Origin of the sequence: Allokutzneria multivorans, assembly GCF_039537405.1 — a bacterium.
Lineage (GTDB): Bacteria > Actinomycetota > Actinomycetes > Mycobacteriales > Pseudonocardiaceae > Allokutzneria > Allokutzneria multivorans.
On sequence record NZ_BAABAL010000029.1, the window covers coordinates 1 to 55239 of the forward strand.

The 55239-nt window shown below is 69.7% G+C and carries 61 protein-coding genes (1 of these 61 only partly in view); 21 read left to right on the top strand and 40 right to left on the bottom strand.

Annotation, left to right across the window (positions count from 1 at the left end; translation table 11 throughout):
• Positions 1-60 precede the first annotated feature (60 nt).
• Positions 61-1128: a potassium channel family protein gene (locus ABD798_RS36780; protein ID WP_344886221.1), complete on the bottom strand. Its 1068-nt coding sequence runs from the start codon at positions 1126-1128 to the stop codon at positions 61-63.
• The gene (locus tag ABD798_RS36785) at positions 1125-1925 is read right to left on the bottom strand and encodes a M20/M25/M40 family metallo-hydrolase (RefSeq protein WP_344886224.1); all 801 of its coding nucleotides are present in this window, start codon (positions 1923-1925) and stop codon (positions 1125-1127) included. The genes ABD798_RS36780 and ABD798_RS36785 overlap by 4 nt, the downstream gene beginning before the upstream one ends.
• 84 nt (positions 1926-2009) lie before the next feature.
• Here ABD798_RS36785 and ABD798_RS36790 point away from each other — a divergent pair, with 84 nt between their 5' ends.
• Entirely contained in the window at positions 2010-2387 is a 378-nt protein-coding gene (locus ABD798_RS36790) for a DoxX family protein (RefSeq protein WP_344886226.1), read from the top strand.
• Here the strand turns inward: ABD798_RS36790 and ABD798_RS36795 are convergent.
• Positions 2378-2938 (bottom strand): hypothetical protein, encoded by a 561-nt coding sequence (locus ABD798_RS36795; protein WP_344886228.1) that lies wholly within the window; start codon positions 2936-2938, stop codon positions 2378-2380. The genes ABD798_RS36790 and ABD798_RS36795 overlap by 10 nt on opposite strands.
• A 228-nt stretch (positions 2939-3166) precedes the next feature.
• On the opposite strand from ABD798_RS36795, the gene ABD798_RS36800 reads away from it, so the two are divergent.
• Entirely contained in the window at positions 3167-3691 is a 525-nt protein-coding gene (locus tag ABD798_RS36800; RefSeq protein ID WP_344886230.1) for a hypothetical protein, read from the top strand.
• Here ABD798_RS36800 and ABD798_RS36805 read toward each other — a convergent pair.
• Genes ABD798_RS36805 through ABD798_RS36815 form a run of 3 tightly spaced genes read right to left on the bottom strand, consistent with a single transcriptional unit; the run spans position 3646 to position 10654 of the window.
• The gene (locus ABD798_RS36805; protein WP_344886232.1) at positions 3646-4176 is read right to left on the bottom strand and encodes a MarR family winged helix-turn-helix transcriptional regulator; all 531 of its coding nucleotides are present in this window, start codon (positions 4174-4176) and stop codon (positions 3646-3648) included. The genes ABD798_RS36800 and ABD798_RS36805 overlap by 46 nt on opposite strands.
• A 9-nt stretch (positions 4177-4185) precedes the next feature.
• Positions 4186-7428 carry an ATP-dependent helicase gene (locus ABD798_RS36810; protein ID WP_344886233.1) on the bottom strand — a complete coding sequence of 1081 codons (3243 nt, stop codon included), beginning with the start codon at positions 7426-7428 and terminating at the stop codon, positions 4186-4188.
• Positions 7429-7462: 34 nt separating this feature from the next.
• A complete protein-coding gene (locus ABD798_RS36815) occupies positions 7463-10654 on the bottom strand; it encodes an ATP-dependent helicase (protein ID WP_344886235.1) in 3192 nt (1063 codons plus the stop codon).
• Between the two features lie 166 nt (positions 10655-10820).
• On the opposite strand from ABD798_RS36815, the gene ABD798_RS36820 reads away from it, so the two are divergent.
• Positions 10821-11771 (top strand): chitinase, encoded by a 951-nt coding sequence (locus tag ABD798_RS36820; RefSeq protein WP_344886237.1) that lies wholly within the window; start codon positions 10821-10823, stop codon positions 11769-11771.
• A gap of 35 nt (positions 11772-11806) precedes the next feature.
• Positions 11807-12145, top strand: a complete 339-nt coding sequence (locus ABD798_RS36825; RefSeq protein ID WP_344886239.1) for an MGMT family protein — start codon at positions 11807-11809, stop codon at positions 12143-12145.
• Positions 12146-12322: 177 nt separating this feature from the next.
• Here the strand turns inward: ABD798_RS36825 and ABD798_RS36830 are convergent, their stop codons facing one another.
• From ABD798_RS36830 to ABD798_RS36860, 7 genes are all read right to left on the bottom strand, one after another.
• Positions 12323-12631, bottom strand: coding sequence for a tetratricopeptide repeat protein (locus tag ABD798_RS36830; protein ID WP_344886241.1), 309 nt, complete (start codon positions 12629-12631; stop codon positions 12323-12325).
• On the bottom strand, positions 12631-13599 hold the full coding sequence (locus ABD798_RS36835) for a pirin family protein (RefSeq protein WP_344886243.1): 969 nt from the start codon (positions 13597-13599) through the stop codon (positions 12631-12633). The genes ABD798_RS36830 and ABD798_RS36835 overlap by 1 nt, the downstream gene beginning before the upstream one ends.
• Before the next feature lie 70 nt (positions 13600-13669).
• On the bottom strand, positions 13670-14008 hold the full coding sequence (gene nirD / locus ABD798_RS36840; protein ID WP_086826655.1) for a nitrite reductase small subunit NirD: 339 nt from the start codon (positions 14006-14008) through the stop codon (positions 13670-13672).
• A gap of 88 nt (positions 14009-14096) precedes the next feature.
• On the bottom strand, positions 14097-14894 hold the full coding sequence (locus ABD798_RS36845) for a TIGR02569 family protein (protein ID WP_344886246.1): 798 nt from the start codon (positions 14892-14894) through the stop codon (positions 14097-14099).
• 96 nt (positions 14895-14990) lie between these two features.
• A complete protein-coding gene (gene moeZ, locus ABD798_RS36850) occupies positions 14991-16169 on the bottom strand; it encodes an adenylyltransferase/sulfurtransferase MoeZ (protein WP_344886248.1) in 1179 nt (392 codons plus the stop codon).
• Between the two features lie 110 nt (positions 16170-16279).
• A complete protein-coding gene (locus ABD798_RS36855) occupies positions 16280-17359 on the bottom strand; it encodes a DUF3152 domain-containing protein (RefSeq protein ID WP_344886250.1) in 1080 nt (359 codons plus the stop codon).
• Positions 17360-17411: 52 nt separating this feature from the next.
• Positions 17412-18395 carry an alpha/beta fold hydrolase gene (locus ABD798_RS36860; RefSeq protein WP_344886252.1) on the bottom strand — a complete coding sequence of 328 codons (984 nt, stop codon included), beginning with the start codon at positions 18393-18395 and terminating at the stop codon, positions 17412-17414.
• Positions 18396-18506: 111 nt separating this feature from the next.
• Between ABD798_RS36860 and ABD798_RS36865 the strand changes: the two genes are divergently transcribed.
• Positions 18507-19145 carry a TetR/AcrR family transcriptional regulator gene (locus ABD798_RS36865; RefSeq protein WP_086826663.1) on the top strand — a complete coding sequence of 213 codons (639 nt, stop codon included), beginning with the start codon at positions 18507-18509 and terminating at the stop codon, positions 19143-19145.
• Between the two features lie 173 nt (positions 19146-19318).
• On the opposite strand, the gene ABD798_RS36870 is transcribed toward ABD798_RS36865, so the two are convergent.
• From ABD798_RS36870 to ABD798_RS36880, 3 genes are read right to left on the bottom strand one after another with little or no spacing between them, the layout of a single operon-like run.
• Positions 19319-20206, bottom strand: coding sequence for an alpha/beta fold hydrolase (locus ABD798_RS36870; RefSeq protein WP_344886254.1), 888 nt, complete (start codon positions 20204-20206; stop codon positions 19319-19321).
• Positions 20207-20217: 11 nt separating this feature from the next.
• Positions 20218-21129, bottom strand: a complete 912-nt coding sequence (locus ABD798_RS36875) for an AurF N-oxygenase family protein (protein ID WP_344886256.1) — start codon at positions 21127-21129, stop codon at positions 20218-20220.
• Positions 21126-21971, bottom strand: coding sequence for an SDR family NAD(P)-dependent oxidoreductase (locus tag ABD798_RS36880; RefSeq protein ID WP_344886258.1), 846 nt, complete (start codon positions 21969-21971; stop codon positions 21126-21128). The genes ABD798_RS36875 and ABD798_RS36880 overlap by 4 nt, the downstream gene beginning before the upstream one ends.
• A 62-nt stretch (positions 21972-22033) precedes the next feature.
• Between ABD798_RS36880 and ABD798_RS36885 the strand changes: the two genes are divergently transcribed.
• The 3 genes from ABD798_RS36885 (at position 22034) to ABD798_RS36895 (ending at position 24335) form a co-directional block, all read left to right on the top strand.
• Complete coding sequence (locus tag ABD798_RS36885; protein WP_344886260.1) at positions 22034-22777, top strand: TetR/AcrR family transcriptional regulator; 744 nt, start codon at positions 22034-22036, stop codon at positions 22775-22777.
• Positions 22770-23123 carry a DUF4873 domain-containing protein gene (locus tag ABD798_RS36890; protein WP_344886262.1) on the top strand — a complete coding sequence of 118 codons (354 nt, stop codon included), beginning with the start codon at positions 22770-22772 and terminating at the stop codon, positions 23121-23123. The genes ABD798_RS36885 and ABD798_RS36890 overlap by 8 nt, the downstream gene beginning before the upstream one ends.
• 90 nt (positions 23124-23213) lie before the next feature.
• Positions 23214-24335, top strand: a complete 1122-nt coding sequence (locus ABD798_RS36895; RefSeq protein WP_344886264.1) for a Fic family protein — start codon at positions 23214-23216, stop codon at positions 24333-24335.
• A 27-nt stretch (positions 24336-24362) separates the two neighbouring features.
• Here ABD798_RS36895 and ABD798_RS36900 read toward each other — a convergent pair whose 3' ends face one another.
• The 3 genes from ABD798_RS36900 to ABD798_RS36910 form a co-directional block, all read right to left on the bottom strand.
• A complete protein-coding gene (locus ABD798_RS36900; protein WP_344886266.1) occupies positions 24363-25436 on the bottom strand; it encodes a hypothetical protein in 1074 nt (357 codons plus the stop codon).
• 170 nt (positions 25437-25606) lie between these two features.
• On the bottom strand, positions 25607-25834 hold the full coding sequence (locus ABD798_RS36905; protein ID WP_086826682.1) for a DUF3107 domain-containing protein: 228 nt from the start codon (positions 25832-25834) through the stop codon (positions 25607-25609).
• A gap of 110 nt (positions 25835-25944) precedes the next feature.
• Positions 25945-26619: a ferritin-like fold-containing protein gene (locus ABD798_RS36910; RefSeq protein WP_344886269.1), complete on the bottom strand. Its 675-nt coding sequence runs from the start codon at positions 26617-26619 to the stop codon at positions 25945-25947.
• 318 nt (positions 26620-26937) lie between these two features.
• Here ABD798_RS36910 and ABD798_RS36915 point away from each other — a divergent pair, with 318 nt between their 5' ends.
• The 3 genes from ABD798_RS36915 (at position 26938) to ABD798_RS36925 (ending at position 31293) form a co-directional block, all read left to right on the top strand.
• On the top strand, positions 26938-28743 hold the full coding sequence (locus tag ABD798_RS36915) for a DEAD/DEAH box helicase (protein ID WP_344886271.1): 1806 nt from the start codon (positions 26938-26940) through the stop codon (positions 28741-28743).
• 236 nt (positions 28744-28979) lie between these two features.
• A complete protein-coding gene (locus ABD798_RS36920) occupies positions 28980-30359 on the top strand; it encodes an Rv3212 family protein (RefSeq protein WP_344886273.1) in 1380 nt (459 codons plus the stop codon).
• 31 nt (positions 30360-30390) lie between these two features.
• The gene (locus tag ABD798_RS36925; protein ID WP_344886275.1) at positions 30391-31293 is read left to right on the top strand and encodes an alpha/beta fold hydrolase; all 903 of its coding nucleotides are present in this window, start codon (positions 30391-30393) and stop codon (positions 31291-31293) included.
• 156 nt (positions 31294-31449) lie between these two features.
• Here ABD798_RS36925 and ABD798_RS36930 read toward each other — a convergent pair whose 3' ends face one another.
• The 5 genes from ABD798_RS36930 to ABD798_RS36950 form a co-directional block, all read right to left on the bottom strand.
• A complete protein-coding gene (locus ABD798_RS36930) occupies positions 31450-31770 on the bottom strand; it encodes a hypothetical protein (RefSeq protein ID WP_344886276.1) in 321 nt (106 codons plus the stop codon).
• Positions 31749-32588 (bottom strand): RecB family exonuclease, encoded by an 840-nt coding sequence (locus ABD798_RS36935; protein WP_344886278.1) that lies wholly within the window; start codon positions 32586-32588, stop codon positions 31749-31751. Before ABD798_RS36935 ends, ABD798_RS36930 begins: the two co-directional genes overlap by 22 nt.
• A 14-nt stretch (positions 32589-32602) precedes the next feature.
• Positions 32603-33478: a PHP domain-containing protein gene (locus tag ABD798_RS36940; protein ID WP_344886280.1), complete on the bottom strand. Its 876-nt coding sequence runs from the start codon at positions 33476-33478 to the stop codon at positions 32603-32605.
• Between the two features lie 128 nt (positions 33479-33606).
• A complete protein-coding gene (locus ABD798_RS36945; protein ID WP_344886282.1) occupies positions 33607-34170 on the bottom strand; it encodes a PH domain-containing protein in 564 nt (187 codons plus the stop codon).
• A gap of 24 nt (positions 34171-34194) precedes the next feature.
• Complete coding sequence (locus ABD798_RS36950) at positions 34195-34356, bottom strand: hypothetical protein (RefSeq protein WP_086826783.1); 162 nt, start codon at positions 34354-34356, stop codon at positions 34195-34197.
• A gap of 247 nt (positions 34357-34603) precedes the next feature.
• Between ABD798_RS36950 and ABD798_RS36955 the strand changes: the two genes are divergently transcribed.
• Positions 34604-34921 carry a hypothetical protein gene (locus tag ABD798_RS36955; RefSeq protein ID WP_344886285.1) on the top strand — a complete coding sequence of 106 codons (318 nt, stop codon included), beginning with the start codon at positions 34604-34606 and terminating at the stop codon, positions 34919-34921.
• 9 nt (positions 34922-34930) lie between these two features.
• Here ABD798_RS36955 and ABD798_RS36960 read toward each other — a convergent pair whose 3' ends face one another.
• Entirely contained in the window at positions 34931-36028 is a 1098-nt protein-coding gene (locus ABD798_RS36960) for a DUF2332 domain-containing protein (protein WP_344886287.1), read from the bottom strand.
• A gap of 9 nt (positions 36029-36037) precedes the next feature.
• On the bottom strand, positions 36038-36544 hold the full coding sequence (locus ABD798_RS36965; RefSeq protein ID WP_086826785.1) for a MaoC family dehydratase: 507 nt from the start codon (positions 36542-36544) through the stop codon (positions 36038-36040).
• A gap of 321 nt (positions 36545-36865) precedes the next feature.
• Here ABD798_RS36965 and corA point away from each other — a divergent pair, with 321 nt between their 5' ends.
• The 3 genes from corA to ABD798_RS36980 all read left to right on the top strand — a co-directional run bounded on the left by corA (position 36866) and on the right by ABD798_RS36980 (position 38730).
• On the top strand, positions 36866-37945 hold the full coding sequence (gene corA, locus ABD798_RS36970; RefSeq protein ID WP_344886288.1) for a magnesium/cobalt transporter CorA: 1080 nt from the start codon (positions 36866-36868) through the stop codon (positions 37943-37945).
• 19 nt (positions 37946-37964) lie between these two features.
• Positions 37965-38360: a hypothetical protein gene (locus ABD798_RS36975; protein ID WP_344886290.1), complete on the top strand. Its 396-nt coding sequence runs from the start codon at positions 37965-37967 to the stop codon at positions 38358-38360.
• Between the two features lie 112 nt (positions 38361-38472).
• Positions 38473-38730, top strand: a complete 258-nt coding sequence (locus ABD798_RS36980; protein WP_344886292.1) for a TetR/AcrR family transcriptional regulator — start codon at positions 38473-38475, stop codon at positions 38728-38730.
• Between the two features lie 99 nt (positions 38731-38829).
• Here ABD798_RS36980 and ABD798_RS36985 read toward each other — a convergent pair whose 3' ends face one another.
• From ABD798_RS36985 to ABD798_RS37000, 4 genes are all read right to left on the bottom strand, one after another.
• Positions 38830-38964: a hypothetical protein gene (locus tag ABD798_RS36985; protein WP_344886294.1), complete on the bottom strand. Its 135-nt coding sequence runs from the start codon at positions 38962-38964 to the stop codon at positions 38830-38832.
• A gap of 192 nt (positions 38965-39156) precedes the next feature.
• Complete coding sequence (locus ABD798_RS36990) at positions 39157-39855, bottom strand: MgtC/SapB family protein (protein WP_344886295.1); 699 nt, start codon at positions 39853-39855, stop codon at positions 39157-39159.
• 285 nt (positions 39856-40140) lie between these two features.
• Entirely contained in the window at positions 40141-41232 is a 1092-nt protein-coding gene (locus tag ABD798_RS36995; protein ID WP_344886297.1) for a DUF2332 domain-containing protein, read from the bottom strand.
• A gap of 246 nt (positions 41233-41478) precedes the next feature.
• Complete coding sequence (locus ABD798_RS37000) at positions 41479-42396, bottom strand: SMP-30/gluconolactonase/LRE family protein (RefSeq protein ID WP_344886299.1); 918 nt, start codon at positions 42394-42396, stop codon at positions 41479-41481.
• Between the two features lie 79 nt (positions 42397-42475).
• Between ABD798_RS37000 and ABD798_RS37005 the strand changes: the two genes are divergently transcribed.
• The 3 genes from ABD798_RS37005 to ABD798_RS37015 are packed head-to-tail and all read left to right on the top strand — an operon-like array spanning position 42476 to position 44478.
• A complete protein-coding gene (locus ABD798_RS37005) occupies positions 42476-43156 on the top strand; it encodes a metallophosphoesterase family protein (protein WP_344886301.1) in 681 nt (226 codons plus the stop codon).
• Entirely contained in the window at positions 43146-43994 is an 849-nt protein-coding gene (locus tag ABD798_RS37010; RefSeq protein WP_086826726.1) for a ParB N-terminal domain-containing protein, read from the top strand. Before ABD798_RS37005 ends, ABD798_RS37010 begins: the two co-directional genes overlap by 11 nt.
• 10 nt (positions 43995-44004) lie before the next feature.
• Entirely contained in the window at positions 44005-44478 is a 474-nt protein-coding gene (locus ABD798_RS37015) for a DUF3558 family protein (protein WP_344886305.1), read from the top strand.
• 80 nt (positions 44479-44558) lie between these two features.
• Here ABD798_RS37015 and ABD798_RS37020 read toward each other — a convergent pair whose 3' ends face one another.
• The 7 genes from ABD798_RS37020 to ABD798_RS37050 form a co-directional block, all read right to left on the bottom strand.
• A complete protein-coding gene (locus ABD798_RS37020) occupies positions 44559-45737 on the bottom strand; it encodes an ABC transporter ATP-binding protein (protein WP_344886306.1) in 1179 nt (392 codons plus the stop codon).
• Between the two features lie 7 nt (positions 45738-45744).
• The gene (locus ABD798_RS37025) at positions 45745-46590 is read right to left on the bottom strand and encodes a carbohydrate ABC transporter permease (RefSeq protein WP_344886308.1); all 846 of its coding nucleotides are present in this window, start codon (positions 46588-46590) and stop codon (positions 45745-45747) included.
• A complete protein-coding gene (locus ABD798_RS37030; protein ID WP_344886310.1) occupies positions 46590-47501 on the bottom strand; it encodes a carbohydrate ABC transporter permease in 912 nt (303 codons plus the stop codon). The genes ABD798_RS37025 and ABD798_RS37030 overlap by 1 nt, the downstream gene beginning before the upstream one ends.
• Entirely contained in the window at positions 47498-48805 is a 1308-nt protein-coding gene (locus ABD798_RS37035; RefSeq protein ID WP_425549334.1) for an ABC transporter substrate-binding protein, read from the bottom strand. The genes ABD798_RS37030 and ABD798_RS37035 overlap by 4 nt, the downstream gene beginning before the upstream one ends.
• Positions 48806-49172: 367 nt before the next feature.
• Entirely contained in the window at positions 49173-49691 is a 519-nt protein-coding gene (locus ABD798_RS37040; protein WP_086826738.1) for a YflT domain-containing protein, read from the bottom strand.
• Positions 49692-50066: 375 nt separating this feature from the next.
• Positions 50067-51263, bottom strand: a complete 1197-nt coding sequence (locus tag ABD798_RS37045) for an acyl-CoA dehydrogenase family protein (protein ID WP_344886314.1) — start codon at positions 51261-51263, stop codon at positions 50067-50069.
• Positions 51264-51351: 88 nt separating this feature from the next.
• On the bottom strand, positions 51352-51759 hold the full coding sequence (locus tag ABD798_RS37050) for a rhodanese-like domain-containing protein (RefSeq protein ID WP_344886315.1): 408 nt from the start codon (positions 51757-51759) through the stop codon (positions 51352-51354).
• A 93-nt stretch (positions 51760-51852) separates the two neighbouring features.
• Here ABD798_RS37050 and ABD798_RS37055 point away from each other — a divergent pair, with 93 nt between their 5' ends.
• Positions 51853-52317 (top strand): Lrp/AsnC family transcriptional regulator, encoded by a 465-nt coding sequence (locus ABD798_RS37055; RefSeq protein ID WP_344886317.1) that lies wholly within the window; start codon positions 51853-51855, stop codon positions 52315-52317.
• 23 nt (positions 52318-52340) lie between these two features.
• Entirely contained in the window at positions 52341-52736 is a 396-nt protein-coding gene (locus tag ABD798_RS37060; RefSeq protein WP_344886318.1) for a hypothetical protein, read from the top strand.
• A 51-nt stretch (positions 52737-52787) separates the two neighbouring features.
• On the opposite strand, the gene ABD798_RS37065 is transcribed toward ABD798_RS37060, so the two are convergent.
• The 3 genes from ABD798_RS37065 to ABD798_RS37075 form a co-directional block, all read right to left on the bottom strand.
• Positions 52788-53393 (bottom strand): DUF4360 domain-containing protein, encoded by a 606-nt coding sequence (locus tag ABD798_RS37065; protein WP_344886342.1) that lies wholly within the window; start codon positions 53391-53393, stop codon positions 52788-52790.
• Positions 53394-53744: 351 nt separating this feature from the next.
• Positions 53745-54059, bottom strand: coding sequence for a hypothetical protein (locus ABD798_RS37070; protein WP_344886320.1), 315 nt, complete (start codon positions 54057-54059; stop codon positions 53745-53747).
• A 50-nt stretch (positions 54060-54109) separates the two neighbouring features.
• Positions 54110-55069 carry an HpcH/HpaI aldolase/citrate lyase family protein gene (locus ABD798_RS37075; RefSeq protein WP_086826753.1) on the bottom strand — a complete coding sequence of 320 codons (960 nt, stop codon included), beginning with the start codon at positions 55067-55069 and terminating at the stop codon, positions 54110-54112.
• 106 nt (positions 55070-55175) lie between these two features.
• Between ABD798_RS37075 and ABD798_RS37080 the strand changes: the two genes are divergently transcribed.
• Positions 55176-55239, top strand: partial view of a hypothetical protein gene (locus ABD798_RS37080; RefSeq protein WP_344886322.1) — the beginning only. The gene runs 290 nt beyond the window's last position; the window shows 64 of its 354 coding nt (coding positions 1-64); the start codon lies at positions 55176-55178; the stop codon falls past the right edge of the window.

A 55239-nucleotide genomic window follows, 5' to 3' on the forward strand; every position in this document is an offset into this window, starting at 1 on the left:
CACCGCACTCAACGGCCAACCACCCGCCAGCCGCGTTCCCAACCTCTCGGGCCAGTACAGCTAGTCCTCTCCAGCCGGGGTCACCTTGCGGACGTAGAGCAGCCGGTCGCCGGATTCGATGGCGTCGGCCTCGGGCGCGTCCACCCGGTAGAGGCGGCCGCCCCGCACCACGCCGAGCACGATGTCGGAGAGGTGCCTCGGCGATCCGCCGATCTCCCCGGCCTCGACCTCGCGCTCGGAGATGGCCAGCCCGGCGTCCGGGGTGAGCAGGTCCTCGAACATCTCCACCACCGACGGCGTGGAGGTGGCCATGCCGAGCAGCCTGCCCGCGGTCTCGCTGGACACCACGACCGAGTCGGCGCCGGACTGGCGCAGCAGGTGGACGTTCTCCGCCTCCCGCACCGCCGCGACGATCTGCGCCTTCGGGGCCAGCTCGCGCGCGGTCAGCGTGACCAGCACGGCGGTGTCGTCGCGGTTGGCCGCGACCACGATGGCCTTGGCCCTGGACGCGCCGGCCAGCCGGAGCACGTCGGAGCGGGTGCCCGAGCCGTGCACGGTGACCAGGCCCTGGGCGGAGGCGGCTTCCAGCGACTCGTGGTCGGTGTCGACGACGACGATCTGCGTGCTCTCGGTCCCCTCCCCGAGCAGCGCGGTGACCGCGGAGCGGCCCTTGGTGCCGTACCCGATGACGACCGTGTGGTCGCGCACCTTGGACCTCCAACTTTGGATCTTGAGAGCCTGCCGGGAGCGGTCGGTGAGCACCTCCAGGGTGGTACCGACCAGGACGATCAGGAAGAGCACGCGCAGCGGGGTGATCACCAGGACGTTGATCAGCCGGGCCGACGGGGAGGCCGGGGTGATGTCGCCGTATCCGGTGGTCGACAGCGACACGGTCGCGTAGTAGATCGAGTCGAGCAGCGAGAGCCCGTCCTCGTTGACGTCGCGGTAGCCCTCGCGGTCGAAGTAGACGATCAGCACCGTCGCGATCAGCGCGAGCGAGGCGCCGATGACCCTGCGCACGATGGCGCGGATCGGGCTCATCGTGTGCGTCGGGATCTTCAGCACGCCGACCAGGGCGTGCCCCGGTTTGACGTCGAGGTCGTCGGTCGTGCGACGAAGGCGGATCATGCCGCGCTCCCGTGGTCGAGAAGGTCGATCCCCGCCGGGTTCCGGCGCGGACCGCCCAGGAGACCCGCCAGCCGCACGGCGTTGTGCAGCAGCAGCGAGGTGCTGAGCTGTTCATCCTGCTGGGTGATGTCGGCGGGGTCGGAGGCGGCCCCGTCCAGCACCGGCAGGCCACCGAGCGCGGGCACCCCGAGCTCGGCGAGCAGGGTGGGCTCGGCGGCGCTCGGCGTGGGCGCGAGCATCAGCATCACCTGGCAGTCCAGCTCCGCCCGGTGCGCGTCGACCAGGCGCTCCAGGTGCTCGGAGCCGACGGCGCCCGCTCCCTCGGCGAGCAGCACGACCGTGGCGGCCGGGCGGGTCTTGCCGGTGGCGGCGAGGTGCGCGGCCACCGCCAGCCGCACGGAGGTCAGCAGCCCCTTGGCCACCGCTCCCCTGGCGATCAGCGCGCCGTCGCGCAGCGCCGGTTCGAACGGGGGGTGCCGCCAGCCCTGCACGTCCCGGATGGGCGCGACGTCGTGGTGGCCGTAGACGAGGACCGTGGGGCCGTCGCCGCGCCAGACGGCGTGCACGGCGGGACGGGCGCACCCGTCGTCCCAGATCCGGGTTTCGGGCCAGCCGTCGCGGCGCAACGCGGTCGCGAGCCAGCGCGCTGAGCGCAGCAGGTCGTCTCCGTGGGCGGGATCGGCACTGATGGAGGGGATGGTCAGCCAGTCACGCAGGTCCGCGAGGTAGGACTCGGCACGGGCCGAGACCTCCTGTGCTTCGGCGGAACCCGCGCCCGGATGGTGCGCGTCGGTCACGGAGCGGGAGGTTAAGGCATGTGAGCAGCCCACGGGCTGTGATTCCCCGCGCGTCGCGCGCACTCCGGGAGTTACCGTTCAGTAATGGCAGCTGACAAGCAGACCTCGGCCGTGGTGCTCGCGGCCTTCCTCGGCGGCATGGGCGTGCTGCACTTCGTGAAGCCGGAGCCCTTCGACGCGATCGTGCCGAGCCGGTTGCCCGGCTCGGCACGACTGTGGACCCACCTCTCCGGCGTCGCCGAGCTGGGGTGCGCGGCGGCCGTGGCCGTTCCGCGCACCCGGGGGCTCGGCGGGCTGCTGACCGCGGGCCTGTTCGCGGCGGTCTTCCCGGCCAACGTCAAGATGGCCTACGACTACCGGAACAAGCCCGCGAAGCAGCGGCTGATCGCCTACGCGCGCCTGCCCTTCCAGGTTCCCCTGGTGCTGTGGGCGTTGCGGGTGCGGAAGCGAGCTCACCAGTAGAGAACGTCCCAGTGGTCACCCTCGTTGGTGTAGATGTTGCCGCTGGGCGCCTTGTACTGCTCGATGCCGAAGGTCGGAGGGACGACCTTGGCGAAGGTGCGGCGGATGTAGCCCTCGACGCAGTCGTTGCGACTGAAGTCGACCTTGTAGCCGTTCCAGTGCGAGTAGCCCGCGTGCGAGCCGTGCGCGTCCTCGGTACCGCCGGTGACGTTGATCGAGCAGCCGCTGGCGTTCTTCAGCGTGATGACCCCGTCGATCGTCCCGGAGTTGATCTGCTCGAAGGACGTGCAGTTCGGGTTGAGGCGGTCCGAGCAGTTGCCGCTGGACCAGATGGTGAGCCCGGCGTTGCGCAGCCGCGTGGCCGCGGCGGCGTGGCTGAGCTTGACGCCGCTGCGGTCTTGCGTCGGCGGGGTGAACCCGGCGAGGCGCTGGACCTCGGGAACGCCGGCCTCGGTGCCCGGTAGGGCGGAGGCGAGCGCGGAGGGCCCGGGGAGCAGGGTGGCGGCGACGGCCGCGATCCCCAGCGTGGTCATGATCGAGCGCAGGTTCATCGACCTGTGACTCCTTCACGTGTCGACGCCCGGCCTGCGACGCAGGGAGTGCAGGCGGGCGCTAGTCACCCGATAGGGCGACACGCGGTGGAGAATCAACGAGGTTACTAAATTTTCGGTAAATGCACGCCAAATCCGCAGGTAGTCCGGGGTAAGGCGCCAAATGCCAATTGCACTTGCTCCGCAACGGCCTCCACAAGGCGTTGCGCCGGGGCCTACGATGCCCCGGTGCCGCCTCTCGAACACGCCGCGACCGCACTCGGCTGGCACGGCGTGGTCGTCCCAGACGTGTCAGTGCTGGGACAACAGGTCTCCGCCGTCGTCCGGATCAGGAGCGACGTGCACGAGTGGCGCGCGCGCAACGGCTGGCCACCGGAGTCGGACCCCTCGTGGTTCCGCTCCTGGTTCGAGCCGAGCTTCCACGACCAGGTCCCGGTGCCCGCGGTGGAGCTGCTCGGCGTCCTGGTGTTCGAGTCCTCGGTGGACCGGGCGCTGACCTCCTGCGGCACGCTGATGACCCTCGCGCCGTGCGCGGTGGTGCTGCCGTCGCCACAGCCCGAGGACCCGTGGCGGATGATCGAGCTCGACTACTACGGCATCGGCGTGGTCACCGCGGACGGCACGGGCGCGACCGCTCTGGTGCCGCCGGAGGACCGCTCCGGGGAGTTCGGCCCGTCGCTGTTCGGGCGGTGGCTGCTGGAAGTCCTCTACGAGCGCACGCTGGAGCTGGCGCACCAGCCCTCGTCGCGCTGACGGCCCGGCACCTCCAGCTCCTCCAACCGCGCGCCCAGCCGTCCCAGCAACGCCCGCAGGGTGATCAGCTCCTCCTCGGCGAGGCACGAGCGCACCTCGGCGTCGGCGTCGGCGACCTCCTGTCGCAGCGTGGTGAGCAGCGCGCGGCCCTTGCGGGTCAACGACAACCGCACGCACCGCCGGTTGTTCTCCGGCACGATCCGCTCGACAAGCCCGGTGGCGACCAGCTTGTTGATCTGCCTGGTCAGCGTGGGCGCTTCGATCTCCAACCGGGCCGCCAGCTCGGAGTTCCCGCGCGCGCCCGCGCCGAGCTCCTGGAGCGCGAGGAAGCCCGCGAAGGTCAGCCCGCGCGCGGCGAGCAGGCGGTCGAGGTGGCAGCGGATGGCCCTCGCTACGACCGTCAGCTCTCTGCCGACACAGGACCACGCGCCGTTCTCCGGATCGAGCAGGACAGCGGGCTCGCGGCTGGCGGAAGAGGCGGGCACGCCGCCAGGTTAGCCGGGTCGCGGGACGGAGCGGAGCAGGCCGCGCAGCCCCTCCGCGTCCAGCAGGTCGGTGGGGCGCAACGTGTGGTCGTGGCGGACGTAGTGGAACGCGGCGCGAACGCGCTCCAGCGGCACTTCGCGCAGGCTCGCCCACGCGAGTCGGTAGGCGGCCAGCTGCACGGTCACGGCGGGCAGGTGCTCCGAGTCGGGCACCGCGCCGGTCTTCCAGTCCACGACCGTCCAGCCGCCGTCCTTGTCGGCGAAGACCGCGTCCATCCGGCCGCGCACCGCGATGCCGTCCACCTCGGTCTCGAACGGCACCTCCACCTCCTCCGGGGTGCGGTCGGCCCACTCGCTGGCCAGGAACGCGCGCTGCAAGTTCTCCAGATCCGCGTCGGGCACCGCGGTCTCGTCGGCCGCGCCCGGCAGCTCGTCGAGGTCCAGCAGCCTCGTCGCGCCGAAGCGCCGCTCCAGCCACGCGTGGAAGGCGGTGCCTCGGCGCGCGGTGGGGTTCGGCGGGAACGGCAGCGGACGGCGGAGCCGCCTGGCGAGCGCTCCCGGATCGGCGGCCAGCTCGACCAGCTGGCTCACCGACAGCTGCGACGGCAGGATCACCTGCTCGCGCCTGGTCGCCGCCGACGCGCGTTCCTCCAGCAGCACGTCCACGTCGCGCGCCCAGCCCTCGGGGTCGTCCTCCTCGTCCACCTCCGGCGGCGGCTCCTGGAGGGCGGCGCGCACCATGTCCGCGCCTCGCTGCACCGCGGCACGCCTGCGGGACAAGGGATCGTGCGGCCACTTCGCGGTCTTCGTGGCCTGGGCCAACGGGTTTCCCTCGTCGAGCACGGGCTCCGGCGCCCAGTGCTGCACCGAGCCGATCTCGGGTGCCTCGACCATGGCGGCGTGGATCTCGGTGAGGAAGTCCGAGGGCCCGCGCGGCTTCTCCCCCGTCTCGCCCCACCAGTGCCCGGACACCAGCAGCGCGTGCTCGGCCCTGGTCAGCGCGACGTAGAGCAGCCGCCGCTCCTCGATCAGCCTGCGCTCCTCGAAGTCCTCCTCGTGGATCTTGAGCGCGGTCTCGATCTCCTTGCGGTTGGCGCAGCTCTCCAGTGACAGCGTCGGCAGGTCCTGCGAGTCACCGCGCAGCTCGGCGGGCAGCTGTTGCGGAGTGCGCAGCCAGCTCGACGACTTCTTCTTGCCGGGGAACACGTCCCGGCCCAGGTGCGGCACCGCGACGATCTCCCACTCCAGGCCCTTGGCGGAGTGCACGGTCAGGATCTGCACGCGGTCCTCGGCCACCTCGACCTCGCCCGGTTCCAGGCCGTCCTCGGCCCGCTCCGCCGCGCTCAGGAAGTCCAGCAGCGACGGCAGCGTCGCGGAGGGGCTCGCGGAGGCGAAGTCCGCGACCACGTCCGCGAAAGCGTCGAGCTGGGCGCGGCCGATCTTGTTGGGCCGGGCCAGGGTTTCGATGTCCAGCAACAGGTTCCGCTCGACATCGGCCACCAGCTCCGGCAGCGGCTGGTCCATCCTGCGGCGGAGTGCGGCCAGCTCGCGCCCGAGCTTGCGAACCCGCTTGAACCCCTCCGCGGAGTACGCCTCGGCGTCTCCGGGGTCGTCCACCGCGTCGACCAGGCCTGCGAGTTCGGCGTGCTCTCCGGGCAGCGCGTCGGCGATCGCGTCGGTCCCGGTCGGCTTCGCATCCGCTCCGCCTGCGAGGAACTTCGCCCGGTCCCACAACGCGGCGATATCGGAAACGCCCATGCGCCAACGAGATCCGGTCAGCAACCGCATCGCCGCCGTGCCCGCGAGCGGGTCGACCAGCACGCGCAGCGCGCTCACCAGATCGCGCACCTCAGGCTCGTCCAGCAGTCCGCCGAGTCCGACGACCTCGACCGGCAGTCCGCGATCCCGCAGTGCCGTCGCGATCTCGGCCATGTCCGATCTCCGACGCACGAGCACCGCAGCGGTCGGCGACTCCCCCGTGGCGTCCACCCTGGACTCCCAGTAGGCGGAGATCGTGTCCGCCATCCAGTCCAACTCCTGCTGCACATCGGGCAGCAGCGACACCCGCACATCGCCCGGACCGGCATTGTCCTTGGCGCGCAGGGGTTCCACGTCGAGCCCGGCCGTGCGCAGCGGCTCGGACACCGCGTTGGCCAGCGCCAGGACCTGCGGCGGGTTGCGGAAGCTCGTGAGCAGGCCGTAGCGCCGCGCGGGCTCAAGCCGATCTTCGCCGTAGCGCGGGAAGTCCGTCGCGAAACGCGGGAGGTTCGCCGCGCTCGCGCCGCGCCAACCGTAGATCGCCTGCGCCGGATCACCCACTGCCGTAACGGGAACCGGCGTGCGATGACCACCGCCGAACAACGCGCGCAGCAACACGCGCTGTGCGTGACCGGTGTCCTGGTACTCGTCCAGCAACACAGCGCCGTAGCGCTCGCGCTCGCCGGTCACGACCTCCGGATGCTCCTCCGCGAGGCGCGCGGCCATGGCCATCTGGTCCGCGAAGTCCATCGTCGCCTCGCGCCGCTTCCGTGCGGCGTACTCCTCGACCAAGGGCAGGAGTGCAATCCGAAGTCTTTGTGCGGCAAGGACTTTTTGCAGGTCCTGGCTCAGCTCGTTGCGCTGGCGGGGTCCCTTCGGCGCGCTCTCGACGGCGCGGCAGAACGCCTCCGCGTGCGTGCGCAGGCGCTCTGGGCTGACGAGGTGTTCGCCGAGTTCACCCGCTAGCGCCAGCAGGTATCCGGTCACCGTGGACGGCACCTTGTCAGTGTTGATGTCCTCGGTCCACGATGAGACAACGCGATGCGCGAGCTGCCAAGAAGCCGTCTCCCGCAACAGTCGCGCGCCGGGCTCAACCGGCAGGCGCAGCCCGTGCTCACCGACGAGCCGTCCCGCGTAGGCGTGGTAGGTCAGCACCGTCGGCTCACCGGTCAGCACCGCGTTTCTGCGCTCACCACTGGGATCCAGGTCTTCGAGCAGCCCGGATCCGGCCAGGCGCCGCAACCTCAGTCTCACGCGATCGGCGAGCTGACGAGCTGCCTTGCGGGTGAACGTCAAACCCAGCACACGATCCGGCGTGACGAGGCCGTTGGCGACCAGCCAGACCACGCGCGCCGCCATCGTTTCGGTCTTGCCCGCTCCCGCACCCGCGATCACCAACGCGGGCTCGGTGGTAGCGGCGATCACCTCGGCCTGTTCCGGTGTCGGGGGGTGCAGGCCGAGGGCTTCCGCGATGCGGGCCGGGCTGGCGGTCATCTCGCAGCCTCCGCTGGGAGGCGTACGTCGGCGGTCATTCCGTGACCTGTCGACCCGAAGGCTGAATGGGACAGCAAGTCCTTGCGGGGCAACGAGAACAGTCCGCGTTCTCGGTCACCGTGTACTCCGGCCCGACGCAGGACGCCGCAGCCGCGTGCACCACGTCGGTCCACGCCTTGACGGCCTGTTCGTCCAGCGGCGGCTGCACGCGCTCAGCGGCTCCGGTCTTCTTGTCCTCTTTGGACACGAACAGCAGACGCGCACCGCCGGGCTCCGTGCCCAGCCCGAGCTTGGTGAACGCGCCGAGCGCCACCGCGAGCTGGTAGACCGCGAGCTGCGGATGTTCTTCGGCATCGGCCTTGCTGACCGGATTGCGGCCGGTCTTGACGTCCACCACGACCGCGCGGCCGTCCTTGTCCACGTCGAGCCGGTCGACACGGCCCCGCACTTTCAGCCATGGGCCGCCCGCTTTCGGTTGCAGCGTCACCGCGAGCTCGTTCTCCACCGCGACCTGGGTCAGCTCCGCGCGACTGCTCGACAACCACGTCATGAAGGCGGTCAGCATGCCTTCGACGCGCGTGCGTTCCTTGCGCGAGAACCACGGGGCTCCGGCGTCCACCGTCGCCCACGCCTGGTCGAGCGTCTTGCGCAGCGTGTCGTTGTCGGCCCCCTCGGCGGCGGCCTGCACCAAGGCGTGCACCAGCGATCCGGTGATCGAGGCCAGCTCGGCGGAGTCCTGCCCGCCGTGGCGCTCCACCATCCACCGCATCGGGCACCGCGTGAGAACGTCCACTGTGGACGGAGAGACCGATACGGTGTCCCCTTCTGTCCACAGTGGAGCGTCGGTGGAGGTTTCCGGGAGGCCGTACCAGTTGTCCGGGTGCGCTCCGGGAACTCCGGCCTGCGCGAGCTTCGCCAGCTGTGCGGCCGCTCGGGCTTTCTTGTCCGGTTCGGCGTCCTGATCGCACACCACCGAGCGCAGTTCACCGACGAGTTCGGCGAGCACCAGCCCGCGCTCCGGCTTCGCGATCGGGCGCGGTGCTTCCTCGGTGCCGAACTGGTCGAAGCCGTCCAGTTCGTCGAGGAACCGCGACGGTTGTTCGTCCTCACCGCGAACCGCGCTGACCAACAGCTTCTTCTTCGCGCGGCTGGCCGCGACGAGCAGCAGCCTGCGCTCCTCGGCCAGGATCGGCGCGGTGGCGGAGAGCTTGTCCGACGGCTCCAGTCCGGCGAGCTGGTCGATGAGCTTTTCCACGCCCAGCAACGATCCGCGCAGTCTCAGATCCGGCCAGGCGCCTTCCTGCACGCCGGGAACCACGATGACCGTCCACTCGCGGCCGACTGCGGCGTGCGCGGTGAGCACCGCGACCGACTCGCCCTTCGGCGCCGCGGCGGCCAGCGTGTCACCCGCGATCTGTTGCGCGGTCAGGTAGTCCGCGAACCCGGCGACGTCCTGGCCAGGAAGCCGATCCGTGTAACGAGCCGCCGCGTCGAACAGCGCGACGATCGCGTCCAAATCCCGATCCGCCTGCGCCCCAGCCGGTCCCGGGCGGGCCGCCTGCCTTGTCCAGCGGAGCTCAAGCCCGCTCGCCTGCCACACCTGCCACAGCACCTGCTCGACGCTGGTGTGCTTCGCGATCGCTTCCCTGGCGATCTGGATCAGGCCGGACACCTTGCGCGCCGGCGCCGCCGCCAGATCCTCAAGCCCCGCGAGCTGATCCGGCTCCTGCAGAACGTCGACCAGCAGATCACCGCTCGGCCGATCACTGCCAGCGGCAAGCTCCAGCCGCCGTAGTCCGCGCCGCAACCGCCGTAGCGCCAACGGGTCCGCACCGCCGAGCGGGCTCGACAGCAACGCCGCCGCCACCTCGGGGTTCAAATCGTCCGGCCGCGCCGCGCACCGCAACAACGTCAGCAGCGGCCACACCGCGCTCTGTTGCGGCAACGGCAATTCGTCCAGGTCGACGTTCACCGGAACACCCGCCGCGAGCAACGCCCTCCGCAGCACCGGGAGCACCAGCCCCGTCGACCGCGCAACCACCGCCATCTCCGACCACGGCACCTCATCGATGAGATGCGCCCGCCGCAGCTGGTCCGCCACCCAGGACGCTTCCTGCGCGCCCGAGGCGAACAGCTTCACTGCGACCTCGCCGGGCTCCTCGTCCTCCGGCCCGGTCAAAGTCCTTGCCGCGCCTGGCAAACGAGCCATCAGCCGACGAACCGCCTCGCGCACGGCCGGGCTCATCCGGTGGTCCGTCGAGAGCGTGACCGTGCGTCCAGGAGCATCCCGCAACAGCTGCGGATCGGCTCCGCGGAAGGAGAACACCGCCTGGTCCGGGTCCCCGGTGAGCACGAACTCCCCCGCCGAGTCGCCGACCACGCGAATCAACTCGAACTGTTGCGGGTCAAGATGTTGCGCGTCGTCCACCAGCAGCAGCCGCACCCTGGCGCGCTCGCGCTCCAACAACTCCGGTTCCAGGTGGAGGACGCCGAGCGCCGAGCCCACCAGCTCCGCCGCGTCGAGCGCGGGCGCCGTCGCCTGCGGTGCCTCCGAGCCCACCGAGCCGCGCAGCAGCTGCACCTGCTCGTACTGCGCGCCGAACGTGCCCGCCGCGACCCACTCCGGCCGAGCGTGCTCCCTGCCCAGCTCGACCAGGTCCTCCGGCCCCAACCCGCGCTCCGCCGCGCGCAGCAACAGGTCTCGCAGCTCCGCCGCGAAGCCGGGCACCGCGATCGCGGGTCGCAACCGGTCCGGCCAGTAGTCCGCGTCGTCCTCGATGTCACCCGCGAGCAGCTCGCGCACCACGACGTCCTGTTCCGGCCCCGACAGCAGGCGCGGCGGCGGCAGCTCGAAGGCCGTGGAGTGCAGGCGCAGCACCGCGAAGGCGTAGGAGTGCACCGTGCGCACGAGCGGCTCACGAATCGTGCGCAGCGGACTGTCAACGCGCGCTTCGCTGATCAGCGAGGTGATGTGCGCCCGCATCGCCGTGGCCGCTTTCCGGTTCGTGCACAGGACCAGCACGTTCTCCGGATCGAGCCCCCGGTTCAGGATGCGGTCGGCGGCCACCTCGGCCAGCAGCGTGGTCTTGCCCGTGCCCGGCCCGCCGAGCACGCGCACCGACCCGCCCGGGTTGTCGAGCACGCGCCGACCCGCGACGTCCCACTCGGGACGCCGCCTGATCCGGTCCGACCCGCGTACCAGGGTCGGCGCGTGAACTGCGGGCACGCCTCCGATGCAATCACGCTGCCCCGACGACGCCCAGCACCGGGTGCCCGTGTCGCCCTACGAAGGGATGGTTGACAGCCCCAGTGGTCTAGTCCACCGTGGAGAGCGCTTACCGCTCGCTCGGTTCGCCGCCTCGACGCGAGTCCCCCCTGCACTGGAGGACCCCATGAGGTTTCTGCGGCGAACCATGCTCTGCGCGCTCAGCGCCGTCGCCGTCATCGGCACAGCGACACCCGCCACCGCTGCGGCTGTCGATCCCGTCACCGCATCGCCCTACTTGTACAGCTGGGGCAGGACGATCAACGCCGTCGACGTGATGCGCCAGACCGGCGTGAAGTCCTTCACCCTGGCCTTCGTGCTCTCCGACGGCGGCTGCAACCCGAAGTGGGACGGCACCCAGGAGCTGTCGTCGAAGTCCGCGCTGATCAACCAGATCCGCGGGGCGGGCGGCGAGGTCGTGCCGTCCTTCGGCGGCTGGTCCGGCAACAAGCTCGGTGACCGTTGCGGCAGCGCCAGCGCGCTCGCCGGGGCCTACCAGAAGGTGATCGACGCGTTCCGCCTCACCGCGATCGACATCGACATCGAGAACACCGAGTTCCACAACCCGGCTTCGCAGGACAAGGTGCTCGGTGCACTGAAGATCGTGAAGGACCGCAACCCCGGCGTGAAGACCGTGATCACCATGGGCACGGCCAAGAACGGCCCCGACGCCGACGGCCAGCGCCTCATCCGCCGCGCCCGCGAGCTCGGCGCGAACGTCGACGTGTGGACCCTGATGCCGTTCAACTTCGGCGGCGGCAACATGGTCACCGACACCATCAGCGCCGTCGACAACCTCCGCTCGCGGCTGAGCAGCACTTTCGGCTACTCCGCCGCCGACGCCTACCGCCGCAGCGGCATCTCGTCCATGAACGGCAAGACCGACCAGAACGAGACCGTCACCGCGGCCAACTACTCCGCGATGCGCGACTACGCGCGCCGGAACCACTTGGGGCGCTTCACGTTCTGGGCCCTCAACCGCGACTTCGGCAACTGCGGGGCGGCGGGCTCCAACTGCTCCGGCATCAACCAGGGCACCTACGAGTTCACCCGCATCACCGCCGGCTACACGGGCTGATCCGCGTTGTCGGTGCCCTGCGCGACAATCGGGGCGTGGACGAACAGATACACGAGCGCGTGCGGGACGTGATCCGCTCCATCCCGGTCGGCCAGGTCGCGACCTACGGTGACGTGGCGGCGGTGGCGAAGGCCCCGTCGCCGCGCATCGTGGGCCGCATCCTCGCCGAGGACGGGCACGACCTGCCGTGGCAACGCGTCCTGCGGGCGAACGGCACCCCCGCCCCGCACCTGGCCGACGAGCAGCTCCAACTCCTGCGCGCCGAAGGCGTGGCGATCCTCGACGGCAAGATCGACTTCGCCGCCCACCGCTGGGAGGAGTCACCCGCACTCCACCCCGCCCCGGCCGACGACCCCCAACCCGGCCTCTTCTAACGCCCCCAACGAAGCCGGGCCGGGTTTGCCGGTCTTCAAGTACGCCCAACCCCCGTCCTCGCGGTCTTCAACCACCACAAACCCTCGCGGCGCTGAGGGTTTGTGGCAGTTAACGATGATCGACAAGGGGGTTTGGTGGTCTTGAAGACACCCCACCCTCCGGCGGGGCGGCAGGGCTCAGGCGGCGCCGAGGGCCGCGGCGAGCTTGAGTTCGACCGCGGCTTCGGAGTGCCGGGACAGCCGCGTCAGCGTGCGGCCGAGCAGCAGGCGCGCGTAGCCGTCGGACGGGTCCAGCCGCGTCAGCTCGCGCGCCACGGTCTCGGCACGCCCGAGCGAGGCGGACTGGAAGTGCGCCAACGCCAGCTCCTCCAGCACCGCGCGGTTGGTCGGCTCCTCAGCAGCGGCGAGAACGAGGAAGCGCGCGGCACCGCTGGGGTCCCCGGCCTCGCGGAACATCCGCCCGCGCTCGAACAGCTCCATGCTCATCACGACACCTCCTCGTCGGTCGGACCACGGTGGGCGATGCGCTCCGCCGGGATCGTCCCGAGGCGGCCCGCCTGGTAGTCCTCCATCGCTTCGATGATCTCCGCGCGCGTGTTCATCACGAACGGCCCGTAGCGCGCGACCGGCTCGTTGATCGGACGCCCGCCCAGCACGAGCACGTCCCAGTCGGTGTGCGCGCGCATCGTCAAGGCAGCACCCGCGTTGAACACGCCGAGCTGCCCCTCCTCCAACGGCCGCCCCTCAACACCGATGGCGCCACGCCCGTTGAGCACGTAGACCATCGCGTTGAAGTCGCGCGGCCACGGCAGGTCGAGCTGAGCGCCCGCGCTGACCGTGGCGTGCAGGTAGGTGATCGGCGTCCACGTCACGCCAGGACCGTCGTGCCCGTCGAGCGAGCCCGCGATCACCCTGACAAGCGCTCCACCGTCCACACTGGACAGAAGCGTGACGTCTCCGCCGCCGATGTCCTGGTAGCGCGGAGCCGTCATCTTCATGGCACGCGGCAGGTTCACCCACAGCTGCACGCCGTGGAAGAGCCCGCCCCGCGTCACGATCTCCTGCGGCGGCAGCTCGTTGTGCAGAATCCCGCTACCAGCAGTCATCCATTGAGTTCCACCGTCCTTGATCACGCCACCGCCACCGATGGAGTCGGTGTGCTCCATCGCGCCGTCGATCATGTAAGTGACGGTCTCGAAGCCGCGGTGCGGGTGCCACGGGGCGCCCTTGGCCTCGCCCGGCGCGTACTCCACCGCACCGAGGTGGTCCAGCAGCAGGAACGGGTCGGCCAGGCTCAGGTCGACGCCGGGGAACGGGCGGCGCACAGCGAAGCCCTCGCCTTCGAGGAAGCGCTGCGCCTGCACGACGCGCTTCACTCCACGCCATTCGGTCTCCGCACGGGGCAGTTCCGGCAGGCGAGGCAGGGTCAGGGTGTTCGCGGTGACAGCGGGCATGGTGGGCCTCCTCGGTCGACGGCCATCCACACCCTACAAGCTCGTTGAACTCTCAACTATTCCCAGGCCGTCAGGCGGCCATGCCCAGCTCCACCGTTCCGTCCACCACGCGCACCGGGTAGACGGGAATCCGCAGCTCAGGGTCCTCGACGCACTCGCCGGTCTCCAGGTCGAAGGCCCGCTCGCGCGCGGGAGAGATCACCACCAGCCGCCCGCGCCGGTCGCCGATGATGCCCCGCGAGAGCACGGGAGCACCGGTCGCCGGGTCGAGGTTGCCGACCGCGCGCACGAAGCCCTCGAAGGTGCGGAACACCGCCGCCTGCTCACCGTCGGGCAGCGCGGTCACCGAACCGCGGTCGGGCCAGAGCGCGTCGTAACCACAGATCTGAATCCACGAGAGCGGCTGCATCTGCTCACCTCCGAAAGCGCGTTGGAGGCATCCTGCGTCACCCGGATGTCGCAACGTTCACCCCGAGATGACAGCGGTGTTAACCGGCCTACAGGGCTTCGAGCACCAGTTGCGCGGCGCGGTCCAGGCCGGTGAGCGTCTGCGTGGAGGAGCGCGGGTGCAGCGCGTGCATCGCGAGCCGGTACAGCAGCGCGCGCAGCAGCATCTGCGGCCACTCGGGCAGATGCGCCCAGCGCTTGGTCAGCCCGATGTCAGCACCACCCCAGGCCAGCGCGTCCACCGCGATCACCGCGGCGGCCCACTCCGGCGGGCGCCAGTACGGCGTGAAGTCCATGATCCCGGGCGGCGCGTTGCCCGCGAAGAGCACGTTGCCGAAGAGGTCCCCGTGCACCAGCTGCGAGCGCAACCGCGTCGGCCTGCGCGAGTTGACCAGCACGGCGAACATCCGCCCACCGAGGTCGGGCACCAGGCGCGAATCCGCCTCGCCCCAGGCCATCCGGTCGGCGATCGCGCTGATGTCCTTGCGCGCGTCCAGGAAGTCGGGCCTGCGCAGCTCCACCGTTGCCGCGTGCAGGCGCAGCGACACCGAGATCACCTCGTCGTGCCGCGACTCCGGCTGACCGGCGATGTGCCTGGTCGCCGACCACCCCGCGACCACCCACCTGCCGTCGGTGGAGCGCAGCGGCCGGGCCAGCCGGAGCTGGTCGACCTCAAGGGAATCGAGCGTCTGCGCGGCCCACGCGGCCTCCGACGGATCGAAGACCGGTCTGAGCACGACGTCGCCGCACAACCACGCCGGGCCGCCCGCGTAGGGCTCGGGCAGCGCGGTACGTGCACCGAACGCCGCTCGCACGTGTTGGGGTGGCGGCTCCGGCGGTGGGTTCACGACTGGGCACGCTACCGCGACCCACTGACAGAACGCGGGACCGGCACGGCGGAGGAAAGGGCGCTTTTGGCTTAACAAGCGCCCCTTCGGCCGTGACTAGTAAGTCGGCAGGCTCGGGTCGATGTCCCGTGCCCAGCCCAGAACGCCGCCGCCGACGTGCACGGCGTCGCCGAAACCGGCGCGGTGCAGCGCGGCGAGTGCTTCCGCAGAGCGCGCGCCGGACTTGCAGTGCAGCACGATCGGCTTGTCCTGCGGGAGTTCGCCGAAGGCCTCGCCGGAGAGGATGCGGTCCTTGGGGATCAGCACCGAGCCGGGGATCTTGACGATCTCGTACTCGTGCGGCTCGCGGACGTCGACCAGCACGAAGTCCTCGTTGCGGTCGAACTTCTCCTTGAGCTCGCGCGGGGTGATCGTGCGCCCGGCCGCCGCGCTCTGCGCCGCGTCGGAGACGACGCCGCAGAACGCCTCGTAGTCGATCAGCTCGGTGACCGGCTCGCCGTTGGGGTCCTTGCGGATCTTGATCGTCCGGTAGGACATCTCCAGCGCGTCGAAGACCATCAGCCTGCCCAGCAGCGTCTCGCCGATGCCGGTGATGACCTTGATCGCCTCAGTCACCATGATCGAGCCGATGGAGGCGCACAGCACGCCGAGCACGCCGCCCTCGGCGCAGGAGGGGACCATCCCGGGCGGCGGGGCCTCCGGGTAGAGGTCGCGGTACTGCACGCCCTCGACGCCGCCGGGCGGGTCGGCCCAGTACACGCTGGCCTGGCCCTCGAAGCGGAAGATCGAGCCCCAGACGTAGGGCTTGCCGAGCAGCACGCAGGCGTCGTTGACCAGGTAGCGGGTGGCGAAGTTGTCCGTGCCGTCCAGGATCAGGTCGTAGTCGCGGAAGACGTCAAGGACGTTGTCCGCTTCGAGCCGCACCTGGTGCAGGTTGACCTTGACGAACGGGTTGACCTCGGCGATCGAGTCGCGCGCCGACTCCGCCTTGGGCCGCCCGAGGTCGGACTGGCCGTGGATGACCTGGCGGTGCAGGTTCGACTCGTCGACCGTGTCGAACTCGACGATGCCGAGCGTGCCGACCCCGGCCGCGGCCAGGTACAGCAGCGCCGGGCTGCCGAGACCACCAGCGCCGACCACCAGCACCTTGGCGTTCTTCAGCCGCTTCTGACCGTCCACCCCGACCTCGGGGATGATCAGGTGGCGGCTGTAGCGGGCAACCTCTTCGTTGGTCAGCCCCGCTGCGGGCTCCACCAGCGGTGGCAGCGTCGACATGGGTGTTCCTCCTCGCCACGTGGGCACCGAAAACGTCCCTGCGCCCGTCAACGCCCGTCTTACACGCGTTCTTCCACGTGGACCAGACGTCCCAACCCCTGGGAGCAGGGTCAGGGGTTGGGCCAGGGATTGGGCTTGCACGTCTTGCCGTCGGCCTTGACCGCGTTCTTGTTGTTCGCGTCGGCCTGGTTCAGCAGGGCGACGTAGTTGTTGGCGACGCCGAAGGACTGCTGCATCATCACCGGCGCCACGCCGCCCTCGTCCGAACAGCCCCGGTGCTGGTTGCGGAAGACGTGCCCGACCTCGTGGTTGATGGCGTAGGTCCGGTACAGCCCGAGGTCCGGTCCGTAGGCGATCGCGCCCCTGACCCACCTGGCGAGGTTGATGTAGACCCGGTCCTGCGTGGTGTTCCAGCAGGACGCCTCGTACTGGATCGTGTAGTTGCACACGTCGGGCCTGCGCGTGGTTCCCGGCGTGGTGAGGCTGATCCGGAAGTCCGGTGCCGGAGTGGTGCTGTCCACCCGCTGGAGTCGCACGCCGCCGGTCTTGCTGCCGATCCAGCTCTTCGGGCTGGCCAGGATGCCGTCGACCACCCTGGCGAAGGCGTCCTCGCCCTGCACGACCGAGGCGTCGATGCCGTTCTCGATCTCGATCGTGTAGCGGTAGAGCTTGCCGGTGCTCCCCACCACCTCGGAGGAACCCCGCACGACGGAGAAGGTGTTCGGCCCGGCCTCGGTGTACTTGTCGCCGTTCTTGGGCAGCTCGGCCGTGGGGATGTTCACATCGATCTTGCCGGGCGGTGCCTCCGCGACGACGGGCTCCAACTGCTCGGGCGGCTCCTCGCTGGAGTTGCTCTGCGGGCCGCTGCCCGCCTGCTGCTCGGGGGGCGCGGTGCCGAAGTCGACGAAGGCGAGCACGGTCAGCACGACCAGCACCGGCAGCGCGTAGACCCGCCAGCCGTAGGTGGCGATGGCCCCGGCGACGCCGGTCTTCCTCTTCGGCCTCTCCCGGCGTTCGCGCTGGCCATCGCGCTCGTCGTGGCGCGGCTGCCACGACGCGACGAGCGGTTCGGCCTGGTTGCGGCGCTCACGCCGGACGCGCTGCGCCTGCTGGGCCTTCTCCGGACGAATCGGACGAGCGGAGCCTCCGTTGCCCTTCGTTGCGCGCTGTCCGTGCTCCGTTCGGGTCACCGACCCAGATTGCCACAGCCTCCGTGAGGCCCGCGTGCGCGACCCTCGTGGTTCACCAATCGTGGGCGTCGACCGCTTCGAGCATGCCCAGGAACGCCTTGGCGACCGTCCTCGGGCGCTCCATCTGCGCGACGTGCCCCGTCCTCGGCAGCACGAGCAGCCGCCCGCGCGGGAGCAACCGGGCGGTCCGCGGCGCCTTGCGGACGCTGACCAGGCGGTCCTCCGTGCCCCACACCACCAGCGCGGGCTTGTCCACCCTGGGCAGCACGGTGCGCCAGACCGACCGGTGCGGCGGGGCCAGCCAGGACCTGATCAGCCCGAACGCCGTGCGGTCGAGCGCGTCGTTGGCCCAGTGCTGCCCGGCCCGGACGTGGTACTCCTGCTCGGCCAGCGCCCAGCGGCCCTCGGGGATCTCCTCGGTGCTGGCCATCACCAGCTTCGCGAGCCGCTCCGTGCGCATCCGCGCGGTGATCACGCCGACCTGGCGGCGCATCCTCGGCCCGATCAGCGGCAGGCTCATCAGCAGGTAGCGCGGGTCGGAGACACGGCGGGGGTCGGGGCGCAGGTCCGGCATGGCGGGCGAGACGAGGGTCAGCGTGCGCACCAGGTCCGGCCGCAGCGCCGCGACGCGCAGCGCGATCGCCCCACCGAGGGAGTTGCCGAACAGGTGGACCGGCCCCAGCTCCAGTCCGGCGAGGAACTTGATGATCATCGGGACCACGGCGGTGATGTCGTAGTCGTGGCCCGGCCCCGGCTCGGTCAGCCCGAAGCCGGGCAGATCGATCGCGATACCGGGGAACCTGCTGCTCAGCAGCGCCGCGAGGTCGGTCCAGTTGGTCGAGGAGCCGCCGAGGCCGTGGATGTAGAAGGCGGTCGGCGCGTCCTGCGGCCCCGGGGTCTCGCGCACGTGCAGCCGCACCCCGCCGGAGGTGAGGACCCTGCCCGGCCACCACTCGCGGGACAGGTCCACCTCGGGCAGGTCGGCCCTGGACAGCGGGATTCTGGTCAGCGGCGGGCGCTCGGCGGTCCGGCTCATGGACCAAGGATGCCGCGCGACGGTGACATCTGACTACCAGCGAGTAAGGTCATGACCACCGTGCGGGCGGCGAAACCCCGGCGGCACGGCAGGAGCGGGGCTGGAGGCGGTATGACGGAGACGGCGCAGGGCAACGAACAGGTAGCGCGTGGGGTTCGGCTGCCACGCACGGCCCGCCGGGCGCAGTTGCTCACGGCGGCGCAGGACGTGTTCGTGGCCAACGGCTACCACGCCGCGGCGATGGACGAGATCGCCGAGCGCGCCGGTGTCAGCAAGCCCGTGCTCTACCAGCACTTCCCGGGGAAGCTGGAGCTCTACCTCGCGCTGCTGGAGACGCACACCGACGAGCTGGTCCGCCGCGTGCGCGAGGCCATCGAGTCCACGACCGACAACAAGCTGCGGGTGCAGGCCGCCGTCGCGGCCTACTTCGACTTCGTCGACGGGGAGGGCCAGGCGTTCCGGCTGGTCTTCGAGTCCGACCTGCGCCGCGAACCCGCGGTGCAGGACGCCGTGGACCGGGCGACGACCACCTGCGTCGACACGATCGTCGGCGCGGTCACGGCCGACGCGGGACTGGACGAGGACCGGGCGCGGCTGCTGGCGGTGGGCCTGGTCGGGCTGAGCCAGGTGACGGCGCGGTTCTGGCTGGACGCCAACCGCGTGGTGCCGAAGCAGGAGGCGATCGCGCTGATCGCGACCCTGGCCTGGAAGGGCATCGGCGGCGGTTACCCGATGCACCAACAGGGCTGAGAGCACGCGGAAGGGGCCGATCCAACCGGATCGGCCCCTTCTTCACGTCCTGACCGTGTCCCACAAGCCACGGGTTCGGCAGTCTTCAAGACCCGCAAACCCCCGCCCCAGCGGTCTCCAACGACCGCAAACCCCGGCGCAGCGCCCGGGTTCGGGGCCGTCCTGCTTCACGTCTAGGCCACCGGGACGGCCGACCTGACCATCCCGGCCAGGTGCCGCGCGGCCTCGCGGCTGCGTTCCACCGGCACCATGTGCCCGGCGCCCGGGTAGATCACCAGCTGCGCGCGCGGCAGCTGCTCGGCGATCACCCGCGAGTGCTTCGGCGGGGTGAGCCGATCCCGCCCGCCCGTCAGCACGACCACCGGCACCGTGCTGAGCGCGCTCAGCGCCTTCGTCCGGTTGTGCTCCAGCACGTCGCTGAGGAAGCCGTGCAGGGTCAGCGGGTGCGATCCGGCGATGATCTCCGAGGTCTCGCGCAGGTGCGCGCGCTCGTAGCCGACGCCGAACAGCAGCCACCTCAGGTACGGCCGCAGCAGGGTGGGCGGGCCGAGCTTGCGCGCGCCGCGCCGCTCCAGCAGCCGCCCGTGCACGAGCTGCGCCTTCACCATGGCTCGCGCGAGCGGTGCGGGCAGACCCGGCGCTTCCCTGCCGAGCTCGCCGCTGGAGGTGTTGACGAACTCCACGCCCGCCACCCGCGACGTGAACAGCTCGGGGTGCCGCTCGGCCAGCGCCATGATCGTCATCCCGCCGATGGAGTGCCCGGCGAGGACGACCGGCCCGGTGGGCACGACCTCGGTCAGCACCTCGGCGAGGTCGTCGGCGAGCTGCGCGATCGTCGTGCTGCCGGTGACCGGCCCCGCGGAGTCGCCGTGCCCGCGGTGGTCGTAGCGCAGCACCCGCACGGGACCGCCGACCTCCTTCGGCAGCAGTTCCGCGACGCGCGCCCACGTGCGCCTGCTCAACGTCCACGCGTGCAACAGCAGCACCGTGACCGGCGCGTCCGGCTGCCCGGTCTCCTCGATGACCAGGCGCGTGCCGTCGCTGGTGGTGAAGGTCAGCATCCGCCCCTCCGCTACTTCCCGTGCTCGCCGATGAAGAACGACTTGCGCCACAACCGCATCCCCGGCGATCCCAGCAGCCCGACCTCGTCGACGAAGGGCACCAGGCGCTCGGCGGACCACCTCATGGTCTCGCGGAAGTGCGGGTTCGTCAGCGCGGCCTTGCGGCCGACCTTCGGGTCGATCCCGACCGAGCGGTAGACCTCGGGATTGATCAGCGTGCGCGAGACGTAGTAGGCCATCGCGCCCGCCTGGTAGCGGTGCACCGCCAGCTCGGCCTTGGACAGCCCCTCCATGCCGCGCACGATCTCCTCGCGGGCGTAGCGGACGTGCCGCGCCTCCTCAAGGACGTGGATGCGGTTGATCATCCGGACGAGCGGCTGGACGGACTCGTCGGCCATGGACTCGCGCTGGATGCGGTCGAGGATCTCCTCGGCGATCAGGATGCCCGCGAACATCGACGGGCCCCAGCCGATCGTCTTCAGCACGCGCCCGAGGAAGTGCGGGGTGCGCTGCGGTCCGTACGCCGGGCAGCCCAGCCGCTCGACGGCCCTGGCGAACATGATCGAGTGGCGGCACTCGTCGGCGATCTCGGTCAGCGCGTACTGCACGTGCCTGCTGGTGGGATCCATGCTGTAGGTGTGCCTGATCAGCAGCTGCATCAAGATCATCTCGAACCAGATGCCGTTGCTGGCGACGCTGGCGACCTCGTGCTTGGACAGCTCGATCCGCTGTTCCTCGGAGAGCCGCTCCCACAACTCCGTGCCGTAGAGCGACACGCGGTTCGGCGGCGTGTAGTAGGCGCCCTCGACCAGCGGCGCCTCCCAGTCGATGTCGAGGTTGGGGTCGTAGGAGTTCTTGGCCGAGGAGTTCAGCAGCCGCTCGGCCGTCTTCTCCCGGTCCGCGACCTGTAGGGCACGGCTCATCGCTTGGTCACCTTCTCCCGATCGGTCCGGATCATTCGTTGTGCCAGCTCGACGGAGTCGTACTCCCCGCGCCGCAGGTCCCGGCCGTGCCGCGCCAGCACGACGCGGTCGACCAGCGCGGGCAGCGCCCTCGCGAGCCTGGTCGCGGCACCCCCGAAGCGGGTGGTGCCGACATCTCTCGGCGGCCTGCGGGCCTCCAGCACCCGCACCGCCGTGGTGATCACGTCTTCAAGCCGCTCCGCGGGCACCTTGCCCTCCAGAACGGTTCCCGCGGCCTGGCTCTCGCGGTGGATCGGTGTGCGCACGTAGCCCGGGTAGACAGTGGTCACGCCCACCGCCGAGCCGTACTCGATGCGCACGGAGTCCGCGTAGGCGGCCAATGCGCGCTTGGACACCGCGTAGGCGCTGGAGAACGGCGCGGTCACGTAGGCGAGGCCCGACGCCGTGAAGACCAGGCGCGGCCGGTACCCCTCGGACCGGCTCTCCAGCAGCGCGGGCAGGGCCGCGGCCGTGACCCGCCAGGCTCCGAGCAGGTTCACCTCGAAGGTCCGCCGCACCTTCTCGCCCGGCGGATCGCCGCTGTCCACCGGCAACCCGATGCCCGCGTAGTGCACCACCGCGTCCAGCCCGCCCAGCCTCTCGACGGCGTGGGCGACGGCCAGTTCGGTGGCGTCGTCGTCGGTGAGATCGCAGCTCAGCACGCCTTCGGCGGCGTTGACGTCCAGGCCGAGAACCTCGGCGCCGCGTGCGCGCAGCGCTGCCGCCGTCGCACTGCCGAATGCCCCGGCCGCCCCGGTGACCAGCACCCGGCGCCCGGTGAGAGGGGAGGGAGTAACCGCCATGCCGCGAACTCCTTCGGAAGGTGTAACCACAAGTAACAGCTACTACTGGTAACGTCCTCGCTATGGCCGGATCTGTCAAGGGCAAACGCGGAGAACCCGACGCACGGCGGGAGCGCTGGAAGGAGCACCGCAGCGCGCGCAGGGCGGAGTTCGTCGAGGCCACCATCAGCGCGCTGCGCGAGCACGGCCCCGACGTGGGCATGGACGAGATCGCCTCGGCCGCCGGGGTCACCAAACCCGTGCTGTACCGGCACTTCTCCGACAAGGCCGACCTGTACCTGGCCGTCGGCCAGCGCGCGACGGAGATGCTGACCGAGCGCCTGGTGCCCGCGCTGGAGGAACTGGGGTCGATCAACGACGTCATCCACCGCGCCATCGACGCGTACCTCAGCACCATCGAGGAGCAGCCGGAGCTCTACCGCTTCATGATCCGCCGGGGCTTCGCGGACCGGCCGCTGGACCAGGACCCGGCCACCGCGACCGAGGACATGATCGCGACGAAGCTGGCCCGGCTGCTCGGCGTGTACATGCGCTTGCTGCAACTGGACTCCGGCGCGGCGGAGCCGTACGCGTTCGCCGTGGTCGGAGCCGTGGAGAAGGCCGGGGAGTGGTGGCTGGAGCGGCAGTCGATGAGCCGGGAGAACCTGCGGGACTACCTGGCCCAGATCGTCTGGCACGCCATCGACGGCGCCGCGCGGGCGGGCGGGATCGAGCTGGACCCCGACCTGCCGCTGGACGAACTGCTGCCCAAAGAGGCGGCGCAGTTGACCGTGATCAGGGGCGAGGCAGGAGGCACCGGTGGCTGAGGCGAGCACGACGACAACGGCGCACGAGGAACACGACGACCACGACGAGGACGGCTACGCCGGTCCGGCGACCTTGATCACCAAGGACGGCGAGGCCGAGGTCGAGGTGCGCCTGGCCGGCCACTTCGAACCCATCGACGGCCGCTACCACTGGTACGGCAGGGTGAACGCGAACGACAAGGTCACCGAGGCCGCCGAGAAGCACCGCCGCGCCGTCGTCCTGCGCACCCCGCACGGCGAGGCCGAGGGCGCCCTGTCCGACCAGGACCCCTGGGGCCGCTTCCGCATCACCGGCCTGGGCCGCCCGCCCTTCGAGGTCCTGGAAACCCTCCCCGACGAGGACTGACCACCCGGCGACCGATGTCCCAATGTCTTTTACAAAGAGACACGTGTCTTTAAGTATGAGACATTGGGACACGACCGCCGGAGGCCCGCCATGCTGTTCCAGCTGCCACCGCTCGACGACCGCGACCGTCAAGTGATCGAAGAGATCGACCGCTTCCGGGTGGACATGCGCTTCTCGCTGCGCGAACCGAAGCGGTGGGACGGCCAGCTGCGCCGCAACCTGCTCGCGAAGGCGATCCAGGGCAGCAACAGCATCGAGGGCTACGACATCAGCGACGACGACGCCGTCGCGGCGGTCGACGAGGAGGAGCCCCTCACCGCGAGCGAGGCGACCTGGGCGGAGATCCAGGGCTACCGCTCCGCGATGAGCTACGTGCTCCAGCTCGCCGACGATCCGGACTTCACCCTCGACCAGTCACTGATCAAGAGCCTGCAGTACATGATGCTGGGGCACGACCTCAGCAAGAGCCCTGGCCGCTACCGCCAGAAGTCGATCTACGTCGTGGACGAGGCCCGCGACATCGTCGTCTACGAGGGACCCGACCACGCGCAGGTGCCGGGGCTGATGTCCGAGTTCGTCGCCTCGCTCGACCGGGACGAGGCCGCCCCCGGCTACGTCCGCGCCGCCCTCGCCCACCTCAACCTGGTCATGATCCATCCGTTCCGGGACGGCAACGGCCGCATGGCGCGCTGCCTGCAGACCCTCATCCTGGCCCGCGACAAGATCGTCGCCCCGCAGTTCAGCAGCATCGAGGAGTTCCTCGGGCACAACACGCCCGCCTACTACGCCGTTCTCGCCGAGGTCGGTGCCGGTTCGTGGAACCCGGGCAACGACACGACGCCCTGGGTCAAGTTCATCCTCAAGGCCCACCACATCCAGGCGCAGACAGTGGTCAACCGACTGAACGAGGCCGCGACGCTGTGGTCCGAACTGGACGAGATCGCCGCGCGCGGCGGCCTACCGCAGCGGTGCGTCCCCGCGCTGTTCGACGCGGTCACGGGCCTGCGCCTGCGGCGTTCCGGTTACATGAAGCTGGCCAGCGTCGAGGATCGGACGGCAACCCGGGACCTCCAGGCCATGGTTGACGCCGATCTCCTCGTCGCCAGGGGTGAACGGCGCGCGCGGACCTACTCCGCCGCCGAGGCACTACGCCTGCTCAGGAACCAGGTCAAGGCGATGAGACGACGGGTGATCGACCCGTATGAGAACTGAGCGCCCCGGGGAACCGGGGCGCTCACGTCACTTCAGCTGACCCGCCTTGAGCCGCTCGGAAGGCCAGGACGGCGCCGTCGGCTTGCCGAGCTGGCTGGTCTCCGGCACCGGGAGCTTGCCGTCCCACAGGTACTCCACCCGCCGCGCGGACCCCTCGGCCCCGGTCGGGTCGACCTTCGGCTCATAGGACAGCTGCTCGGAGTACGCGGGCAGCAACGTCTTCGGGTCGAGGTAGAACACCATCTCGGTCGTGCCGGAGCTGTTGCCCATGGGGTAGTACGGGTGGTCGTCGAAGGACAGCTTCGTCTGCTGGAACGCCCAGATGAAGATCTGCGACCCCGCCCGCCCGCTGCTGGTCTCGACCACGTTGAACGCCACGGGGAAGCGGACGTACTGCTTGCCCTCGCGGGAGACCATGGTGGGCTTGCCCGGGTTGAGGAAGCCTTCCGCCTTGTTCAGGTACGCCAGGAAGGCCTGCGCCTGCGTCTCGTTCATGCCACCGGGGATCAGGCCGTTGCCGATCTTGCCGCCCATTTCCACCCCCTTGATGGGGTCGCACGGCCCGGCCTCGGCGATGGCGCCGTCGTAGCGGACCCGGCGCTTGGCGCCGTCGACGCAGGCGTTGGTGTCGTCGAGGAAGTTCATCTTGCGCTGCTTGTAGTCGAAGCCGCCCTCGACGATCTTGCCTTCGTAGGGCTGTCCCGCCAGGTACGGCCCGATCCGGCTGAGCGCGATCGAGTCGATCCGGGTGTGCACCACCGGCTGGGTCAGCTGCGCCATGATCGTGTCGTCGAGCAGCTTCTTCGGGTCCGTCTTGGCGATGTCGGCCTCGGTCAGCTCCTTCTTGCCCTTGCCGCCCTCAGCCTGCGAGGCGCCGGGCTTCTCCGCTCCACCGCCGCTGAGCAGCGCCCAGCCACCGATGCCGAGGCCGGCCACGAGCACGACCACCAACGACACGATCAGGGCCGTCCGGCCACGCCGCGGTTGAGGAGGCGGCGGCTGTGGTGGGTACTGCTGCGGGTACGGGTAGGGCTGTTGGGGCTGGTAGGGCCCTTGCGGGCCGGGCTGTCCGTGCCATCCAGGACCAGGAGGTGCGGTCATGGGCCGGATTGTCACACCGGCACCACTCGAACGGCCCAGGCTTCAGCACAGCGTGAAGGAGCTCGCCACATCGCTCTCTCACACCGGCGCCCCTGGACGGGCTCCGCTCCAGAACAGGGTGAAGGCCCGCCACCCCGGATCGGGGCGACGGGCCTTCGAGGAGCGAGGACCTACTGGACCGCGAAACCGACGCGGCGAACGTCGGCCGCACCGATCTCGATGTAGGACACCTTGTTCGCCGGGATGATGAAGCGCTTGCCCTTGTCGTCGGTCAGGGACAGCACCCCGCCCTCCCTGCGAAGCGAGTCGGCGACCAGCTCCTCGACCTCGTCCTGAGACAACGCGCTTGAGACGACCAGCTCACGCGGGCTGTACTCGACGCCGATCTTGACCTCCACGCCGACCTCCGTGCTGAAAAGTCCGAATAAGAGACGGTTCCCAGGCTAGTCCAGGGTGTGCCCGCTCCACCTCGGCACCACCCCGCTTGCGCTGAGGGCGGAATCGGGAATCAGCCGAGACCGAGCGCCTGCATCCGCTGACCGTGGTTGTTCTGCAGCCTGCGGATCAGCGTGCCGATGCCGGAGAGGTCACCGGTACCCCTGATGATCAGCTCGGCGAGACCGTCGCGCTCGGCGGCGACGTGCTGGGCCTGCGTCACGGCCTCGCCGAGCAGGCGGCGGCCCCACAGGGCGAGCCGGTCGCGGACCTTGCGGTCGGCCTCACAGGCGGCCAGGACCTCGCGCTCGGCGAAGGCGGAGTGGCCGGTGTCGGCCAGCACGTCCAGCACCAGCTGCTTGGCCGCCGGGTCCAGCCACTCGGCGATCTCGCGGTAGAAGTCCGAGGCCAGCCCGTCGCCCACGTAGGCCTTGACCAGCGACTCCAGCCAGGAACGCGGGGCGGTGGAGGCGTGGAAGGCATCCAGCGGGGCCTGGAACGGCGCCATGACCTCCTCGACGCGCAGGCCGCGCCGGGCGAGGAACTGCTCGAGCTGGCGGTAGTGACCCATCTCCGCGCCCGCCATCCCGGCCAGCGCGGCGCGCCCGGCCAGCGTCGGGGCGCTGCGCGCGTCCTCGGCCATCCGGTCGAAGGCCGAGAGCTCGCCGTAGGCCAGCACGCCGATCAGGTCCACGACACCGGCTTCGAGGGGCTCGGTGTCCGATTTCTGCAGGTCCGCCTCGGTCATGGTGAGGAGCGTATCGGGCAACGCGGATCACACCCGGATGGCTGAGCACCCGTGACCGGAGCGTGAGACACGTCCTAACGGTGTGCGCACAGCGCTGGTCGTCTGGCATTTCCCGGGTAGACTCCCCACCCAGACGCACGACGACTGTCCGAGCGAAGCCGCCGGTGATGAGTTCATCGCCCGCTCGCCGGGCCGCGTCGGCGACAAGGTGGCGGAACGAACCGTCACCGCGACAAGGGCGCGCGTATCGCCTCGTCAAGCCCTCCCGCGCGGGAGGTCCACCCCAGTGGACGCCACGCCGCGGTCGAGCGCCGCTCCATGGCATGCGCGCAAGGCACGAGAGAGGCGATCACTCTGACCGTCAGCAGCGACACCAAGACCGGCACCACCGAGAACGACGACTCCGTCGAGGCCATCGTGGCCGAGGAGCTCGCCGAGGCCCACCCCCTCCGAGCAGCGGCGACCGTGGTCGAGGACGCCCCGACCTTCGCCGAGCTCGGCGTGCACGACAAGATCGTCAAGGCGCTCACCGAGGCGGGCATCGAGCGCACCTTCGCCATCCAGAAGCTGACGCTGCCGCTGGCCCTGGCCGGCGAGGACGTCATCGGCCAGGCGCGCACCGGCACCGGCAAGACCCTGGGCTTCGGCGTTCCCGCGCTGCAGCGCCTCGAACTGCCGGGCGACGGCACGCCGCAGGTGCTCGTGGTCGTTCCGACCCGCGAGCTGTGCCTGCAGGTCACCGCCGACCTCAAGGACGCGGGCAAGTACCTCAAGGCGCGCGTGCTCCCCGTCTACGGCGGGCGCCCGTACGAGCCGCAGATCGCCGCGTTGCGCAAGGGCGTCGACGTGGTCATCGGCACCCCCGGCCGCCTGCTGGACCTGGCCGAGCAGCGCCACCTGGTGCTGGGCAAGGTCCGCACCCTGGTGCTGGACGAGGCCGACGAGATGCTCGACCTCGGCTTCCTCCCGGACATCGAGCGCGTGCTGCGGATGGTCCCGGACAAGCGCCAGACCATGCTCTTCTCGGCGACCATGCCGGGCCCGATCATCACGCTGGCCAGGACCTTCCTCACCCAGCCCACGCACATCCGGGCCGAGGAGGTGGACGCCAGCGCCGTGCACGAGCGCACCTCGCAGTTCGTCTACCGCGCGCACTCCCTCGACAAGGTCGAGGTCGTCTCCCGGGTGCTGCAGGCCGACGGCCGCTCGCTCACGATGATCTTCACCAGGACCAAGCGCACCGCGCAGAAGCTCGCCGACGACCTCGCCGAGCGCGGGTTCGCGGTGGCCCCGGTGCACGGTGACCTCGGCCAGGGCGCCAGGGAGCAGGCGCTGCGCGCGTTCCGCTCCGGCAAGGTGGACGTGCTCGTCTGCACCGATGTCGCCGCGCGCGGCATCGACGTCGAGGGCGTCACGCACGTGATCAACTACCAGTGCCCCGAGGACGAGAAGACCTACGTCCACCGGATCGGCCGCACCGGCCGCGCCGGGCGCACCGGCGTCGCGGTCACGCTGGTCGACTGGGACGAGGAGCCCCGCTGGAAGTCCATCAGCGAGGCGCTCGACCTGGGCAAGCCGGAGCCGGTGGAGACCTACTCCACCTCCGACCACCTGTTCAGCGATCTGGGCATCCCGACCGGCATCACCGGCAGGCTCCCGCTGGGCCAGCGCACCCGCGAGGGCCTGGCCGCCGAGGAGCTGGACGAGGAGCCGCGCCGCGGCCGGGGCGCCAAGCGGGCAGGCGAGCGCGGCGGCGAGGCGAAGGCCAAGCCGAAGCGCGAGCGCGTCCGCAAGCGCACCAGGGGCGGTAGCGCCGGGGACGGCGCGAGCGACGAGGGCGGCGACGCCAAGGCGTGCACCGCCGAGACCCCGGCCGCCACCGCGGAGACCGGTGACGAGACCCGTCCCACCACCCCGCGCAGGCGCAGGCGCCGGACCAGGGCCGCCGGCGCTGGTGCCGAGGGCGGACAGGCCACCGACGGGGGCCAGGAGCCGGTGGCCGCACGCGCCCAGGAAGATGGGGACAGCAGCGCGACCGAGCGCCCGGCCCGGCGTCGGCGCAGGCGTCGCGCTGGTGTTGACGCGGGCGGCGAGCAGGCCGTGGCGGCGAGCGGCGAGGAGTGATGCGGGTGACGGGCTCTGGGCAGCACGGCGAGCAGGACCAGCCGACCAGCCACGATCCGGAGCCCGTCCTCCCCGTCCCTTCGGAGGTTCCCCCCTCGGACGTTCCCCCTTCGGACACGGCCTCGTCAGGCCCGGTACCGACGGACGCGGCGAACACCAGCGCAGCATCATCCGGAGCAGCACCGTCCAGCGCAGCACCGCCCCGCGCGGCGCCCGCTGACAGCGATCCCGCTGACGTGGCGGACGCGGACACGCCGCCGATGGGCATCGCGGCCGCGAACGCCGGAGCAGCGACAACGGCCGTGACCTCGGACCCGTGGCACGACCACCAGGCCGTCGCCGTGGCCACCGAGCCGGTCGTCGAGCAGCGCCCGTTGGTGCCAACGCGCTCCTTCCACCGCAAGACCGACTACGTGGTCGCGGCGCTGATCGCGATCACCGCCCTGGTCGTGGCGTTCATCGTCCAGCGCACCGGTGACGCGGCCGCGACGGTCTCGCGGACCAGCGCGCAGCCGATGACCCAGCTGCCCCAGCCCACCGCGCTGCCGCCGTCCTTCGCCGAGGTCTGGCGGGCGCCGAGCTCGGCGACCTTCACCCCGGTCGTCGCCGGACCCGCCGTGGTGACCGGCGAGGGCGGCGAGATGGCCGGGCGCGACCCGCTGACCGGCGAGAAGAAGTGGTCCTACACGCGCGACCTGCCGCTGTGCACGGTCGGCATGTCGTGGGGCCAGGCGTTCGCGGTGTACACGAAGCCCGGCTGGACCGGCGGCAACGGCCCGCAGCAGGGCAACTGCAGCGAGATCACCGGCGTGGACGCGGCGACCGGGAAGCGGGTGCTCGCCCGCAACGGCAACGCCCCGAGCGGCACCCGGCTGCTCAGCGACGGCACGCACCTGGTGATGACCGGGAAGCGGCTGATCGAGGTGGTGCGCTTCGACCTGGTCAAGACGCTGGAGTACGGCAAGGTCGAGGCCGAGATCCAGCCCAACAAGCAGCCGAGGACGAACTGCGAGTTCGGCTCCATCGCGCTGGGTGGAAGCAGGCTCGGCGTGATCGAGCGCTGCCCCGACGACGTCAGCGACCGGCTGACGATGCAGAAGCCCAACCCCAAGGACTGGGACGGCCCCGAGGTCGCCTTCAGCACCGTGCTCAACGGGCGGGGCGCGCGCCTGGTCGCGATCACCGAGGACCGCACGGTGATCGCCCTGCCCGGTCCCCCGCGCCTGGTCACCTACGACGTCAACGGCAGCCAGATCGACGAGCAGGCGCTGTCCATCCCGGACTCCGACCTGGCGGGCGATCCGCCGGGGCAGGTGCCGCAGGTGGTCGAGGGCAGCTCGAACTCGTACTGGTTCACCGGTTCCAAGCTGGTCGCGCTGTCCACGAAGGAGCTTCGTCCACAGTGGACGGTTGACGGCGTCGTCGGTTCTCCGACGCTGTTCTCCGGCAGGCTCGTGGTCCCGGTGCGGGACGGACTGCTGGTGCTGGACGCGGTGAGCGGCGCGCGGATCGGGTCGGTCCCGGTGCGCCGCGACGAGCCCGGCCCGGTCGCGCTGGCGACGGCCGGCCCGGTGATCCTCGAACAGCGCGCCGGGACTCTCGTCGCGTTGCGGTGATTCCCAAGGCGGTCTGGGAGAGAATCACGGGGTGACCGTGCCGTTCCCGTCTCCGCTCACCCCGCACCGCGGGGCCAGGGTCGAGCTGCCCAGCCGCTACGGCCCGATCGCCGCGCTCAGGGCCGAGCCCGATCCCGAAGCGGATCTGGGCGCCGTCGCCGTGCTCGTGCCCGGCTACCCGGGGTCCAAGGAGGACTTCGCGCCGCTGCTCGACCCGATCTCCGACGCGGGCTTCGACGTCATCGCGATCGACCTGCCCGGGCTGAACGAGTCCGGCGGCCCCGAGGACGAGGCGGCCTACCGCCCCGGCGCGCTCGGCGAGGTGGTCGCCGAGCTGGTCAACGACCTCGGTGCCGGTGAGCGCGCGCCGGTGCTGCTGCTCGGGCACTCCTTCGGCGGGCTGGTGACGCGGGCCGCGGTGCTCGCGGGCGCGCGCGTCGCCGGGCTGACGCTGCTGTGCTCCGGGCCGAGCGAGCTGCCGGACGGCGACCGCAGGCAGGCGATCATCGAGGGCGAGCCGATCCTGCGCGCCAAGGGCATGGCCGCCGCGCAGGAGCTGCGCGAGGCCCGCGACGCGCGCAGGCCGGGCTGGGCGCACGTGCCGCAGCGGCTCAAGGAGTTCTACCGCAGCCGCTTCCTGGCGTCGAAGCCCGCCGGGCTGCTCGGCATGGCGGACGGCCTGCGCTACGAGCCCGACCTGGTGCCCAAGCTCGGCGTCGTGCTCCAGTCGACCGGAACGCCCAGCCTGGTGGTCTGCGGCGAGGGCGACGACGTGTGGCCGGTGAGCGCGCAGCGCGACATGGCCGAACGCCTCGACGCCGACTTCGCGGTGCTCGCGGGCGCCGGGCACTCCCCCAACGTGGAGAACCCCGAAGCCCTGCTCGCCACGCTCCTGCCCACCTGGCGCGCCTGGCTCACCGAGAAGTCCGCCTAGCCCGAGGGTTCACCAGTCTTCAAGGACGACGAACCCCCACCTGAACCATCGCCAACCACCACGAACCCGGCGTGGCTCGCGGCTACACCGACGGCCGCGCCAGGGGTTTGCGGGTCGTGAAGACCGCACCACCCGCTGGGACCGCGGGAGGAGCGGTCAGGACCACCACCAGAACCAGAGGGTGGCGCCGGCGATCACGTAGACGCCGAACACCATGGCCAGCCCAACCCGGCCGGGCTCGTGGTCTGAGCGCTGCTGGAGCACCACCATCACGGCCCCGACCACCAGGTGGCCGATCACCTCGGCGATGCCCGGCCCGGGGATGCCGGTCACGCCCGCGTAGATCTGGGCGAGCACCATGCCCACCGCCAGCAGCACCATCCCGGCGGCGAGCGAGCCCGCCATCCCGCTGATCAGGCGGCGGACCAGCGAGTTGCGGCGGCCGATCGCGGGGCTCACGGCGCCAGCGTCGCCCACGGCTCCACCTCCGGCGCGGCGGCCTGACCCTCCGGGCACAGCCTGCGGAAGTCGCACCACGTGCACTGCCTGCCGGTCGTCGGCGGGAACAGCACGTCCCGGTCCCCGCCCGCCGTGAGGGTGTCGGTGGCGAGCGCGAGGTCCTCGGCGGCCTCCTCCGCGCGGCTGAGGTGCCTGCCGAGCGAGTCCTCGGTGTGCTCCCAGACCGCGACCTCGCCGGAGGGCAGGTGGTGCAGCTCGACCCTGCGGCACGGGCGGCGCAGCGTGCGGCGCGCGGCGATGGCGTAGAGCGCGAGCGCCTGCGAGCCGCGAGCGTCGTCGACGCCCAGTGCGTGCCTGCCGGTCTTGTAGTCGACGATCACCAGTTCGCCGTCGCGCAGGTCGATGCGGTCGACCCGGCCCTCAGCGACGATCTTCTCCGTCGGCGTGGAGACCCAGCGCTCCAGGCCGATCGGCTCCAGCTCCTTCGGCAGCCCGCGCACGTAGTCGGCGACCCACTGCTTGGCGCGGTCGCGGTAGACCTCGGCCTGCTCGGCGTCGCGGAAGCCGTCGCTCTTCCAGCACCTGCGCACCAGGTCAGCGGCCTGTTCCTCGCTGCGGCGCTCCTGCGGCAGGTCGAAGTACCCCTTCAGCGCGTTGTGCACCACCGCGCCCAGCGTGCTGCTCGCCCACGGCCCGCCGCGCTTGGGCGCGGGCCGGTCGAGGTAGGCCATCCGGTACCGGCGAGGGCAGTCGCTCCAGGTCGCCAGCTTGGCAGGCGTCACCTTCACCAGCCTGCGCGGCATCCCTCCGAGGTCAAGACCCAGCTGCCCGTCCACGCGCCCCACGGTACTCAGGACAGCTGTCGCTCCCACACCGGGCAGGAACCGGGCTTGGCGCGCGCCACCAACGCCTCGAACTGCTCGGGGTCGGTGGTCTCCTGGCCGAGCCGGATCGTCTTGTTCGTCCCGTGGTAGTCGCTGGAGCCGGTCATCACCAGGTCCAGCCGCGCGGCCAGCTCCCGCAGCTCGGCGCGGGTCGGCTCGTCGTGGTTGGGGTGGTCGACCTCCACGCCGGAGAGGCCGAGCGCGGCGAGGTCGGCGACGACCTCGGGCGTGACGACCGGTCCGCGTGCCCTGGCGAAGGGGTGCGCGAGCACGGTCACCCCTCCGGCGTCGGCGATCATCGCGATGGCCCGCTCGACGGGGGTGTCGGTGCGCGGCAGCAGGTAGGAGCCACCGCTGCCCAGGAACCGGGCGAACGCCTCGTCGACCGAGCCGACCACGCCCGCCCGCATCAGCGCCTGAGCCAGGTGGGGCCGCCCGGCGGGCGCGTCCGGGGACAGCCCGGCCATCAGGTCGTCCGGGTCGACCGGGAAGCCGTCGGCGGCCATCCGCGCGGCCATCCGGTGCAGCCGCACCCTGCGCTCCGCCCGCAGCCGCGCCTGTTCGGCGACCAGCGGTTCGGACGCGGGATCGAACAGGTAGGCGAGCAGGTGCACGGTGACGGTCCCGCCGACGCCGTCCGAGGACTCGCAGGACAGCTCGGCGCCGGGCAGCATCCGCATCCCCGGCGGCAGCGCGTCCATCGCCTCGGACCACCCGGCGGTGGTGTCGTGGTCGGTCACCGCGATGACGTCGAGCCCGGCCAGCTCGGCCGCCTTGATCAACCCGGCGGGCGAGTCGGTGCCGTCGGAGGCCGTGGAGTGGGTATGCAAGTCGATCCGCACCCCTGAAGTCTGCTCCACGGGTGCGGAAAACACAGAACCCCCCGGCCAGGCGCCTGCCTGGCGGAGGGCTCCACGGCTGACCACCAACCCCGTGCGATCAGCCGTTGTCGTGCGCGTTCAGAGGAGGGTCATCCGGTGGCTCGCTTGCTCAGCGCGGCCTTCTTCTTGGCTTGCATCATCGAGAACCGCTCGGCCTGGGCCTTCTTGTCGCCGAAGACCAGCTCGGAGATGGCGTCGTAGACGTCCTCCGGGCAAGGCAGGTACTCGATCCGGTTGAGCGCCTGGATCTGACCCGCCGACTCGACGACGATCGTGCCGTAACCCCACATGCGACCGCTGATGCTGCGCTCGTAGGTGAGGTCGGTGACCTTGCCGATCGGCATCATCGCCACCTTGGTGGTGAAGACGCCGTTGGTGAGCATGAAGCGCTTGTCGGTGACGACGATGCGCTCCACCCACCACTCGATGACGAAGTAGGCGAAGCGAAGAAGAACGAACAGGGCGGCGTACCAGAGGATGTTCTGGACGAGCCACTGACCCGCCGGGAGCAGGTACGAGATCATCACGGCGCCCGCGAGCAGCGCGATGGTCTCGAAGATGTCCCACAGCAGGGTGGCCCAGTGCCGGCGCACCCTGATGATCCGTCGCTCGGTCTCGAGCAGGTACTCGTCGGGATCGCGAGGTGCGAACACGGTCTCACCGCCCTGTCGGTGTCATCAGACGAACAACGACCTGACGAACGTGATGATCGCCTGAGCCGCGTCCCGCAGTCTGCCCAGAATCCCGTTCACAGCGCCCGCGGCCTGATCCGGTGCGGTGAACACAAGGAACAGGACCAGCGCAATGCCAGCAAAGGTGAGGATCTTCTTGATGTTCACGTTGTCCAACCCCGTCCGCTAACGGCCTTGTTGGCGCCTGCGGAACCGTTGTACCGCACTCCGCCGCGCTTCGGCAGATTTGTACCGCACTTGGCTGAGTGCGAGTGCCAACTGCCTCGCCAAGACTACTGTCCGTGTTCGCGCCTGGCGATCGCGAATCTTCGATCCAGGGCGTCGGGGGAATCACAGTCCGCTCCCCGGATCGACTCCGGGCGATCCGCCGTTCGAACGACCCCGGTCGGGGCAGGTGGAGGCCGAGGGGAACGACGTCACGGCCGCCGCCGGAGAGCCGCTGAAAGCGATGGGGCTGGTTGTGACCGTCGGCGACTTGATCGGTTCTGTCGTCCGGTCGGCTGAACGCGGGTCGTACGAGATCTACGACCACGCCCGTCGTCCGGTCGGCGGAGGACAGCCGGCGCGGGACGGGGCGGCCACGAAGGCGCGGATCGATGGTGTGATCTTTGCCGCACACGATCAGGACGGAACGCTCACCGAGGGCCTCGGCGGGGCCTTCCAGGGCCCGGGCACAGTGCCCCAAATCACCAAGAATCGCCCGGCACGGTGACTTCAGGCACTAGAGCCACTCGACCCACTGCCCGTGCATACCGCTCCTGGCCACGGGACGAAGCTCTGACCTGCCCTTTTCCCAGCGACCGATGCTGACGACGTTGTGCGCCGGACCGTCGAGCACGAGGTCCTCACGCTCCGGAAGCACCAGGTTCAGGCAAGCGCCAAAGGGCTCCTGCGCCACCCACCAGAGCGTCCGGGACTCCGACAGCGCCCGGACCGCTTCCACGTAGTCCGCGCGCCGCGACTCGTCCACGTACGCCAGCAGGTTGCTGTTGAAGACCACCAGCGGCAGGTCGGCGGGCACGCGAGCGGCGGCCGCGTGCAGGTCGTCGACGGCGTCCCCGGCGACCAGCACGGGCGGGTCGGCCTTCACCTCCTCGGCGGCCAGCCGCAGGAAGCTGAGCCTGCGCGGCTGGTCCGGCCACACGCACGCCTCCAGCCAGCTCAGCTGCTCCTCGTCGGCGACGTCGACCGGGGTGAGGTCGAGCCCGACCTTCGCGTCGATGGCGGGGGCCTTGGCCCTGGTCCTGCCCTGCTCCCTGCGGACCGCCGTGTCCAGCACCAGCCGCGCCTTCTTGCGGCCGGTGTTCACGTCGGTGCCGTCCGGGAGGCGGTGGCGGTAGCCGTAGCGGTCCATGCCCAGCAGCAGCCCCGCGCTCGCGCCGACCTCCAGCAGACCGAGCGGGGCCTTGCCCACCTGAGCGGCGATGAGCGAGAGCACCGGGTACAGCACGGCGGCGCGCCGGACCTCGTTGGTCTGCGTGGTCCGCGAGGAGATCAGCTCGCGCATCTTGTCCGCGCGGCCGAGCACGAAGTCCCGGAACTCCGGCCACGCCGCCTCGTCGACGCCGTCGTGACCGCCGACCGAGGGGTAGTAGCGGGTCAGCGGGTGCCACGGCTCGGCGAACAGTGCGCGCTGGGCGGCGGCGAAGAACAGCGTCGGCACGGCGAAGTTGGCCGAGGTCGCGGTCAGCAGATCAGCGACCTCGGCGTCCTCGGCGACGCCGAGCGCGAACCGTTCGTAGAGCGGGGAGTTGCCCGCGGCCTCCTGCTCGGCGAACCGGTGGAACCGCTGGCGGACGGTGTCGAGCTGGGAGGTCATCGCTTGCTCCTACGAGAGCTTCGGCTCGGGGCGACCGGGCTGCTCGCCACCGCGCGCGAGCCCGTAGGACTTCTTCGGCACCATGACCTTGCGGCGGAACACGCAGACGACGGTGCCGTCCTGCTTGTAGCCGCGGGTCTCCACGTAGACAACCCCACGGTCGTCCTTGGACTTCGACGGGGTCTTGTCGAGCACCTCGGTCTCGCCGTAGATCGTGTCGCCGTGGAAGGTCGGCTTGACGTGCTTGAGCGACTCGACCTCGAGGTTGGCGATGGCCTTCCCGGAGACGTCGGGCACGGACATGCCCAGCAGCAGCGAGTAGATGTAGTTGCCGACAACGACGTTCTTGCCGAAGTCGGTGGTCTCCCCCGCGTAGTGCGCGTCCATGTGCAGCGGGTGGTGGTTCATCGTGAGCAGGCAGAACAGGTGGTCGTCGTACTCGGTGACCGTCTTGCCGGGCCAGTGCTTGTAGACAGCTCCGACCTCGAACTCCTCGAAGTAGCGCCCGAACTGCACAGCGACCTCCCGGGTGTGTTGGATCATGGTGCCCGCGAGGGACAGTCTCACCCCCGGACGGGTACCCTCGACAACTGGTCTGTGAGCGACTCCACCGTTCACCGGCTCCGGCATAAGGAGGTGGGACGCTGATGAGTGCAGACAGCACGCCTCCCAGTACCGGCTCGCGTCCCCGCCGCCGGACCACCATCCTCGGATAGGTCGGCCCGTCCGCACCCGGACTGGCCGGGACGCGCACCCCAGAGTCGGAACCGCTCGCGCTGAGCGGGTTTTCCGGCATCTCGTAACGCATTTCGCCGCGCGAACTCTCGGGAGCCCGTCATGCCTGGTTTGCCCACGCTCGGCCGCAAGGGCCGCACAACTCGAAACGGTCGAGGGATGACTCCGATTCCGGTCCCGCTTTCGGCGTACGTGGTCGACTGCGGCGTATACGTCGACGGCAAGCGCCTTCCCGGGCGGTGGACGCACCTCGCCGCGATCGAGGAGGTGCGGCAGCGGCAGAACGGCTTCGTCTGGATCGGCCTGCACGAGCCGGACGAGGAGCAGATCCAGAGCATCGCCGACACCTTCGGCCTGCACGAGCTGGCGGTGGAGGACGCGGTGCACGCGCACCAGCGGCCGAAGCTCGAACGCTACGACGACATGCTGTTCATGGTGCTCAAGACGGTGCGCTACGTGGCGCACGAGTCACCGGAGACGGCCAACGAGATCGTCGAGAGCGGCGAGATCATGGTCTTCGTCGGCCGCGACTACGTGATCACGGTGCGGCACGGCAAGCACGCGGGCCTCGCGACGCTGCGGCACCTGCTGGAGGAGGACCCGGAGAAGCTCGCGCTCGGGCCCGCCGCGGTGCTCTACCAGATCGCCGACCACGTCGTTGACCGCTACCTGGAGGTGACCAGCGCGGTCGAGGACGACATCGACCAGATGGAGGTCGCCGTCTTCGACCCGCGCAGCGACGTGGACCCCGAGCAGATCTACCTGATGAAGCGCGAGGTCATGGAGCTGCGCAGGGCGGTGGGCCCGCTGGCCACCCCGTTGCGCAGGCTCGCGGAGGGCTACATCCCGCTGGTGCCGGAGCAGGTGCGCTCCTACTTCCGCGACGTCGACGACCACCTCACGACCGTGCACGACCGCGTCGTGGCCTTCGACGAGCTGCTGACCACGCTGATCGACGCGGTGCTCGCCAAGATCACGCTCCGGCAGAACAACGACATGCGCAAGATCTCCGCGTGGGTCGCGATCATCTCGGTGCCGACCATGGTCGCCGGGATCTACGGCATGAACTTCGAGTTCATGCCGGAACTGAAGTGGGCCTTCGGGTATCCGATGGTCCTGTGCGTCATCGTCATCGCCTGCGTCGTGGTGTACCGGATCTTCCGGCGCAACCGCTGGCTCTAGTGCCGTTGGGAGGTTCCCCATGCTCCGGATGCTGCGCAGCCTGCGCGCCTGGATCCTGGTCGTCGCGGTCGCCTGGATCGCCACCATCACCACGTTGATCATGAGCAAACCCGAGGACGGGGCGCCTTCGGCCGACGTCCTGGCCACGCAGATCGCCGACGCGCTGCGTGCCCAGGACGCCGACCGCCTGGCCCAGCTCGTGTCCTTGGACGCGGGCGGTGACGAGGTCGCGCGCGTGACCGTCGCCAACTTCGGCACCGTGGACACGCAGCTGATCACCTCGCACCTGGAGCGGCTCAACGGCGTCCAGGTGGTCGTGGACTACGTGCGCCCCAACGGTGAACGCGGCGCGCTGCGGTTGCCCGCAGTGGTCAGCGCCGGGCGGTGGAAGGTCACGCCCGTCGCCACGCCCTGAACGTTCTGGTGAGCACGGCCGCCGCAGCAGCGCGGACTGGGCGAGGTTGGTCAGCTGGTGCAGGCCGATTCCGGTCGGCACCGTCTGGAACAACGGCGTACGCCTGTTGTCGGTGCTCGTGGAAACCGGATTCGCCGCGCTGACCATTGAGGGTGTCGCGAGCAGTGCGGGCGGCGGCAGACCCACGATCTACCGCTGCTGGGCGAGTCGGGAGGACCTCGTGGTGGACGCGCTCACCGCGACAGTGCCCATTGCGTCCACTGTGGACGCTGGGGATCTGTTGGCGGTCATAGCTTCCACGGTTCGCGCCGCGATCGACGGCCTCGGCGGCTCGGAACTGGGCGGAGCGGTCGTCGGCGTGCTCGCCTGACGGAGAGCACCTGCCCGTGCTCTCCTCGCGATTCTGACGAATGGTGCGCAACACCGAGCGGAGCAGCCGCTGCCTTTCGCGCATCCTGACCGCGGCTGGTCAGGCGCTGTGGGCGTGCTCGCGCGCCGGGGTCTCGGCGTGGCCGGTGAACAAGCCGATGACAGCGCCCATCACCGCGCGGAGGAGGAAGCTCGCCGTGCGCGGAGTGGTGGTCGTGGTCCCGTTGGGGGTCATCGCTGCATGCCTTGTCTGCTCGTTCGTGGGTGCCGATGTGATCATCGGCCTACCCGGTTCTCGCGGCGCCAAACCCGGTCGTTACCAGCTCGGAAGCGGCTTCATCCGGTCAGGCGTGAATCCGATTGTGCTGGTAACGAAGCCGGGTCCGCGAACGAATTTCCCTGTCGCGTCCACTGTGGACAATGATCTTCAGTCCTCCGTGGGGTGTGTCACGAGTCTCCAGCTGACCGAGCTGACGCCCGGGCGCAGGCTCAGCGCGCTCACCGCGCGCTCCAGCTTCCCGCCGCCCACTCCCCTGCCGAGCACGCGCGCGGTCACCTCGACGCGGTCCTGCGCGAGATCGGTGCTGCTCAGAGCCCTGAGCTGGAAGCCGCCGTCGGCGACGGAGCTGACGACGAGCGCGCGGACGTGGGCCTCGTCGGCGTCCCGGCAGACGGCGCGCAGGTCGTAGTCGGTCTCGGCGACGGCGGGGTCGGCGGTCCGGCCGTCGACGAGGCGGCCGAGCGGGCGCAGGCCCACGTTGGCGATGACGATCACCACGGCTCCGGCGGCGGCGACGCCGTAGTGACCCCCGCCGCACATGAGCCCGACACCGGCGGTGCCCCAGATGGTCGCGGCGGTGTTGATGCCGCGCAGGTTGCCGCCGTCGCGGATGATCACCCCGGCGCCGAGGAAGCCGACTCCCGAGACGATGTACGACGCGATCCGGGTCGTGCTGCCGCCGTCCGGGGTGAGCACGCTGAACAACTCGAACAGCGCGGCGCCCACGCAGACGAGCGCGTTGGTGCGCAGTCCGGCCGTGCGCGCCCGCCACTGGCGTTCGAGTCCGACCAGCGCACCGAAGGACGCCGCGCACAGCAGACGGAGCCCGATTTCCCACCAGGTCATGACCGACTCCTCAAGAAATGCCGCAGCCGACCTTTCGGCGAATACGGCCAGCGGCCAGCACCGAATGTCCGACGCGGGAAAGATGTGCTTCTCGCTCAGCGCAGCCGGGCCACCGCATGGCCTGCTAGCAGCGCGAACGCGTGAAAGAAAAGGGCGCTTGGTCAGCCCTGGCGACCACTGGGGGGATCGCACGGATTCACACTCACAGCGACCACCTCCCCAGCGCGCAGCACAAAACTCGAACGCACGAAAGGCTACTCCGGCGCTTCGTGGAAAAGAAACCCCTCAGAGCCAGTGACGCTCGTCCCAGGTGAACGGGTCGCCGTGGCCGACGCCGGTGCCCAGGTGCAGCGAGATGCCCGCCGGCCACAACCGCAGCAACAGGTCGAAGTGGTACGGATCGGCCGGGTCGTTGGCGCGGCGCGGCTCGAACACCAGCAGCGCGAGCGGGGCGTCCTTCGTCGCCCTGGCCGCCGCCGCGGCGACAACCGCCCTGCCGCGAGCGCGTTCCCTCGGCGGCGCGTACTGCCACACCACCGAGTGCCACACGACCGTGACCACGCCGGTGGCGTCCTTGGCGAGCTGGGTGCGCAACCACTCCGAGCCCTCGGCGCGGTGCACCGGCACGGGGTCCGCCGTCGCGAGGTCGATCGCGCCCTGCAAGCGCTGGTAGCGGTCCACCTGGTCCGGCCAGACGAAGGAGGACAGGTGCCTGCGGCCGTCCTCGGTGGTCGCGTCGACCGGGTTCGTGTCGCAGGCGGCGCGTTCGGCCACCGCGAGCGGGACCGCGAGGTTCGCGCGCGGGCGCCCGCTCCAGGAGAGGTCGAGCTGCACGGGGCTCTCGTCGTCACCGAAGCTCGTGCCGTCGTCGAGGCGGTAGCCGAAGCGGTGCGGACGCAGGTTCAGCCCGCCGCTCGCGCCGATCTCCAGCAACCGCACGGGAAACGGCTCGTCCGTGCCCGCGTGCTCGGCGGCGCGCTCCGCCGCGACCAGCAGACCGCCGTAGAGCGCCGCACTGCGCGCGGGCTCGTTGGTCTGCACGGCGGTCGCGCGGATCATCGCGCGCAGCATGTCGGCGTGCTCGTCGAGAACCGGCTCGGCGTCGGCCCAGAGGCGGTCGCTCTCCAGGTGCCCACCGACCGTGGGGTAGTGCTTGGCGAGGCCGGGAGCCTTGCCCTCCAGGACGAGCCGGTGAACGGAACCGGCGAACCGAAGACCGGGGACGGTGCCACCGCGGTCCAGTTCACTGCCGGCCATCACCTTCGTGGTCACGCCGCCGGCAGCGAGGTCGTCTGCCGCCGCGCGCAACAACGTGGCGTTGAGCGGGCTGTGGGTCTGGCAACCGCGGGCCGCATCTCGAAACAGCTCCACGAGCACCTGTGGAACGGTAGTCCGGCAATGGGGTGAAAGCACGCTCCGGTTCGCCGATTCACTCGGCTGCGAGCAAGCTTTACCAGGCGTTCACACACCGTCGACCCGTGACAACGTTGGCCCGGCGAATCCCAGGCGCCACAAGGGCGTTCGCCGTCACGTTCGGGCCAGAGGCGGTGGTGAACCGAGCCCCACCGGACACGACCCGTAGTTGGCAACGACCCCGTGGGCCTTCACCGGGCGCGTCGGTGCTCAGAACCTGGGCACGGCGACGGCGTTGTAGGGGACCGTCGGGCCGGGCTCGGTGCCGAAGCGCGCGTTCGGCAGGTAGAGGCGGTCGCCGAAGGCGGCCACGGTGGTGGGGACGTCGAAGCGCGGGTCGGTGATCTTCTTGTGCAGAGCGCCCTTCGTGCCCGTGTGGTCCAGGCGCACAGCGGTGAGGACGTTGCTCCGGTTCTGCACGACGTAGACGATGTGCTTCTGCCGCAACAGGCCGTCACCGCCGTTGAGCACGACGTCGCCGAGGTCGACCAGCTTGGCGGCGCCGGTGCGCGGGTCCACCCGGTAGAGCTTGCCGGAGGCGCTGTTGACGATGAGCAGGTTCTTGCCGTCGGGCGCGGTCTCGATGCCGTTGGCGTTGAACCCGTCCACCTGAGCCCACTCGCCGCCGAGCGGGATGGCCTCCGCCTTGGCGGGCAACCGACCGTCTCGGCCGAGGGGGAGCTTGTACAGCACGGCCTTCAGCGAATCGGTGACGTACGCGGCGTCCTCGGTGAGCACGACGTCGTTCACGAACCCGCCGCCGAGCGCGTAGCCGGCGAGGGTCGTGCCGGTGCGCGCGTCGAGGACCCGGAGGTCTCCGTTGCGGCCGCCCGCGACGAACAACCGGCCGTGCTTGTCGATCTTCAGACCGACCGCCGGGGTGCCGGGGCCGGTGCTGACCCGGCCGCCCTTGCCGGTGATGAGGTCGATCTTGTGCACCGACCCGTCCCGGAGCGAGCCGAAGTAGGCCGTCGTGGCATCGACGGTGATGCCCTCCGGCTGGAAGTTGTCGGGCAGCTGGAGCGTCGTGGGGAAGAACTGCGCCTGGTGGGCCTGTGCGGGGACAGCCAGCGCGGCAGCGAGGCCGATGGTGGCGACACCAACCATGAACGTGAAGCGACTCGTCATTTCCTCACGTTAGGGATCGCCGTGTGAGATGTGAGTTGCGTCAAGGCGGAGTGCTCCGTTCAGCCCTAGGCTCTGCGTCGTGGTCAAGGTGCTCGTGGTGGCGGACGAGGTCGCTGAACAGCTGTGGACCTCCTACATCCAGCAGATCAAGGTCGATCTGATCCTCGCGGCGGGAGACCTGCCCTACGACTACCTGGAACACCTGAGCAACGCGTTGGACCGGCCGTGCGTCTTCGTGCCCGGTAACCATGACCCCGACCTGACCGGATACACCAACGTGCGAGGTTTGTGGACGAAGAGCGGGATCCCGGCCAGGTGGCCGGGTCCTGCCGGTGGCGTGAACGCCGACGGCAGGGTGGTGGACGCGGCGGGACTGCGGATCGCGGGCATCGGCGGATCGATCCGCTACAACCGGGGGCCGAACCAGTGGACCGAGCGCCAGCAGGCGCGCAGGGTCCGCAGGATGGCCAGGCTCGCGAACTGGCGGCAGCTGCGCGACGGGCGCGGTGTCGACGTCCTGCTCACCCACAGCCCGCCCAAGGACTGCGGCGACCGCGAGGACCCGCCGCACCGGGGCTTCGCCTGCCTGCACGACGCCGTGCGGAGGCTGGGGCCGCCGCTCATGCTGCACGGGCACATCCACCCGCACGGCGAGCCGACACCAGATCGTCAACTGGCGTCAACACGGGTGGTCAACGTCGTCGGATATCACGTCATGGAGATCCCTTCGCGCGGACAGGAGGCAGGAGATGCGCGGTGACACCGGATTCCCACGAGCCGACGCGGAGAACGACTTCATCAGGGCGCGCCGCCGCCAGGTCATGTCGCGGCTGGCGAAGTGGATGCGCCGGGAGCCCGACGACGTCAACATCATGCTCCCCTACGCCGAGGTCATCGCCGCGCTCGGTCAGGAGGGTGAACGGCGGCTCGGGCTCCAGGTGATCCAGGTCGAGTCGATCGTCGGCAGCGTCGACCGCACCCGGGACTTCGACCGGCGCTTCCGCCCCACCTCCGGCCGCACCCGCGAGCGGTGGGAACGGCTCGCGCTGGCGCAGCGGCGCGGCGAGTCCATCCCGCCGATCGACGTCTACCGCGTCGGCGAGCTGCACTTCGTCAAGGACGGCCACCACCGGGTGTCGGTGGCGCACGCGCTCGGCCTGCGCACGATCGAGGCGCACGTGACCGAGGTGCGCACCAAGATCGGCGCCTACGACATCCGCTACCAGCACGACCTGCTCATCAAGAACGACCGCAGGCTGTTCCTGGAGCGGGTTCCGCTGCCCGGCGAGGCTCGCGCGGCGGTCCTGATGAGCGATCCGTGGGAGTACACCGAACTCGGCGAAACCGTGGAGGCGTGGGGCTTCCGGCTGATGCAGGACGAGGGCAAGTTCCTCGACCGGCTCACCGTCGCCAAGCGGTGGTACGAGGAGGAGTTCGTGCCCGTCGTGCGGATGCTCCAGCAGGCGGACCTGGTCGGCGACCGGACCGAGGCGGAGGCGTACATGCACATCGCGGGCGAGCGCTTCCGGCTGATCAGGACGCACCGCTGGGACGACGAGGTGATCGACGCGGTGCGCCAGAGCAAGAAGCGCCGCTAGGTTGGCCGGTATGCCCGTTCCCGTTGTCCGCGCGCTCCCGCTGCTGCTCCTGTTCGCCGCCGGGTGCGGTGCCGCCGCGCCCGCTCCCCCGCCCGCGGGCGGCGCGCGCGTGGACACCTGCGCGGTCTTCGGCGATGCGGACCTGAAGGCGCTGGATCTGTCCCAGGGCCAGCGCATGCCCAACAAGCCGACGGGCTGCATGCTCGGCTCGCCGCGCGGGTTCAGGGTGTTCGTCATCAACGAGGAGCGGGTGACGATCGACGACGCGGCGAAGCGGACGCAGATCTCCTTCTCCCGCAACGAGGTCAACGGCCGGAAGGGATTTCTCGCGGTCGGCGAGGAGTCCTCATGCACGCAGGGCGTGGAGTTCGGCGCGGGCACGCTGCACGTGCTGGCGAACGTGGCGGGCGCCCAGGTGCCGGTCGACGCGTGCGACCTCGCGCGCAGGGTGATGGACGTCGTGGAGCCGAAACTGCCGCGCTAGCAACGGAATCCGGCGAGAACGACGAAGGCCGCACCCCCGGGAACGGGGATGCGGCCTTTCGGCGAAGTGCAGCCAAGGACCTAGTCCGTGTAGGTCAGGGCCCTGCCGCTCTCCTGGTCGAACAGCTGGATCTTGTCGAGATCCATCCAGACGTCCAGACCGGAGCCCTCCTTGGCCTTGGACGCCGCCGCGAGGCGGGCCACGGCCTGTCCGGCACCCAGGTCGGAGACGCCCACGTCCGCCGCCAGCTCGTCCAGCTGCGCCGAACTCGCGCGCTTGCCGGAGATCGAGAAGTAGGCGTACTTGTCCGAGCCCATGGACTCGAGCACGTCGACCTGCGTGGTGAACGTGGCACCGCGCGAACGAGCCGCGGCGTCGATCAGGGAGGCGTCCTCGAAGTGCTCGGGACGCAGACCCATGATCACGTCGCGGGTCGTGCGACGACCGCGCTCGACCATCCTGCGGACCTTGTCGCTGAGCGGGAAGTTGCCCAGCGCCGTCGACAGCTCGCCGTTCTCCAGCGTCGCCGGGATGAAGTTCATCGCCGGGGAGCCGATGAAGCCCGCCACGAAGAGGTTCGCCGGGTTCTCGTAGAGGAACTGCGGCGAACCGACCTGCTGCACCGCACCGCCGCGCATGACCACGACGCGGTCGCCGAGGGTCATCGCCTCGGTCTGGTCGTGGGTCACGTAGACGGTGGTGGTGCCCAGGTTCTTCTGCAGCCTGGAGACCTCGGTGCGCATCTGCACGCGCAGCTTGGCGTCCAGGTTGGACAGCGGCTCGTCCATGAGGAACGCCTTGGGGCTGCGCACGATCGCGCGACCCATGGCGACGCGCTGCCGCTGGCCACCGGAGAGGTTCGACGGCTTGCGGTCGAGGTGCTGCCCGAGATCCAGGATCTTGGCGGCCTCGTTGACCTTCGCGTCGACGGTCTTGTTGTCCACCTTGGCCAACCGCAGCGGGAACGCCATGTTCTCGCGCACGGTCATGTGCGGGTAGAGGGCGTAGGACTGGAACACCATCGCGATGTCCCGGTCCTTGGGCGCCCGCTCGTTGACCCGCTCGCCACCGATGCGCAGCTCACCGGAGGTGATGTCCTCCAGGCCAGCCAGCATGTTCAGCGTGGTGGACTTGCCGCAGCCCGAGGGCCCGACCAGGATGATGAACTCGCCGTCGGCGATTTCGAGGTTCACTTCCTGGACGGCCAAAGCGCCGTCCGGGTACTTCTTCGTCACCTTGTCCAGGACGATGTCGGCCACGACTCACCTACCCCTTGACCGCGCCGGACGTCAGACCGGCGACGATTCGGCGCTGGAAGAACAGCACGAAAAGAATGATCGGAATGGTGATCACCACGGCCGCGGCCGAGGTGGTCCCCGTTGGGTCTTCGAACTGGCTGCTACCCGTGAAGAAGGCCAGCGCGGCGGGAACGGTCCTGGACGCCTCGGTCGAGGTGAGCGAGATCGCGAACAGGAAGTCGTTCCAGCAGAAGATGAACACCAGGATGGCCGTGGTGAACACGCCCGGTGCGGCGAGCGGGGCGATGACCTTCTGGAAGGCCTGGCCCGGCGTCGCGCCGTCCATCTTGGCCGCCTTCTCCAGCTCCCACGGGATCTCCTTGAAGAACGCCGAGAGCGTGTAGATCGCCAGCGGCAGGGAGAAGGTGATGTAGGGCAGGATCAGGCCCGGCCAGGTGTCGAAGATGCCGAGCGAGCGCTCGATGTTGAACAGCGGCGACACCAGTGACACCTGGGGGAACATCGCGATCAACAGCGAGACGCCGACGAGCACCCGCTTGCCGGGGAAGTCCAGCCTGGCGATCGCGTACGCCGCCATGGTCCCGAACACGACCGCGATCAAGGTGGCGATGATCGCGATGCCGATCGAGTTGAACAGCGGCCGGATGAACTCCGTGGTGGAGAAGATCGCGGCGTAGTTGTCCAGCGTCCACTCGGTGGGGAAGAACCCGCCCTCGCTGATGGCCTTCTTCGACTTGAAGGACAGCGAGACGATCCACAGCACCGGGAACAACGCGTAGACGACGACAAGGACGTTGACCAGACCCCAGCGGGCCTTCTTCCCCGTCGTGTCGGCACCTCCGATGCCGGCCATCAGCGCTTACCTCCGTTGTCACTGCCCGGCGCGGCGGTGCCGAACACCTTGATGAAGACGAACGCGATGATCGCCACCGCGACGAAGATCAGCACCGACATGGTCGAGCCGATACCCAGGTTCAACCCCTTGATGAGGTTGTTGTAGGTCAGCATCGACACCGATCCCGTGCCCTGCGCTCCCGCGGTCAGCACGAAGATGTTGTCGAAGATCCGGAACGCGTCGAGCGTGCGGAACAGCAGCGCGACCAGGATCGCCGGCTTCATCATCGGCACCATGATCTTGGTGAACCGCTGCCAGCCGCTGGCGCCGTCCATCGCGGCGGCCTTGAGCATGTCGTCCGGCACCAGCGCCAGGCCCGCCATCAGCAGCAGGGCCATGAACGGCGTGGTCTTCCAGATCTCGGCCGCGGCGATGATGCCGAGCGCGGTCGCCTTGTCCGTCAGCGGCGCTTCGCCGAAGAGCGTGGCGAGGTAGCCGGATTCCGGGGTGAAGGCGTACTTCCAGGAGAACGCCGCGACCACGGTGACGATGCCGTACGGGATCAGCGCGGAGGTCCGCACCAGTCCACGGCCGATCAGCGTGCGGTGCATGACCAGCGCCAGCGCCATGCCGAGCACCAGTTCGACCACCACGGTGATCGCGGTCAGCAGCGCGGTGATGCCGAAGGCGTCCCACCAGTACGGGCTGCTGAGCACCGCTGCGTAGTTGTCGAAGCCGATGAACTCCCGCTTGTCCGGGAACTTCAGGTCGTAGCGCTGAAGGGACAACCAGAACGAGTAGATGATCGGCCACGCGGTGACCGCGATCATGATGATCGCGGCGGGCGCGCAGAGCAGCAGGCCGAGGCGGCGCTCCGCCTTCTTGCCCTCGCTCAGCACGGGCTTCGCCTTGACGGCGTGGGTGCTCACGGCATGACCCCCTTGGAGTCAATGGCGGCCTGGAGTTCCTTGCGCAGCCGCTCCGCCGTCTTCTGCGGATCGATGTCCTTCGGCGGGGAGAGGATGGTCGAGAGCACCGTGGAGACGTTCTGCCAGGCGGCGGTCAGCGGGCGGTTGGCCGCGTCGCGCAGTTCCTCGCGGATGGTCTCCTTCATCGGGTACTGCTCGGTCATCTCCGGGCGGTCGTAGACCGACTCGATGGTCGGCGCGACACCGGACTTGATCGCGGAGTAGAGCTGGTTCGCCGGGTTGCGCAGGCACAGCACCGCTTCGAAGGCCAGGTCGGCCTTGGTGGAGTAGGTGCTCACGCCGTAGTTCGCGCCACCGATGGTGACCCGGCTCGGCTTGCCCTTGTCGATGCCGGGGTAGCGCGCCCACTTGAAGTTCTTGGCGAGCTCCGGCTTCTCCTTCTGCATCGACGCGTACACGTACGGCCAGTTCAGCTGGAACGCCGAGTTGCCGGCCTGGAACTCCTTGCGGACCTCGTCCTCCTGGGAGGAGGTCAGCGAGGCGCTGGCGATGCCGGAGGTGGCGAAGTCCTTGAGGGTCGCCAGCGCCCGGATCGCGTTCTCGTCGACGACGGCGGTGAGGCCGTCCTCGGAGATGATCTTGCCACCCGCCGAGGCGACCATCGTGTTGTACTGCACGACGAGGCCCTCGTACTGCGCGCCGGTCATCACGGCCGTGTACGGCTTGTTCGCCGCCTTCAGCGCCTTGGCCTGCTCGATCATCTCGGCCCAGGTCTCGGGGGCCTTGGTGACGACGTCGTCGCGGTACCACAGCAGCTGCACGTTGGTGTTCTTCGTGGCCGCGTAGGTCCGGTTCTTGTAGCGCGTGGACTCCAGCGGACCCGCGAGGACGCCGCGCTCGGCCTCCTCCTTGTAGGTGCCGGTCCACTCGCGGATCCAGCCGGCCTCGGCGAACTCCGCGAGCCACGGGCTGTCGAGATAGAGGATGTCCATCTCGTCGTCACCGGCGGCGAGCCTGCGCACCATCTGCTCGCGCTGGCCGTCGGCGCCGCGCGGGAGCTTGTTGTAGACGATGTTGAACTTGCCGTTCGCGCTGGCGTTGCAGCTCTCGATGACCTTCTCGAAGTTCTCTTCGGGAGCCGCGTACAGGTTGAGGGTGTTGCCCCCAGTACCGCCGGGGCCGCAGGCCGCGAGCAGCGGAGCGGTCACCAGTGCGACTCCGAGGAGCGCTGATGCTCGACTCCGCGAACGGGTCTTGGTTGACGTGGTGGATCGATAGCGGGCACTGCGACCCGGGCCGTCCATGTAACCCAGCCTCCTTCCTCTGAAAAGCACGAAGGACTTCGAGGCTGTGGACACTCCAGCGGCGGCACGAACCCTCGACGACGAGGACTGGCTGATACACCAGAGCACCTCGTCGTGCCCTTCGACACGAGCGTGAGCAACCGCACACGCCCGCAGGCTGGTGACAGAACCTAGGGCGAGAGTTCCGACTCCCGCAACCGGGTGACGGCAACGATTCAGATAAGCCCGGAGCGGAAAGGATTCAGAATCCGTTCTTGCCCGGTCACGGTGGGTGTGCGCCCGCACATCAACATCAACTCAGCAGAATGTGAAACACCGGCAGGGCCACCATTCACCTTCGAAGGGCGACCCGCCGGTCAAGCCCTTATCAAGTCTCCTGGCCCGGGGCCTTCATCGCGAGCTTCGCCAGCGCGTCACGCCCCTTCTCCGCATTGCGAGGCTGGCACAACACGTCATATCGCCCGGCGACCAACTGGCTCGCCGAGACGAAGTCCCGGCGACCACGCGTAGCCGCGTAACCGAACGCGTTGAAGATCATGAAGAAGATCACACCTGTGGCCAACGCCACAAGAATCGGGCCCAACTGGAACCCGGTCGAGTTGAACAGGCTGAGCAGGATGCCGACGAAGAGACCGAACCAGGCGCCGGAGGCCGCGCCGGTGGCCAGCACCCTGCCCCAGGTCAGCCTGCCGGTGACGCGCTCGACCAGCATCAGGTCGACGCCGACGATCGTCACCTCCTGCACCGGGAAGGACTCGTCCGCCAGGTGGTCGACCGCCCGCTGCGCCTCCTCGTAGGTGGCGTAGGACCCGATCGGCCACCCCGAGGGCGGCGTCGGAAGGCCCTGCGCCCCGCCGGCGGGCCTTCCGGAAAAAGGACTCGTCACCGTTGTCACCTCCGCGAGCTGGACTGGATCACCGGAGTGGATCCGAACTGGAGCAGATCAGGAGTAGATCAATAGTGACCCCGATCATCCTCGCCCGCGTGCCGGGCCGGGACACGCGCCCCCCCGAACGGCCCACCTCACCCCGCCAGGTGGACCGATCAGCACACCCGCCCGCACCCGGCCAGCCACTCCGCCCCACCCCCCACCGTCGCTGCCTCGCCGCACCCGCCACGGCAGTTCACCCGTCTTCAAGTACGCCGAACCCCCGCCCTCGACGTCTTCAACGGCCACAGACCCGAAAGTGGGTGGCGGTTGCGGACAGCCGGGACGGGGGTTCGGGGGTCTTGAAGACTGGCGAACCGGTGCTGGGACGCCTCAGCCGCGCGAGCGGTACTCGCGGAGCAGGCCCCTGCTGATGATCGTCTTCTGGATCTCCGAAGTGCCCTCGCCGATGAGCAGGAACGGCGCCTCGCGCATGAGCCGCTCGATCTCGTACTCCTTGGAGTAGCCGTAGCCGCCGTGGATGCGGAAGGACTCCTGGGTGACCTCGGCGCAGTACTCCGAGGCGATCAGCTTGGCCATGCCCGCCTCGACGTCGTTGCGCTGACCGGAGTCCTTGAGGCGCGCGGCGTTGACCATCATCAGGTGCGCGGCCTCGACCTTCGTCGCCATCTCGGCGAGCTTGAACGCGATCGCCTGGTGCTGGGCGATCGGCTTGCCGAAGGTGGTCCGCTGCTGGGCGTACTCAACAGCCAGCTCGAAGGCGCGGATGGCGATCCCGCACGCCCGCGCGGCCACGTTGACCCTGCCGACCTCGACGCCGTCCATCATGTGCGCGAAGCCCTTGCCGCGCTCCCCGCCGAGGATCGCCTCCGCGCCGACCCGGAAGCCGTCGAACACCATTTCCGTGGTGTCGACGCCCTTGTAGCCCATCTTCTCGATCTTGCCGGGGATGCTGAGGCCGGGAAGGACCTCGCCGAAGCCCGTCGGCTTCTCGATGAGGAAGGTCGTGAGGTTCTGGTGCGGTTTCTCGGCTCCCTCGTCGGTGCGCACCAGCGTGGCGACCAAAGTGGAGCTGCCACCGTTGGTGAGCCACATCTTCTGGCCGTCGATGACGTAGCCGTCGCCGTCCTGCCGCGCCCTCGTGCGGATCGCGGCGACGTCGGAGCCCAGCTCGGGCTCGGACATGGAGAACGCGCCACGCACCTCGCCGGTGGCCATGCGCGGCAGGAAGTGCTGCTTCTGCGCGTCGGTGGCGTGCTGCTTCACCATGTGCGCCACGATGAAGTGCGTGTTGATCACACCGGAGACGCTCATCCAGCCGCGCGCGATCTCCTCGACCACCAGCGCGTAGGTCAGCAGCGACTCGCCGAGCCCGCCGTACTCCTCGGGGATGGTGAGGCCGAAGAGCCCCATCTCCTTCATGCCCTCGACGATGTCCGCCGGGTAGGTGTCACCGTGCTCCAGCGCCTGCGCGTGCGGGATGATCTCCTTGTCCACGAAGCTGCGGACGGTGGCCAGGATCTCCTGCTGGACATCGGTGAGACCGGCGGTCTGGGCAAGCCGAGCCATGGCGAAGTCCCCTTTCCTGCGACGCTGGCGAGCGGGGTTACCGGCGAGTATCGCGCGTTCACATGGGGTTCGCGGTGTGAGAAGGTCCTCAACGGCGCTCTTGATCGGTACCGGTCGCGATCGGGTGCCGATCCCACTTCCAGGTCTGGAAGCCGCCGATGAGCTTCTTCACGGTGAACCCGAGTTCGGCCAGCTTCAGCGCGCCCTTGTCCGCCCCGTTGCACCCCGGCCCCCAGCAGTAGGTCACCAGCACGGCGCCACGCGGCAGCTCGCGCGTCGTTTCGGCGGTGATCTCCTTGGCGGGCAAGGAAATCGCTCCAGGAATGTGTCCGGCGGCGTAGTGCTCGGGCGAGCGCACGTCGAGCACAAGGAAGCCGCCCGCGCCGTCCTCCACGTCCGCGCGCAGGTCGGCGGGATCGGTCTCGACGGAGAGCAGGCGGCGGAAGTGCGCGGCGGCAGCGGTGGGCTCGGCGGGGTTCGCGGCGACTCGTGTCATGACATGAACGCTATGCCGCAAAACCCGCGCCGAGCAGGGCTGATCCACGGCTGGCAGACGTCTTTGGAGTGGAACACACGCTAGTTTGACCAGATGGGCGGTGAATCCACGTTCGACCTGGATGCGGTGGACTGGCGGATCCTCGCGGAGCTACAGGAGGACGCGCGCGTGAGCTACGCGGAACTGGGCCGCCGCGTGGGCCTGGGCGCCACGGCCGCGACCGAGCGCGTGCGACGGCTGGTCGACAACGGCGTGATCAAGGGCTTCCGCGCGGAGATCGACCTCGAACGCGTCGGGTACGGGGTGCTGGCCGTGGTGCGGCTGCGCCACCCCTCCGGCAACTACCGCAAGCTGCACGCGGAACTGGAGCGCACCACGGAGATCCTCCAGTGCCACCACGTCACCGGCAAGGACTGCTTCGTGCTCTTCGTCGCGGCGCGGACCATGCGGCACCTGGAGCGGCTGACCGGCCGGATCGCGACGCTGGGCTCTATCGCCACGTCGGTCGTCTACTCCTCACCACTGCCGTCTCGGGTGATTACGGCACCAACCGACTGACTTTGTGGCTAAGTTGTGCTGCCGTGACAGAACCAACGGCGGTGGCGCCCGCCGGCGAAGAGCCGAAGAAGCGTCGCTCACCGGTCAACAAGCCGAACTTCGACTCGTGGACCACTGGGAAGAAAGCACTCACGGTCATCGCGCTGATGCCGGTCTTCGTGGTGGTGGCTTTCTTCGCCCAGTTCCTCGAAGTCCTCTACTACCTGGCGATGGGCATCTACTACCTCGTCACCAGCCCGTACTGGATCTGCCGCGCGATCTACCGGGCCAGCGGCAGCGAGGACACACCGCGGCGCCGGGAAGCACGCCAGTCCATCCGCGCGTTCTTCAAGGTGTCCGGCTGCCTGCTGCTGTTCGTGGTGGTATTCGGCGGCGGCGTCTTCCTGCTGGTGACACTGATTAACATGAGCAACGACTGACCTCATCGCGGAAAAACGGGCACGGCCGGGTTCCGGCCGTGCCCGATCCGATCAGGGGCAGGTCTTCCAGTGGAAGTGGTAGGTCGTCTTAATGCTGCCGTCGGTCGAGTCCATGGCGATGAAACTCGTCTCGGTGGACGGCGAGGTCCCCTTGCTCACCCGGAGTTCGGTGTTGATGTTGACATTGCGCTTCTCGCCGCAGGGCGCGTAGACGAGCGAGGCGATGTCCACCTTGTCCGTGGTCTGCCAGTTGTCGTCCAGCGGACCGGAGAAATTGTGCCTCGCCACTACGGTTGGTGACATTCCCTGGAAGTAGTAGTTCGCCTGCTCGATCGCGGTCGCGCCGCGCGCGAGGTTGGCGAAGCCGCGGTAGTCGGACTGCGCGATCGCGTAGGTGAAGCCCTGAGGCACGTGCACCTTCAGGTTGAGCTGGCAGTTCTTCCTGGCCTCCGTCGGGCTGATGTTCGGCCCGACCTGCGCCATGTACTGGCTGTAGGTCACGGTGAACGCGGTGTTGTCGGGTGACACCGCGACGGCCGCGGTACCGGCGGGACAGCCGGAACCGTTCACCGTTGCCACTTCGATGACAATTTTGTCCGGGGGTGGCGTGATATCCGCCTGAGCCACTGCGGGGATGGAAATCAAAGCCAGGGACATTCCAGCAACGGCTAACTTCCTCAACATGGATACACCCTCCGCTAAGCAGGGATTGTCGTCACCAGCTAGGCAGTCACGGTATCGGAAGCAACCTTTTCGCGTACCCCTGAACGGGCGACGCGAACCAAGGCGTGATCGAACATGACCGCAACGGAGTACACGCTATACCCAACGAAATCGACGCTATACCCTACTGTTTGACTTCGCAATCAATTCAACGTCAGCAATTCAGCCGGAATGCAACCGATTGTAGGCCGCGCCGTTGGTCCCTTGGCGTGAACGGTCTTGCCAGAACGGCGAAAGGCACCGGCGGCTCGCGGCCACCGGTGCCCTGGGACGGGATCTACCGGGTCAGTGCTCGTCCGGTTCGGCGATCAACCGGACAACGCGCAGCTTGAACTCGTAGCTCAGCATCGCCTTGCGGTAGAGCACCACGTAGGTGTCCTCGCCGACCAGGAAGACGTTGCGCTTGCTCGCGGCGCGCGCGGAGCTCTTGAACTCGAAAGCCTGTTTCCGCGCCTCTGCCCTTGCCTGGTCAGCGGTGTCGAACCCGCCCGCGAGCACCTTGGTCGTGTACCCGTGCTCGTGCGGGGTCTCGACGAGGACGAACCACGGACGCTCGTGCGTCAGCTCCGGGTGTTCCTCGGGCTCCTGCGACTCGCTCATGCCACCGAACGCTATCGCGTCCTCGCGTTCCCCAGGAGTGCCGGATCGACTCATTCGGTGGGCGGCGTCCAGCGGTCGGTGCGCGCCATGCCCGCCGCCCTGCCCTTGGCCGAGACCACCAGCGCCATCTTGCGCGAGGCCTCGTCGATCATCTCGTCGCCGAGCATGGCCGCCCCGCGCTTGCCACCCGCCTCCGAGGTGAACCAGTCGTAGGCGTCGAGGATGTTCTCGGCGTGGTCGTAGTCCTGCTGGCGCGGGCTGAACAGCTCGTTGCACGCGTCGATCTGGCCGGGGTGCAGCACCCACTTGCCGTCGTAGCCCAGCGCCGCCGAGCGCCCGGTGACCCTGCGGAAGCCGTCCAGGTCGCGGATCTGGAGGTAGGGCCCGTCGATCGCCTGCACGTCGGTGGCGCGCGCGGCCATCAGGATGCGCATCAGGATGTAGTGGTAGGCATCGCCCACGTCGTAGCCGGTCGGCTGCTCGCCGACGACCAGCGACTTCATGTTGATGGAGGCCATGAAGTCGGCCGGGCCGAAGATGATCGTCTCGATGCGGGGCGACGCTGTGGCGATCGCGTCGACCTCGACGAGGCCCTTGGCGTTCTCGATCTGCGCCTCGATGCCGATCCTGCCGACCTCGTAGCCCATGGTCTTCTCGATCTGGGTCAGCGTGAGGTCCAGCCACGCCACCTGGTCGGCCGTCTGCACCTTCGGCAGCATGATGCAGTCCAGGTTCGCGCCCGCGCCCTCGACGACCTCGACGACGTCGCGGTAGGTCCACTCGGTGGTCAGGTCGTTGACCCGGACCACGCGGGTCTTGCCCTCCCAGCCGCCCTCGTTGAGCGCCGCGACGATCGTCTTGCGCGCGCCGGGCTTGGCCAGCGGGGCGCACGCGTCCTCCAGGTCCAGGAAGACCTGGTCGGCGGGCAGGCCACGGGCCTTGTCGATCATCTTCTGGCTCGAACCGGGGACGGCGAGACAGGAGCGGCGGGGGCGTCGACGATCAGCCACTTCGGGACCTCCTTGTACCGACGGGTAACACGCGTGATGCTGGCACGGCCGGTGCGGCTCGACCACACCGCTGAGGCGCCTTTCACAGCCGTGGGATGCTGCGGGAATGGATATCACCCGGCTGCTGGACGCCGCGCTGCGCAAGGCCGCCGCGGTCTGGGTCCGGCCGG

Coding starts and splice junctions, on each gene's coding strand:
- ABD798_RS36780 (WP_344886221.1), bottom strand. CDS start 1,128: ATGATCCGCCTTCGTCGCACGACCGACGACCTCGACGTCAAACCGGGG.
- ABD798_RS36790 (WP_344886226.1), top strand. CDS start 2,010: ATGGCAGCTGACAAGCAGACCTCGGCCGTGGTGCTCGCGGCCTTCCTC.
- ABD798_RS36795 (WP_344886228.1), bottom strand. CDS start 2,938: ATGAACCTGCGCTCGATCATGACCACGCTGGGGATCGCGGCCGTCGCC.
- ABD798_RS36810 (WP_344886233.1), bottom strand. CDS start 7,428: ATGACCGCCAGCCCGGCCCGCATCGCGGAAGCCCTCGGCCTGCACCCC.
- ABD798_RS36820 (WP_344886237.1), top strand. CDS start 10,821: ATGAGGTTTCTGCGGCGAACCATGCTCTGCGCGCTCAGCGCCGTCGCC.
- ABD798_RS36830 (WP_344886241.1), bottom strand. CDS start 12,631: ATGAGCATGGAGCTGTTCGAGCGCGGGCGGATGTTCCGCGAGGCCGGG.
- ABD798_RS36835 (WP_344886243.1), bottom strand. CDS start 13,599: ATGCCCGCTGTCACCGCGAACACCCTGACCCTGCCTCGCCTGCCGGAA.
- nirD (WP_086826655.1), bottom strand. CDS start 14,008: ATGCAGCCGCTCTCGTGGATTCAGATCTGTGGTTACGACGCGCTCTGG.
- moeZ (WP_344886248.1), bottom strand. CDS start 16,169: ATGTCGACGCTGCCACCGCTGGTGGAGCCCGCAGCGGGGCTGACCAAC.
- ABD798_RS36860 (WP_344886252.1), bottom strand. CDS start 18,395: ATGAGCCGGACCGCCGAGCGCCCGCCGCTGACCAGAATCCCGCTGTCC.
- ABD798_RS36865 (WP_086826663.1), top strand. CDS start 18,507: ATGACGGAGACGGCGCAGGGCAACGAACAGGTAGCGCGTGGGGTTCGG.
- ABD798_RS36870 (WP_344886254.1), bottom strand. CDS start 20,206: ATGCTGACCTTCACCACCAGCGACGGCACGCGCCTGGTCATCGAGGAG.
- ABD798_RS36875 (WP_344886256.1), bottom strand. CDS start 21,129: ATGAGCCGTGCCCTACAGGTCGCGGACCGGGAGAAGACGGCCGAGCGG.
- ABD798_RS36880 (WP_344886258.1), bottom strand. CDS start 21,971: ATGGCGGTTACTCCCTCCCCTCTCACCGGGCGCCGGGTGCTGGTCACC.
- ABD798_RS36885 (WP_344886260.1), top strand. CDS start 22,034: ATGGCCGGATCTGTCAAGGGCAAACGCGGAGAACCCGACGCACGGCGG.
- ABD798_RS36895 (WP_344886264.1), top strand. CDS start 23,214: ATGCTGTTCCAGCTGCCACCGCTCGACGACCGCGACCGTCAAGTGATC.
- ABD798_RS36900 (WP_344886266.1), bottom strand. CDS start 25,436: ATGACCGCACCTCCTGGTCCTGGATGGCACGGACAGCCCGGCCCGCAA.
- ABD798_RS36910 (WP_344886269.1), bottom strand. CDS start 26,619: ATGACCGAGGCGGACCTGCAGAAATCGGACACCGAGCCCCTCGAAGCC.
- ABD798_RS36915 (WP_344886271.1), top strand. CDS start 26,938: ATGGCATGCGCGCAAGGCACGAGAGAGGCGATCACTCTGACCGTCAGC.
- ABD798_RS36960 (WP_344886287.1), bottom strand. CDS start 36,028: ATGACCTCCCAGCTCGACACCGTCCGCCAGCGGTTCCACCGGTTCGCC.
- corA (WP_344886288.1), top strand. CDS start 36,866: ATGCCTGGTTTGCCCACGCTCGGCCGCAAGGGCCGCACAACTCGAAAC.
- ABD798_RS36975 (WP_344886290.1), top strand. CDS start 37,965: ATGCTCCGGATGCTGCGCAGCCTGCGCGCCTGGATCCTGGTCGTCGCG.
- ABD798_RS36985 (WP_344886294.1), bottom strand. CDS start 38,964: ATGACCCCCAACGGGACCACGACCACCACTCCGCGCACGGCGAGCTTC.
- ABD798_RS36990 (WP_344886295.1), bottom strand. CDS start 39,855: ATGACCTGGTGGGAAATCGGGCTCCGTCTGCTGTGCGCGGCGTCCTTC.
- ABD798_RS37000 (WP_344886299.1), bottom strand. CDS start 42,396: ATGACGAGTCGCTTCACGTTCATGGTTGGTGTCGCCACCATCGGCCTC.
- ABD798_RS37010 (WP_086826726.1), top strand. CDS start 43,146: ATGCGCGGTGACACCGGATTCCCACGAGCCGACGCGGAGAACGACTTC.
- ABD798_RS37015 (WP_344886305.1), top strand. CDS start 44,005: ATGCCCGTTCCCGTTGTCCGCGCGCTCCCGCTGCTGCTCCTGTTCGCC.
- ABD798_RS37025 (WP_344886308.1), bottom strand. CDS start 46,590: ATGGCCGGCATCGGAGGTGCCGACACGACGGGGAAGAAGGCCCGCTGG.
- ABD798_RS37035 (WP_425549334.1), bottom strand. CDS start 48,805: ATGGACGGCCCGGGTCGCAGTGCCCGCTATCGATCCACCACGTCAACC.
- ABD798_RS37045 (WP_344886314.1), bottom strand. CDS start 51,263: ATGGCTCGGCTTGCCCAGACCGCCGGTCTCACCGATGTCCAGCAGGAG.
- ABD798_RS37050 (WP_344886315.1), bottom strand. CDS start 51,759: ATGACACGAGTCGCCGCGAACCCCGCCGAGCCCACCGCTGCCGCCGCG.
- ABD798_RS37055 (WP_344886317.1), top strand. CDS start 51,853: ATGGGCGGTGAATCCACGTTCGACCTGGATGCGGTGGACTGGCGGATC.
- ABD798_RS37065 (WP_344886342.1), bottom strand. CDS start 53,393: ATGTCCCTGGCTTTGATTTCCATCCCCGCAGTGGCTCAGGCGGATATC.
- ABD798_RS37070 (WP_344886320.1), bottom strand. CDS start 54,059: ATGAGCGAGTCGCAGGAGCCCGAGGAACACCCGGAGCTGACGCACGAG.